44 protein-coding genes and 1 pseudogene are annotated in these 46,765 nt (G+C 38.2%); 26 read left to right on the top strand and 19 right to left on the bottom strand.

Features of this window, described 5'->3' with window-relative positions; all coding sequences use genetic code 11:
• Positions 1-252 precede the first annotated feature (252 nt).
• Together AC1M9C_RS14255 and AC1M9C_RS14260 are read left to right on the top strand one after the other, a co-directional pair.
• The gene (locus AC1M9C_RS14255; protein ID WP_481953932.1) at positions 253-1,170 is read left to right on the top strand and encodes a matrixin family metalloprotease; all 918 of its coding nucleotides are present in this window, start codon (positions 253-255) and stop codon (positions 1,168-1,170) included.
• Positions 1,171-1,270: 100 nt separating this feature from the next.
• Positions 1,271-1,645, top strand: coding sequence for a hypothetical protein (locus AC1M9C_RS14260; protein WP_035270344.1), 375 nt, complete (start codon positions 1,271-1,273; stop codon positions 1,643-1,645).
• Between the two features lie 57 nt (positions 1,646-1,702).
• Here the strand turns inward: AC1M9C_RS14260 and AC1M9C_RS14265 are convergent, their stop codons facing one another.
• The 3 genes from AC1M9C_RS14265 to purE form a co-directional block, all read right to left on the bottom strand.
• Positions 1,703-2,983: a lytic murein transglycosylase gene (locus tag AC1M9C_RS14265; protein ID WP_481953933.1), complete on the bottom strand. Its 1,281-nt coding sequence runs from the start codon at positions 2,981-2,983 to the stop codon at positions 1,703-1,705.
• 662 nt (positions 2,984-3,645) lie between these two features.
• Positions 3,646-4,767: a 5-(carboxyamino)imidazole ribonucleotide synthase gene (locus AC1M9C_RS14270; RefSeq protein ID WP_481953934.1), complete on the bottom strand. Its 1,122-nt coding sequence runs from the start codon at positions 4,765-4,767 to the stop codon at positions 3,646-3,648.
• Positions 4,768-4,782: 15 nt separating this feature from the next.
• On the bottom strand, positions 4,783-5,295 hold the full coding sequence (gene purE / locus AC1M9C_RS14275; protein ID WP_035270333.1) for a 5-(carboxyamino)imidazole ribonucleotide mutase: 513 nt from the start codon (positions 5,293-5,295) through the stop codon (positions 4,783-4,785).
• A gap of 270 nt (positions 5,296-5,565) precedes the next feature.
• On the opposite strand from purE, the gene AC1M9C_RS14280 reads away from it, so the two are divergent.
• Positions 5,566-6,828, top strand: coding sequence for a DUF2254 domain-containing protein (locus tag AC1M9C_RS14280; protein ID WP_481953935.1), 1,263 nt, complete (start codon positions 5,566-5,568; stop codon positions 6,826-6,828).
• A 16-nt stretch (positions 6,829-6,844) separates the two neighbouring features.
• Here AC1M9C_RS14280 and AC1M9C_RS14285 read toward each other — a convergent pair whose 3' ends face one another.
• Positions 6,845-7,189 (bottom strand): DMT family protein, encoded by a 345-nt coding sequence (locus AC1M9C_RS14285; protein WP_035270328.1) that lies wholly within the window; start codon positions 7,187-7,189, stop codon positions 6,845-6,847.
• 252 nt (positions 7,190-7,441) lie between these two features.
• Here AC1M9C_RS14285 and mpl point away from each other — a divergent pair, with 252 nt between their 5' ends.
• Entirely contained in the window at positions 7,442-8,812 is a 1,371-nt protein-coding gene (gene mpl / locus AC1M9C_RS14290) for a UDP-N-acetylmuramate:L-alanyl-gamma-D-glutamyl-meso-diaminopimelate ligase (RefSeq protein WP_481588065.1), read from the top strand.
• A gap of 33 nt (positions 8,813-8,845) precedes the next feature.
• Here the strand turns inward: mpl and AC1M9C_RS14295 are convergent, their stop codons facing one another.
• Complete coding sequence (locus AC1M9C_RS14295) at positions 8,846-9,133, bottom strand: GNAT family N-acetyltransferase (RefSeq protein WP_035268576.1); 288 nt, start codon at positions 9,131-9,133, stop codon at positions 8,846-8,848.
• Between the two features lie 21 nt (positions 9,134-9,154).
• Positions 9,155-9,442 carry a GNAT family N-acetyltransferase gene (locus AC1M9C_RS14300; protein WP_481588064.1) on the bottom strand — a complete coding sequence of 96 codons (288 nt, stop codon included), beginning with the start codon at positions 9,440-9,442 and terminating at the stop codon, positions 9,155-9,157.
• Positions 9,443-10,081: 639 nt separating this feature from the next.
• On the opposite strand from AC1M9C_RS14300, the gene AC1M9C_RS14305 reads away from it, so the two are divergent.
• Positions 10,082-11,044, top strand: coding sequence for a TerC family protein (locus tag AC1M9C_RS14305; protein WP_481953936.1), 963 nt, complete (start codon positions 10,082-10,084; stop codon positions 11,042-11,044).
• 68 nt (positions 11,045-11,112) lie between these two features.
• Here the strand turns inward: AC1M9C_RS14305 and AC1M9C_RS14310 are convergent, their stop codons facing one another.
• Positions 11,113-11,676 carry a nucleotidyltransferase family protein gene (locus tag AC1M9C_RS14310; RefSeq protein ID WP_180028803.1) on the bottom strand — a complete coding sequence of 188 codons (564 nt, stop codon included), beginning with the start codon at positions 11,674-11,676 and terminating at the stop codon, positions 11,113-11,115.
• Between the two features lie 163 nt (positions 11,677-11,839).
• On the opposite strand from AC1M9C_RS14310, the gene AC1M9C_RS14315 reads away from it, so the two are divergent.
• The 5 genes from AC1M9C_RS14315 (at position 11,840) to AC1M9C_RS14335 (ending at position 15,441) form a co-directional block, all read left to right on the top strand.
• Positions 11,840-12,895 (top strand): Rieske 2Fe-2S domain-containing protein, encoded by a 1,056-nt coding sequence (locus AC1M9C_RS14315; protein ID WP_481592396.1) that lies wholly within the window; start codon positions 11,840-11,842, stop codon positions 12,893-12,895.
• A gap of 52 nt (positions 12,896-12,947) precedes the next feature.
• Positions 12,948-14,279 (top strand): guanine deaminase, encoded by a 1,332-nt coding sequence (guaD, locus tag AC1M9C_RS14320; protein WP_481593978.1) that lies wholly within the window; start codon positions 12,948-12,950, stop codon positions 14,277-14,279.
• Positions 14,245-14,376 carry a hypothetical protein gene (locus AC1M9C_RS14325; protein ID WP_257219949.1) on the top strand — a complete coding sequence of 44 codons (132 nt, stop codon included), beginning with the start codon at positions 14,245-14,247 and terminating at the stop codon, positions 14,374-14,376. The genes guaD and AC1M9C_RS14325 overlap by 35 nt, the downstream gene beginning before the upstream one ends.
• 136 nt (positions 14,377-14,512) lie before the next feature.
• A complete protein-coding gene (gene hpt / locus AC1M9C_RS14330; protein ID WP_035268589.1) occupies positions 14,513-15,040 on the top strand; it encodes a hypoxanthine phosphoribosyltransferase in 528 nt (175 codons plus the stop codon).
• Between the two features lie 149 nt (positions 15,041-15,189).
• Complete coding sequence (locus tag AC1M9C_RS14335) at positions 15,190-15,441, top strand: GlsB/YeaQ/YmgE family stress response membrane protein (RefSeq protein WP_035268591.1); 252 nt, start codon at positions 15,190-15,192, stop codon at positions 15,439-15,441.
• Between the two features lie 52 nt (positions 15,442-15,493).
• Here the strand turns inward: AC1M9C_RS14335 and AC1M9C_RS14340 are convergent, their stop codons facing one another.
• Complete coding sequence (locus AC1M9C_RS14340; protein WP_481953937.1) at positions 15,494-16,195, bottom strand: DsbC family protein; 702 nt, start codon at positions 16,193-16,195, stop codon at positions 15,494-15,496.
• Positions 16,196-16,412: 217 nt separating this feature from the next.
• Here AC1M9C_RS14340 and AC1M9C_RS14345 point away from each other — a divergent pair, with 217 nt between their 5' ends.
• Positions 16,413-17,606 (top strand): MFS transporter, encoded by a 1,194-nt coding sequence (locus AC1M9C_RS14345; protein WP_092768718.1) that lies wholly within the window; start codon positions 16,413-16,415, stop codon positions 17,604-17,606.
• A 47-nt stretch (positions 17,607-17,653) separates the two neighbouring features.
• On the opposite strand, the gene mnmE is transcribed toward AC1M9C_RS14345, so the two are convergent.
• The 5 genes and pseudogenes from mnmE to rpmH form a co-directional block, all read right to left on the bottom strand.
• Complete coding sequence (mnmE, locus tag AC1M9C_RS14350) at positions 17,654-19,018, bottom strand: tRNA uridine-5-carboxymethylaminomethyl(34) synthesis GTPase MnmE (protein ID WP_481953938.1); 1,365 nt, start codon at positions 19,016-19,018, stop codon at positions 17,654-17,656.
• A gap of 80 nt (positions 19,019-19,098) precedes the next feature.
• Entirely contained in the window at positions 19,099-20,853 is a 1,755-nt protein-coding gene (gene yidC, locus AC1M9C_RS14355) for a membrane protein insertase YidC (protein WP_035268599.1), read from the bottom strand.
• A gap of 5 nt (positions 20,854-20,858) precedes the next feature.
• Positions 20,859-21,180, bottom strand: a pseudogene (gene yidD, locus AC1M9C_RS14360) (membrane protein insertion efficiency factor YidD).
• Positions 21,181-21,189: 9 nt separating this feature from the next.
• Positions 21,190-21,582: a ribonuclease P protein component gene (rnpA, locus tag AC1M9C_RS14365; RefSeq protein ID WP_035268604.1), complete on the bottom strand. Its 393-nt coding sequence runs from the start codon at positions 21,580-21,582 to the stop codon at positions 21,190-21,192.
• Between the two features lie 32 nt (positions 21,583-21,614).
• Positions 21,615-21,749, bottom strand: coding sequence for a 50S ribosomal protein L34 (gene rpmH, locus AC1M9C_RS14370; RefSeq protein ID WP_000831329.1), 135 nt, complete (start codon positions 21,747-21,749; stop codon positions 21,615-21,617).
• A gap of 639 nt (positions 21,750-22,388) precedes the next feature.
• Here rpmH and dnaA point away from each other — a divergent pair.
• The 7 genes from dnaA (at position 22,389) to erpA (ending at position 31,751) form a co-directional block, all read left to right on the top strand.
• Positions 22,389-23,774 carry a chromosomal replication initiator protein DnaA gene (dnaA, locus tag AC1M9C_RS14375; protein WP_035268607.1) on the top strand — a complete coding sequence of 462 codons (1,386 nt, stop codon included), beginning with the start codon at positions 22,389-22,391 and terminating at the stop codon, positions 23,772-23,774.
• A gap of 106 nt (positions 23,775-23,880) precedes the next feature.
• Positions 23,881-25,029: a DNA polymerase III subunit beta gene (gene dnaN, locus AC1M9C_RS14380; protein ID WP_035268609.1), complete on the top strand. Its 1,149-nt coding sequence runs from the start codon at positions 23,881-23,883 to the stop codon at positions 25,027-25,029.
• Between the two features lie 29 nt (positions 25,030-25,058).
• Positions 25,059-26,141 (top strand): DNA replication/repair protein RecF, encoded by a 1,083-nt coding sequence (recF, locus tag AC1M9C_RS14385; protein ID WP_035268612.1) that lies wholly within the window; start codon positions 25,059-25,061, stop codon positions 26,139-26,141.
• A 55-nt stretch (positions 26,142-26,196) separates the two neighbouring features.
• On the top strand, positions 26,197-28,665 hold the full coding sequence (gene gyrB / locus AC1M9C_RS14390) for a DNA topoisomerase (ATP-hydrolyzing) subunit B (RefSeq protein WP_035268615.1): 2,469 nt from the start codon (positions 26,197-26,199) through the stop codon (positions 28,663-28,665).
• A gap of 307 nt (positions 28,666-28,972) precedes the next feature.
• Positions 28,973-29,980, top strand: coding sequence for a putative solute-binding protein (locus AC1M9C_RS14395; RefSeq protein ID WP_481953939.1), 1,008 nt, complete (start codon positions 28,973-28,975; stop codon positions 29,978-29,980).
• Between the two features lie 287 nt (positions 29,981-30,267).
• Positions 30,268-31,272, top strand: coding sequence for a putative solute-binding protein (locus AC1M9C_RS14400; RefSeq protein ID WP_035268621.1), 1,005 nt, complete (start codon positions 30,268-30,270; stop codon positions 31,270-31,272).
• 143 nt (positions 31,273-31,415) lie between these two features.
• A complete protein-coding gene (gene erpA / locus AC1M9C_RS14405; protein WP_035268624.1) occupies positions 31,416-31,751 on the top strand; it encodes an iron-sulfur cluster insertion protein ErpA in 336 nt (111 codons plus the stop codon).
• Between the two features lie 37 nt (positions 31,752-31,788).
• Here erpA and AC1M9C_RS14410 read toward each other — a convergent pair whose 3' ends face one another.
• Together AC1M9C_RS14410 and AC1M9C_RS14415 are read right to left on the bottom strand one after the other, a co-directional pair.
• Positions 31,789-32,634 (bottom strand): alpha/beta fold hydrolase, encoded by an 846-nt coding sequence (locus tag AC1M9C_RS14410; RefSeq protein WP_481589589.1) that lies wholly within the window; start codon positions 32,632-32,634, stop codon positions 31,789-31,791.
• A 107-nt stretch (positions 32,635-32,741) separates the two neighbouring features.
• Entirely contained in the window at positions 32,742-33,656 is a 915-nt protein-coding gene (locus tag AC1M9C_RS14415) for a LysR family transcriptional regulator (protein ID WP_481608236.1), read from the bottom strand.
• A 117-nt stretch (positions 33,657-33,773) separates the two neighbouring features.
• On the opposite strand from AC1M9C_RS14415, the gene AC1M9C_RS14420 reads away from it, so the two are divergent.
• Both AC1M9C_RS14420 and AC1M9C_RS14425 read left to right on the top strand, forming a co-directional pair.
• A complete protein-coding gene (locus AC1M9C_RS14420) occupies positions 33,774-34,508 on the top strand; it encodes a DsbA family protein (RefSeq protein ID WP_481588054.1) in 735 nt (244 codons plus the stop codon).
• Between the two features lie 11 nt (positions 34,509-34,519).
• Positions 34,520-34,822, top strand: coding sequence for a monooxygenase (locus AC1M9C_RS14425; protein WP_481588053.1), 303 nt, complete (start codon positions 34,520-34,522; stop codon positions 34,820-34,822).
• A gap of 47 nt (positions 34,823-34,869) precedes the next feature.
• Here the strand turns inward: AC1M9C_RS14425 and AC1M9C_RS14430 are convergent, their stop codons facing one another.
• Positions 34,870-35,997, bottom strand: a complete 1,128-nt coding sequence (locus AC1M9C_RS14430; protein ID WP_481588052.1) for an anhydro-N-acetylmuramic acid kinase — start codon at positions 35,995-35,997, stop codon at positions 34,870-34,872.
• 63 nt (positions 35,998-36,060) lie between these two features.
• Between AC1M9C_RS14430 and tyrS the strand changes: the two genes are divergently transcribed.
• The 3 genes from tyrS (at position 36,061) to AC1M9C_RS14445 (ending at position 40,289) form a co-directional block, all read left to right on the top strand.
• Positions 36,061-37,293: a tyrosine--tRNA ligase gene (gene tyrS / locus AC1M9C_RS14435; RefSeq protein ID WP_171076798.1), complete on the top strand. Its 1,233-nt coding sequence runs from the start codon at positions 36,061-36,063 to the stop codon at positions 37,291-37,293.
• 151 nt (positions 37,294-37,444) lie between these two features.
• Complete coding sequence (locus AC1M9C_RS14440; RefSeq protein ID WP_481953940.1) at positions 37,445-39,382, top strand: ATP-binding cassette domain-containing protein; 1,938 nt, start codon at positions 37,445-37,447, stop codon at positions 39,380-39,382.
• Between the two features lie 184 nt (positions 39,383-39,566).
• On the top strand, positions 39,567-40,289 hold the full coding sequence (locus AC1M9C_RS14445) for an SDR family oxidoreductase (RefSeq protein ID WP_481953941.1): 723 nt from the start codon (positions 39,567-39,569) through the stop codon (positions 40,287-40,289).
• A 72-nt stretch (positions 40,290-40,361) separates the two neighbouring features.
• Here AC1M9C_RS14445 and dnaK read toward each other — a convergent pair whose 3' ends face one another.
• Positions 40,362-42,308, bottom strand: coding sequence for a molecular chaperone DnaK (gene dnaK / locus AC1M9C_RS14450; RefSeq protein ID WP_035269467.1), 1,947 nt, complete (start codon positions 42,306-42,308; stop codon positions 40,362-40,364).
• 118 nt (positions 42,309-42,426) lie between these two features.
• Complete coding sequence (grpE, locus tag AC1M9C_RS14455) at positions 42,427-42,999, bottom strand: nucleotide exchange factor GrpE (protein ID WP_257219952.1); 573 nt, start codon at positions 42,997-42,999, stop codon at positions 42,427-42,429.
• A gap of 707 nt (positions 43,000-43,706) precedes the next feature.
• On the opposite strand from grpE, the gene AC1M9C_RS14460 reads away from it, so the two are divergent.
• Positions 43,707-43,958 (top strand): hypothetical protein, encoded by a 252-nt coding sequence (locus AC1M9C_RS14460; RefSeq protein WP_035269475.1) that lies wholly within the window; start codon positions 43,707-43,709, stop codon positions 43,956-43,958.
• A gap of 194 nt (positions 43,959-44,152) precedes the next feature.
• On the opposite strand, the gene AC1M9C_RS14465 is transcribed toward AC1M9C_RS14460, so the two are convergent.
• Entirely contained in the window at positions 44,153-44,605 is a 453-nt protein-coding gene (locus tag AC1M9C_RS14465) for a cell envelope integrity TolA family protein (RefSeq protein ID WP_092768671.1), read from the bottom strand.
• A gap of 199 nt (positions 44,606-44,804) precedes the next feature.
• Here AC1M9C_RS14465 and AC1M9C_RS14470 point away from each other — a divergent pair, with 199 nt between their 5' ends.
• Both AC1M9C_RS14470 and AC1M9C_RS14475 read left to right on the top strand, forming a co-directional pair.
• Positions 44,805-45,875, top strand: a complete 1,071-nt coding sequence (locus tag AC1M9C_RS14470; protein WP_481588070.1) for an alpha/beta hydrolase — start codon at positions 44,805-44,807, stop codon at positions 45,873-45,875.
• A gap of 165 nt (positions 45,876-46,040) precedes the next feature.
• Positions 46,041-46,607 carry a peptidylprolyl isomerase gene (locus AC1M9C_RS14475; RefSeq protein WP_481588046.1) on the top strand — a complete coding sequence of 189 codons (567 nt, stop codon included), beginning with the start codon at positions 46,041-46,043 and terminating at the stop codon, positions 46,605-46,607.
• Positions 46,608-46,765 lie beyond the last annotated feature (158 nt).

Genomic DNA, 46,765 nt, shown 5'->3' on the forward strand with positions numbered 1-46,765 from the left:
TAGATTTTTTCTTCCCTTGCAACCCCTTATTTCACTTATTTTCAACGGGTGTTGCTTTTTTCGACTAAAAAGATGAAAAACATGAATTTTCACTCATTTTTTAATCATTATTCATATTTATTTTCATCATTCATTTAAATTTTACGAATCATTTTCATTTTTATACACACTGGAGCTCATATATTTTGATGTTTTATTTTCCAAAATGTTTTTTTACGCTACATTGAATAAAAATTAAGTTGAATTGCTCGCATGATGCGCTCCATTATTTTGATCTTTTCCTTTTTATGCATTGCATATTTTGCTGTACAACGTTTTATTCATCCTCAATTAAATCACAATTCAACTTTAGATCGGCTTCAATACCCCATTGATCAACGCCTAAGATATCGTATTGGTTTTATTGACCCAAGATTTCAACTTGATGCAGAGGCATTACGCCAAATAACTCAAGAGGCAGCGAATATCTGGGAAAATCAAACTCAACAAAAGTATTTTGTTTACGACCCTAATGCTCGTCTTACAATTAATCTCATTTTCGATGAACGTCAAAATGAATCCAATTATAGAAAGCATACGCTAAAGCAATTTGAAAATAACAAATTATTAGCCGACCAAATGCGATTACAGCTAGAACAAGAATCACAACAACTTGAATTTTTAAAACAGCAAATTGAACAGCAGCAACACAACTATAGTAATGATCTAGATCAACATAATAATTTCGTCCACCACATTAATGGCTTAAACACATCTATTACAGATTCACAACTTCAGCAGATCAATAATTCTAAGACACGACTCACACAACAGAAGCTTGGGATTGAAAGCAATATTGAACGATTTAACACCTTACGAACAGAACTCAACGATAAAGTTGAAAAATTCAATCAATCCCAACACCAACAACGTAAAGCCATTGATAAATTCAACCAAGTTTTTAAAGCCAAAATGTTCCACAAAGGCGAGTTTAATGGTCGCGAAGTCAATATTTATGAATTTCAATCTATAGATGAGCTTCGAATCACATTGGCTCACGAATTTGGTCATGCATTAGGTCTTCAGCATACTAATGACCCCAATGCCTTAATGTATCCAATTCTAGAAAAGCAGAATTTCTCCAATTTTAAATTGACTGCTGCTGATCTCGAACTCCTCAAAAGTCGATAAAATCAGCACCACAGCTCAATCCCATAATTAAATTAAGGATTTAATTGAATAGTTTTGAATTCGTGTTAAGGTATTTTAAAATTAATCAGAGGAGAGAGACGTGAGTTATTATCATATTATTCTTGAGGTAAATGATCATATCAGCACGATCGAGGAAACTCGTGATATTGAAATATTTGATATTGTCGAGCTTCAACCTTATCTCTACTCAATTTTACTGCCATATTTCAATAAACAACTCATCGAACTCGATGATGAGAACATTAAATTCGAAGACGTCTTACATATTCAAATTAAGCAAACATTATTACCTATTCAAGATTTAATTGAAGAGGAACAACGCCAGCTTCCAAGCGATACAGATGTCACCATTACAGCTTATGAAATTTTTAACGATCGAGAATTAAGTCAAGATGTAACCTTAGTCATTTTTGACTTACTCGATGCTGTTAAAATCGATCGCTCTATTATTTAGAAACATCATCAGAAAAAAGGTCAACCTATGTTGACCTTTTTTAATCCGAGAACCTATTTATTGCATCATCAGCTGAGCCTGCTCATTTCTAAATGCACTCAATATCTGCTGTCCCGCTCGACCTGTAGGATTTAAGCCCAATCGGGTTTGCTCTTGACGAATTGCCTGTCGAGTTTTATCCCCAATTAAACCATCAATCGCACCAATATCGTAACCGCGCTGGATTAAATAGCGTTGAATTTCTCGGCGTTCTGCTCTTGATGTACCAGGATCATCAGTCGGCCAAGCTTTTGCAATTTTAGCTTTTCCTTGCAATCGATCTGATAAATGTGCGATTGCCAACGCATAACTTTCTGCTGCGTTATAACTATATATAGCATCAAAATTTTTAAATACTAGAAAGACTGGCCCAGCACTGCCAGCAGGCGCAAGCAACCCAGCTTGAGAAGAGGCAGAAAGATTACCCTGAATTAAAGGGGAACCATCCACTCTATTCAATCCTTGATTGACCCAATAAGACAATGCTTTCTTATTACGTCGCCCCTCACCTACAACTGACATTCCTGCAGGAATCTGCACTTCAAATCCCCAAGGTTGACCAGTTTGCCATCCTCTTTTCTTCAAAAAATTTGCTGTTGAAGCCAAAGCATCTGGAATACTCGAGACTAGATCACGTCGTCCATCACCATCAAAATCTACAGCAAGCTCATCATAGGTTGAAGGCATAAACTGAGTATGACCAAAAGCCCCTGCCCACGATCCTCTCAATTGTTCTTCCCGAATATCACCACGCTGTAAAAGTTTCATCGTGGTAAAAAATTCACCTCTAAAATACGATTGACGGCGCCCCTCACAGCTTAAAGTTCCCAAAGCTTGAAGCAATGGATAGCGTCCAGAAATATCACCATAGTTACTCTCAACTCCCCAAACTGCAACCACCATTTCAGCTGGAATGCCATAAGCCACACTTACACGGTCAAGTGTTTCTCGATGCTGTCGAAGTTTCTGTTGCCCCAATTGAACACGTTCATCATCAACTAAACCTGACAAATAATCCCAAATTGGCGTCGAAAATTCAGGCTGATAATTTAAACGTTCAATCACAGAATAGTCAGGAGTTAAATTCTGCGTGTAACGATCATACGTCGCCGAGCTAACCCCTCTAGTGATAGCTTGTGATTTTAAATTCGAGATGCATTGCTGAAAATTAGGAGCGGATGACACAGTTGGCGTCATGGATGGCGAGGCTGTCACAGACTGACCATTAATAATCAACTCAGCATGAGTTTGAGATATCGCTAAAAAAAATGAACCTATCGTGAGTGCAAGCCGTTGCATAAGACCCTGTAATTCTAAAATGTTGGAATTATGTCTTTACATTAACAGCTCACTCTAAAAATTAAAGCATCGAATCGTAAATTTAAATTCATACTTTCTACTTTTTTTAAATTTATTTTGAAAATTTAAATTTAAAAACTTATCCACAACCTAGTTTTAAATTCATTTTTTATTGAATTTAAATTTAAACCCCCACACAACATTTAAATTCAAAAAAACTTATCCACAATCACCCAACACCGCAAATCAACCTAAATTACTGAAAATTATAAGCATTAAAATAATTTAATTTACTCAATAGATAAAAATTTAGATATAAATCTTTAAATACATTTTTGAATTCAAACCTCAATAGCAACTTTGAATTCAAAATATCCTGCAAGCCTATTATTTTAAATTTAAAAACTGCGTATGCATTTTATTTGAATTTAAACCCACTTTGAATTCAAAGTTAAGATGGCTCACATAAGCTATAATCAAACTTATACACAGTTCAAAATATGTGTTCTAATCAGAACTAATAGTATAATTATTATGCAATTTTTTAAAATTTCATCCGACCAATGGCAAGTGATTTTTAAAGAGGCGCAATCTTGCCTTAAACAAGATAAATAAAAAAGCGACCACTCGTGTGATCGCTTTTTTTATCAGCAACTTAAAGTTTAGATGGTCATATCTTCACTTAATGCTAATGGGTTTGGTAAAATTTTCGACAATTGGCGACAGAGTGTAGTCAATTCTGAGCTATCGATTGGCATTAAGGTAATATGACCAATTTTACGACCTTCACGTTCTGACTTGTTATAAAGGTGCAAATGTGCACCCTCTAAAGCCAACACATCTTCAGTCTTTGGATGCTGACCAATAATGTTCACCAATACCGTTGGACGAATCATTTCAGTTGAACCCAAAGGTAGGCCTGCAACAGCACGGATATGGTTTTCAAACTGAGAGCACACAGCACCTTCAATCGACCAATGACCTGAGTTGTGTACACGTGGCGCCATCTCATTAGCATATAAGCCTTTGTCCGTCACAAATAGCTCAAGCGTCAGCACACCGACATAGTTCAAATGGTTAAGCAAGCGAGTGATGTAATCTTGTGCTACAGGTTGTAGATCTACACTGTTCGGTGCAGGGACAATCGAGTGCGATAAGATACCATTGTGATGGTGGTTCTCAGCCAATGGCCATGTTTTCACATCACCATTCTGACCACGTACTGCAATGATTGACACTTCACGCGAGAAAGTCACAAAACTTTCAGCAATCAATTCACCCGCAGGACCAAGTTCCGCCCATGCTTGATCAATTTGATCCGCAGTGCGTAAGACAAACTGACCTTTACCATCATAACCACCACGTGAAGTTTTTAGTACGATTGGAAGACCAAGTTCAGCGACCGCGTTTTGTAAACTTTCTAGTGATGTCACCGCTTTGTAAGGTGCTACTGGAATATCTAACTCATCAAATAACGCTTTTTCAGACAAGCGATGCTGAGCAATCGCTAAAGCCTGACGCGGGGGATGCAGTTGCTTAGTTTCAGTTAATACGTCTACATCTGACAATGGCGTATTTTCAAATTCTAAAGAAAAGACTTCTGCACTATTAATGAAATCATGTAAGCCATTTTTAGCTTGAGTTGAGATCACTGGACCCAAAGCAGCAGAAGGGCAGTCTGTACTTGCTTCAAAAAAAGTACATTGAATATTTAATGGAAGTGCCGCCTGCGCCATCATTCGACCCAATTGACCGCCACCAAAAATACCGATGGTTTTATCCATAAGATTTCTCTCGAATTAAGCTTGACCAGGAATATTTTTACTCGCAACTTTCTCAGTTTGCGCTAAACGAAAATCGGCTACGTTCTTTGCAATATCTGGGCGAGTTAAACCTAAAATTTGTGCCGCCATAATCGCAGCATTGGTCGCACCTGCAGGACCAATTGCCAATGTACCAACAGCAATACCTGCTGGCATTTGTACAATTGAAAGCAATGAATCAACACCATTCAAGATCGAAGATTTAACCGGTACACCTAGAACAGGAAGATCAGTCTTCGCTGCGCACATACCCGGTAAATGCGCTGCACCACCAGCACCCGCAATAATCACTTGGATACCACGATCACGAGCTTGCTCAGCATATTCAAACAAACGATCTGGCGTACGGTGTGCTGACACAACTTCCGCTTCAAAAGGTACACCAAGCTGATTCAACATATTGGCAGTGTGTTCGAGTGTCGCCCAGTCTGACTGAGAGCCCATGATAATTCCAACGAGAGGAGTGTCTTGTGAAGCGGCCGCATTCATTGCAATGTTTCCAGAGATTAAAGTAAGAGAGATAAATCTCGACGAGAGCCAAGCTTTAATAAGAACTCACTATTATAGACTGAAAATGAATAGGTCTAAAGTTAAGCTGATAAAATAAGGATTAAAAATATATACTTGTTAATAGACATAAAAATGAATTTTATGATTGGTCATTGTTCGGCCTTAAACGTCTGGCTCATTCAAGACAAATTGAATTTAGATAAAACTGAACTAAGCCATTCAAATTAAAAATAAAAAGGAGAATATAGAATGTTGTTTAAACTAAAATTATGGTGGAATAACCCTGCAGAAAACTTATGGTTTACACCAGCACTTGGGGCTTTATTAGCAATTTTTTTCTCTCTGTTTGCAACCGCAAGTCGTTATTTTATTCCATCACACGCAGTTCCAAATATCAGTATTGAAACACTAAGTAGCCTACTGGATATCATTGCTTCGAGTATGCTAGCGGTCACTACATTTTCACTTTCGATTATGGTTGCCGCATTTGCTTCAGCTTCCTCAAGTGGTACGCCACGTGCTTATAAGCTGATGATGAATGATGATAATACTCGTCTTGCAATTACCAGTTTTATTTCCGCATTTATCTATGCCGTCATCGCAAAAATCGCTTTGGGTTTACAATATTATGGCGTTTCGGGTCGTTTTGTCTTATTCGTAAGTACCATTTTGGTTCTCATTTATTTGATTGTGACACTGATCCGTTGGGTTCAAACATTGTCTCAGCTTGGCACACTAACCAATGCTATTTCTAAAATTGAAACAGCAGCATCTAAAGCTTTAAGTACATTTCGTACACATCCCAACTTTGGCGCTTCTGGACAAAAACCATTAGGCGAAAGTCAACTCAAAATACACCCAAAACAGACAGGTTATTTTACTCATTTTGATATTGAGTCCTTAAATCTTCTTGCTCAAACTCACAATGCACATATTCATCTTGCATTTCTTCCTGGGAAATTCGTGGACCCATCACTGGTTCTGATTGAAGTCTTTGCAGAAAATCTAATAGATGATGAAGAATTAAAAAATTTAGAACAACAAATTCATGAATACGTGATTATCGAAATGAACCGTAGCTTTTTACAAGACCCAAGATTTGGTTTATTGGTCATGAGTGAGGTTGGACAAAAAGCGATGTCAGCTGCAATTAATGATGTGGGTTCAGCAATTAGTGCGATCAATGCCTTAACTCGGATTATTATTGATAGTCAGCCAGATCCAGAACAGAAAACTTTTAATTTCTCGAATATCAGTGTCGCTATGTTTGATATTCGTGAGTATATTAACAGTAGCTTTGCACCTATGGCACGGGACTGTATAAGTAATATCGAATTAAATCAAAGAATAATTAAATGCTTATCCATGATTGAAAAAAATGTATCTGAACCAGAACTACGGGAAGCTGCTCATGAAATGGCACATGAAATCTTGGCACGCTGCTTAAAGCATTTTGAATTTGAGCCTGATCGTCAAAGATTAGTTCGGGAATATGAAAATAACTTTAGTTAATCTTTAACCTTATGAATCATGGTGTTCTAAATACAAAATACACACAACCACATAAGCAAAGTGCAGCCCATACATAATCCAATTTGAAAGGCTGTTTAAACATGAAAATCATGAAAGGAACAAATACCAATAGCGTAACGACTTCCTGAGTGATTTTCATTTGTCCCACAGCCCAGCCATTTTGAGCCAGCATCTTGGTTGCAGGAATCATCAAACTGTATTCGAATAATGCAATGATCCAACTAAATAGAATGGCTTGCCATAAAGGGGCATCATGCGGCAAAAATTTTAAATGACCATACCACGCCAAAGTCATAAAGCAATTTGCTAAAATCAGAAGCAATAAAGGTAAATAAATCATTTAAATCTCAAGTTAAATCGTCCGCGTTATTCTACGATTAAATCATTTCGTTTCATCATACTAGATTAAAAATATTCATATATTTTAGTTCATAAATTTAAAAATTTATTTCTGCAAAATTTTACGGAAGGCCTTCTAATAATCACTATCTTTTCACCAAGAGCCTTGTTATCGTTGACATCAAATCAAATAACACATGACAAAAGCACCAAAAAGATGTTTGTGTCGAAAAGAGTAGTGGAGTAAATCATCATGCATCTGCATATTTTGGGAATCTGTGGCACCTTTATGGGATCTTTAGCACTGTTAGCTCGAGATCTAGGGCACACAGTGACAGGCTCGGACCAAAATGTGTATCCACCTATGTCGACACAACTCGAAAATGCGGGTATTACCTTAATGCAAGGTTATGACCGTAGTCATTTGCAACCACACCCAGATTTAGTGATCGTTGGTAATGCCATGAAACGTGGAATTGATGCCGTTGAATACATGCTAAATCAGGGGTTACCCTATATCTCTGGACCACAGTTTCTTGCCGAGCATGTGTTACAAGGTAAACATGTATTAGGGGTTGCTGGTACGCACGGAAAAACAACCACTACCACGATGTTAGCTTGGGTATTAGATCAAGCGGGCTTAGAACCGGGCTTTTTAATTGGTGGTGTACCACTTGGATTTAAAGAAAGTGCTCGTCTAGGCGGAGGTCAATATTTCTGTGTAGAAGCAGATGAATACGACTCTGCCTTCTTTGATAAACGATCTAAATTTGTTCATTACCATCCAAAGACAGCTATTCTAAATAATCTTGAATTTGATCATGCAGATATCTTTGATGATCTCGCTGCCATTCAAAAACAATTTCATCATTTGGTTCGTACTATTCCAAGTGAAGGCCGTATCATCGCACCAATCACTGAATCAAATATTGATGAAGTTTTGGCACAAGGCTGTTGGACACCGATCGTCCGTACATCGCTTGAATCTCATGATCAAGCAACTATCTCTGCAAACCAACTTTCTGCAGATGGTACTCACTTCCAAGTCTTAAAAGACGGCGAAGTAAAAGGTACAGTCCAATGGTCGATGACAGGTCAACACTCCGTTGCAAATGCTTTAGCAACCATTGCGGCTGCAGAGCATGTAGGTGTTTCCATTGAAACTGCATGCGAAGCATTATCGAATTTTGGTGGTGTAAAACGCCGTATGGAGCTCCTCGATACCATTCGAGGTATTGAAGTTTTCGATGATTTTGCTCATCACCCAACAGCAATTGACACAACACTGGATGGTGCTCGTAAACGACTAGGCGAACGTAAACTATGGGCGATTATTGAGCCTCGCTCAAATACGATGCGAATGGGAAGCCACAAAGATGGTTTAGCATATTCTGCTCGATTGGCAGATGAGGTGATTTGGTATCAACCTGAGGGTTTAGATTGGGATTTACAACCTGTTGTTGAAGCTGCTCCGAATAAAGCTGTGGTAGCGCGTACTTTAGAAGAGATCATTCAAACTGTCGTGAATGATGCAGGCGAGGGGGATGCCGTTGTGATCATGTCAAATGGTGGTTTTGGTGGTTTGCATCAAAAACTCATTCAAGCACTCAAAGCAAAAGAATAAATAAAAAAGCCCGCTCTGCGGGCTTTTTTATATTTAAGCGATAACGTCATGATACTCATTATGAAAACGCTTAAACATGACAACCACATAAGAGCAAGTTGGAACAATTTTTAATTTTTCTGTACGAGCAAATTCTACAAGTCGATCTAACAATAACTTTGCAGTTCCTTGTCCACGTAAACGATCATCGACCCAAGTATGATCCGCTATAATGATCTGTGGAGTTTGGTAACGATAGCTGATTTCTGCAATTCTTGATTGATCTGCGTCCGTGAGATAAAACTCACCGCCTTTCACACTATCGATATGTTCAAACTGCATATGACCGCTCACTATATGATTTTATTTAAACAGAACATCGTGGATTGCTTCATCTTTGTTGAAAACAGATTTAGCAAATGGACAAAGCGGTAAGATTTTAACATTCTTTAGACGAGCTAATTCCACCGCACGGTCAACAAGTTGACGTCCCACGTTTTGCCCTCTTAATGAATCATCAACCCAAGTATGATCAATAATAAATTTATCTTCACCTGCCCATGAATAAGTCATTTCAGCTAAATGATGGCCATCTTCACCAATAAAAAACTCACCTTTTGATCCATTTTCTTGATGTTTAATTTCTAACATTATCATTATCCTATCATTCGTTATTAAATATAGATTAGAACGACATATTTACATAACACTATGAAAAAATGGGACAAACTTGTCTATCAATTACAAATTCAAAACTTTAATTTATTTTAAAAAAAGAAATATTATAAAAAACAAAAATATATATTGTCAGTCACAATAGTTAAATGTTATTTTTTTACCATATAAATGTATTATTATTGTTAAAAAATTAATGAGTAAATGAGTATGGATATCTATTTAATATCAATTGCAGTATTGATCATCATTGCAATGATCTTATTAATTTCAATTTTTAAAGACAAATTTAATAACCCATTTAAATAATTTGCACACAACTTATAAGTGTGTCATCCTTCGTGCACTCGAAATCAAATAAAATGATTTCAACGTAATTTATTATCAAATTTGAACAAGGGGAGTAGCCTCCTCCAACAGTACTTAAATACTGTGTCAGAATATCGTCATTACACTTTGAAAAAAGTCGGTATCTGAGCATCATTTCGATTATCTAAAAAATGCATAATCAAAATGGTGTAGGCAAGACCTTGATCATGTTGTTTCAGAATTATTATCTGGCAACTGATCGAGGTTTTTTTATGCCAAAATCAATTGCCAGTATTGGAGATTACTATGGAAACCATAGGCAATATTTGGCTGTATGTCATTTTTTTTGGCATCGTCACGATTATGCTCTTAATTGACTTTCTAGGTTTTAAACAAAAAGAAGGTCAAGAAGTTAAAGTTAAAACTGCTGCTTATTGGAGTATTGCATGGGTCACTGTCGCAACACTTTTTGGTGGTGGACTATGGCTATATCTAGAAAATACCGCTGGTATAAACGTAGCCAATACGAAAGTTATGGAATATTTTGCCGGCTATTTACTGGAAAAGTCACTCGCAATTGATAACGTCTTTGTGTGGTTAATGATTTTTGCTGCATTCGCTATACCTCCTGCACTTCAACGTCAATTACTCCTTTATGGCGTATTGGGCGCTATTATTCTCAGAACAATTTTTATTTTTATCGGTGCGTGGTTCGTTCAGGAATTTTCTTGGATCCTCTATATCTTCGGTGCTTTCCTTGTATACACCGGATTTAAATTCCTTAAAGGACAAGAGGATGATCCAAATATTGAAGATATGGCCATTCTGAAATGGCTACGTAAACATATGCGAATTACTCCTCAATTGGAAGGAAATAAATTTTTCGTAAGGCAAAATGGCGTTCTATGTGCAACCCCATTATTTTTAGTGCTGATTTTAGTCGAGGCATCTGATGTTATTTTTGCAGTCGATTCTATTCCAGCGATTTTTGCGGTCACCACTGATCCTTTTATCGTCCTTACAGCTAACTTGATGGCTATCCTCGGTCTACGGGCTATGTTTTTCTTACTGTCTGGAGCCGCTTCAAAAATGCATTATTTGCCTTATGGACTTGGGGCTATTTTAATTTTTATCGGTTTCAAAATGCTTATGCTTGACGTATTTCATATGCCAATTTGGATTTCATTAAGTTTTATCGTGATTGTCCTTTCAATTACTGCATGGCTTTCAATCCGTTATAGTAAAAAACATCATCAAATGACCTTATAAGGTCAAACTTTGTTGAATTCAATAAAGCCTTCATCTGAAGGCTTTATTTATATCCTTAGATGAGCCATCTAATTCACAATGCTTAACTTAGGCCATCGTTCCAAAAAACATTTTGACTTAACCCTATGTTCAAAGACTCCACGTGAAACCAAACGATTATTCCACCTTAATTTTAACGTAAATAAATCTTCAAGCCCCAAAGGGGCGAGGATTTCAATATGATTATTCTCCATTAATTTGATAGCGATTGCGGTTGCCGTTTCTGGCCAAAAACTCATAGCATGATGTACTGAAGTATATGGATCAATTTGAGCACCTTCATCAGTTCTGTACCAATGATGTACCAGAGCTTGATTTGTAATGTCCCAATGAATATTAGGATATCTATGTTGAAGTGCACCCTTTAAATAATTTCGTCTCTCATCCATTTTTTCTGAAGGATCAAAATAAATGACATCAATTTCAGTTTCAAAAATGGAATAATTTTGATTATGTAAATAAGACCAGATCCAATTTCGAATCAAGCCCGCACTAAAATAGGCCGCACTATCAATCTGCCGTAAACACTGTAAAAGTTCATAGATATCTGCATTAGATCGTATTAAATGGCTTAACTTCTCATATAAGTCCATGGGTGAATTCACTTTATATATTTTGATTAGAATTTAATATTTCCACTCAGCTCTCCAATTTTAAATGTTAAGAGACGGTTGGCAAAGATCTTGCATCATCTCCAAAGAAAAAAGCTCAGTAAATTTAGCGCAGCTCTTCGGAGCTCTTTTTTAGGAAATGACGATGAATATGATTCCCGCATTAAATCCACTCAGTGCACCTTGCCAATGTAGTTTCGACTTACAAGATTGGGAAATTCTCGCGCAATATTGGTATCCAGTGGCTCGTATTCAAGATGTTTCAACCACACCACATCAGGTCACTTTACTTGATGTAAAAATGGCGATTTACCAAACTGACAATGGGGAAATTCGATTAGTGCGTGATATCTGCCCTCATCGTGGTGTACCTCTAAGTAAAGGATGGGTAGAGGGTGAAGAAATTATTTGCCGATATCACGGGTTAAGATTCGACCTTGCTGGGAAGTGTACGAAAATTCCTGCTCAACCTGATTTAACTAAGATATCTGACCGTTTTAGTTTAACCCAATTTCCAGTAATTTTGAGATATGGACTGGTCTGGACTAGCTTGCATGGACGTGATTTTCAACACAATAATATTCCCCAACTTGACACTTGGGATCATCCTGATCATCAGTCTATTTTACCTCCATATGTTGATATTGCAGGCTCAGCAGGTCGTCAACTCGAAGGATTCATTGATGTAGCTCACTTTGCATGGGTGCATCACGAAGCTTTTGCAGATCGAAACAACCCAGTTGTACCGAAATACCATACTGAGAGAACAGACTATGGTTTAAAAACAATTTATATTAGTGGTGTCAGTAATTACCCGCATGCTTTGAAACACCTAGAGCCAGAAGGTTTTGAGTGGAAAAGAACTTTTGATATTTACCCACCATTTTCAGCGATATTAACTGTAGATTTTCCAGACAATGGGATTTTAAAAATCTTGAATGCGTGTTGTCCTGTATCGGTCAATCAAACCAGATTATTTGTTCCTTTGACGCGTAATTTTGATCAGACTGGAGATTTACAAGCAGTCTATGATTTTAATGCCCAAATTTTTGCCGAAGACCAAGATATCGTAGAATCGCAAAAACCTGAAGAATTACCACTTGATTTAATGATGGAAGCGCATTTTGAGGCTGATCGATCTTCGACTACTTATCGTCGTATTCTCGCAGAGTGGGGGCTCAGCAAACGATATACAGTTTAATTAAGATAGATCAGTTACAATCAATCGAAAAAATTAAAAGTGTAGGTTTTAAATGTCTTCTGTAGTTGCATCGACGGCGATTCGCGGTCGCTTCCTAGATATTCAGAATACGGTTGCCCAAGCGCGTGAAATTCACGACCAAGTGCGTTACGTAGAAGATGGTTTATTGATTACTCAAGCGGGTAAAATTCAATGGTTTGGTCGTTGGGAAGATGGGCAACAACAGCTCCGTCAGCTTGAATCCTCTATCCAAGTTGAGCATTACCCAGATCAACTGATTGTTCCTGGTTTTATCGATACGCATATTCACTTTCCTCAAACTGAAATGGTAGGTGCGTATGGCGAACAATTACTCGAATGGCTGAACACTTATACCTTTCCTACAGAAATCCAATTTCAAGACAAAGCTTATGCAGACCAAATTGCACACTTTTTTGTCAATGAGCTGCTGAAAAATGGCACAACGACTGCATTGGTTTTTTGTACAGTTCATAAAGAATCTGTTGATGCACTATTTGAAGCGGCAGAACAATACCAGATGCGTTTGATTGCAGGCAAAGTATTGATGGATCGTCATGCACCTGAAACACTGATAGACACCGCTGAAAATGCTTATACAGATAGCAAAGAATTGATTGAGAAATGGCATGGTAAAGGTCGAAACCTTTATGCCATTACGCCTCGCTTTGCGCCTACCTCTACACCAGAACAATTAAAAAGAGCAGGGCAGTTAAAAACTGAATATCCTGATGTATATATTCATACTCATTTGAGTGAAAACACCAATGAAATCGCTTGGGTGAAAGAGCTTTTTCCTGAGCAAAATGGCTATTTAGATGTGTATCACCACTATGGATTAACAGGCAATAAATCTGTTTTCGCTCACTGCGTTCATTTAGAAGAGCATGAATGGGATTGTATGCATCAAACAAACTCTGCAATCGCCTTCTGCCCGACTTCAAACCTCTTTCTAGGAAGTGGATTGTTTCCATTGAAAAAAACCTGGGATAAACAAGTCAAAGTCGGTCTTGGCACAGACATCGGTGCGGGGACTTCATTTAATCAGCTTCAGACGTTGAATGAAGCCTATAAAGTTCAACAACTCCAAGGCGACAAATTATCTGCATTTGAATCGCTTTATCATGCGACCCTAGGTGGAGCAAAAGCATTAGCGCTCGAGGATAAACTTGGTAACTTTAATATTGGAAAAGAAGCGGATTTTGTTGTATTAAATTTGAATGCCACTGCATTACAAACATTAAGACAACAACGCGCTAAAAATATTGAAGATGCACTTTTCGCATTGTTTACCATGGGTGATGATCGAAATATTGAGGCGACTTATATTTATGGACAAAAAGCATATCAACAATCAGCATCCTAATGCTCAGACTCAACCACAACACCCAATTAAAAAATATGTGTTGATTGGTGCTGTATTCTTAGTTTGTGCTGTCGTACTAAAACGCGATGCGCATTAATAAACCATTAGTTTACATTTCGTTTTTTTAAAAAGGGTGCAACATTCTGGGATATGTTTTAAAATCGAAGCATATTTCAGGTGTTGCAGGTCAACACCTTTTTTAATTTTAGAATTGTTGTTTTAGGTATCTACCCATGACCATTGACATGAAAGTGTTGATTTCCGCTGAAGAAATTCAAGCGAAAGTTAATGAACTTGGTAATCAAATTAATGCTCACTATGCAAATAGTGATCGAGAATTGGTTCTTGTAGGCTTACTTCGCGGTTCAGTGATTTTCATGGCAGACCTATGCCGCACCATTGAAAAACCACACGAACTCGACTTTATGACAGTTTCAAGTTACGGCAGTGGAACGACTTCTAGTCGTGATGTTAAAATTCTAAAAGACCTTGATGGTGAAATTCGTGGTAAAGATGTTCTTGTCGTAGAGGACATCATCGATTCAGGTAATACGCTGAGTAAAGTGGTAGAAATCCTTGAAACTCGTGAGCCAAACTCTATCAAACTTTGCACGCTGATCAGTAAGCCTTCTCGAAGAGAAATCGACTTGGAAGTAGAGTTTCTAGGATTTGAAGTTGAAGATAAATTTATCGTAGGTTATGGACTAGATTACGATCAAAAATACCGTCACATTCCATTCATTGGTGAAATCGGTCTGTAATTTTTTTTAAGAAAGTGGCATATGCCACTTTTTTTATAAACAACAAAATAACAACAACATGTAGCGTGATTCTTCTTTTCAAACATCGATACATAATCAACTATATTTGAGCGACACAATAAAAATTCATGATAAAAAGGAGAACAAATATGTTTTCACTTATTGGAGCTATTCTTATCGGTTTTATAGCAGGTTTAATTGCTCGCGCAATTCATCCTGGTGACGATAAAGCAGGCTTCATCGTCACGACGTTATTAGGTATTGCTGGTTCATTACTTGCTACATATGGTGGACGCCTTCTTAATATTTATCCCGAAGGTTCATCGGCAGGTTTTATTGCTTCAGTCATAGGTGCAATTATCGTTCTGTTTATTTATAACCTCGTTACCAAAAAATCTTAACGAAAAAAAGCACCTTGTTAAGGTGCTTTTTTTCATTTCTATGAACTAGATTTTATAAGTTCAGCTCTTTCCAAATTTTTTCAATTTCTGAAGCTGGATAAGCGCCTGTTACCTTAAATCCATTTTCAAAAATAATTGCTGGCGTTCCTTGAACACCTAGACGACGTCCAAGTTCCAAATTTCTTTCAATAGGGTTTGAACAATCAGCTTGGGCTGTTGGTTGTTGATTCTTTTGTAAAAGGGCATTCCATGCAAACTCACGGTTTGCGGAGCACCAAACTTGTTTAGAGGGCTGGATCGATTGAGATTTAATTGGATACATAAACGTATAAATTGTCACATCTTTTAACTGGCTTAAATTATTTTCAAGCGTCTTACAATATGGGCAATTTGGGTCAGAAAAGATCGCGAGCTGACGCTTACCATTCCCCCTTACAGTCTTAATGGCATCTTGAAGTGGAAGTTGTTTAAAGTCTACTGAATTATGTTTCAGCACCAAATCACGTGTTAGATTTTTTTGATCTTCGATACGAATCATTGATCCAAAGAATAAATGCTTAGCTTCTTCATCAATATAAATAATCTGATTGTCTAAAGATCCGCTATAGAAACCTTTCATCTCAGTTTTTTGTAAATTTTGAATATTCAATTTTGGGTGCTGCGTTTTAATTTTTTGCTGAAGCAATTCAATATTCGCAAAACTAGAACTTGTAGACAGTGCAAGTAAAGCACTGATTAAAATTTTTTTATACATAAGTTGAGCATATGTTTGATGGATATTATTGCTTATTCTAATCTTCTACTTTCTACAAAGATCAGTTTTTATGTAATTTTAAACCTCATAAATTGTTTCACGTGAAACCAAATATGACAGTTGAATTTTAACTGATTGAAGATAATTGACTCATGCTTAACAGTCGACATAGACTAATGAATCTTCGTATCAGCACTGCTGTTCTATAAGACAAATAATGAATGAAAACCAATCGTGGCGAGATTTTATTCTCGTAAGTATCGCACTCTGTATCGGCACCATTGGAACAGCACTTGCTAGCCCACTTTATCCAATTTACCAAGAATTATGGGGGTTAAACCCGAGCGATATCACCTTTATTTTCGTTTCCTACATGCTAGGGTGCCTGACCACCTTACTGTTTTTGGGCAGAACCAGTAATACCATTGGTTATGTAAAAACTATGCAACTTGGGCTCATTTTTATCACCATTGGCTTGTTAATGTCTATCTTTGCGAGCGATGTCATGTCTCTCTCATGGGGAAGATTTATCATTGGTATCGCATCTGGATTGATGACAACATCTGCTCTTATTGGGCTTATTCAAACTGTTCCAACTTCCCATAAACAAATTGCACCACAATTAAGCTCAATCATTACTGCTGTTGGATTTGGGTTAGGTCCTTTATTTGGGGGATTTTTTGCTGAATTCTTTGCATATCCTTTGGTAATACCTTATGTACCCATTGTGATAGGTTCAATATTTTGCTTCTTTAGTCTATTTACACTCAAACCTATACCTTTTGATGTGCAAAAATTTAATTTTGCTCCCAAATTATTAACACCACAATCACATGATCGCACTCAATTTTTTATACTGAGCTTGACTGCATTTGCTGTTTTTGCAGGATTTAGTTTATACGCCTCACTATCTCCTTCATTTGTTAAAGACATTTTGCCTTGGCACGGTCCACTGATTAGTGGTTCTGCCATTACTGTCATTTTACTGATTTCAGCTGCGACACAATTTTTTTCAAGATCAATCAAACCGCAATCCAGCCTATTACTCGGTATCATGACTTGCTTCATGAGCGTGATCGCTTTATTCCTCTGTATGGAGTTTAAAATTAGCTGGTTATTTTTCCTAAGCGATGGTCTGTTTGGGATTGGACATGGCTTAGCTTTACTTGGGGCTTTCGGACTTATTCATCACATGACCACACCTCACAATCGAGCCGCCGTCATGTCTACTTATCTCTTTATCGGCTATCTCGGAACGATTCTACCCATCCTAGCAGTAGGATATTTAGCTGACCATTTTGGGCTTACAAATGCAGTGATTTGGTTCTGTATTGCAATTTCAATCTTACTGATTGTTTTATTCATAAAGCAGATGATGGTTAAGCCAAGCAAGTTACCTTTAGCCAATTAACCAAAAAGCCCATTACTGGGCTTTTTAAACCACAGATAAAAACTCGTTTACTTCCCGATACAGAAAGAGCCAAAGATTTTTCCGAGTAAATCATCCGCACTAAAATCACCAGTAATTTCACCTAATGCATTCTGTGCGAGACGTAACGATTCTGCGACAAGCTCTCCTGCATGGTAAACAACAAGTTGTTCACGAGCTTCCGCAAGATAAGATTGAGTGCGCTTCATTGCGTCTAGGTGGCGTGTTCTTGCAATAAAGGTATCTTCTTCAGGCTGAAAGCCTGCATGTGCTGTAATCGCATCTACAAGCGATTGAACACCCATTTCTTGCTTGGCTGAGACCGTAATGTGTCTAAAGCCTTGGAGATCAGCAACTTTAGCTTCACTATCTACTAAATCACATTTGTTAGCGATTAAAATTAAGCGTTTAGGATCGATATAATTAGCAAAGTAAGTATCTGCCAAATGCATCGGATCTTCACCTTGACTCAAATCGTAAACCAAGAGTAGGAGATCAGCATTTTCTATTTCTTTAATCGCTCGACGAATACCTTCCTTCTCAACAATATCTCCCGTTTCACGCAGACCTGCTGTATCCGTCAGGGTAATTGGCAAACCATTTAGGCTTATTTTCTCGTGTAGTACATCACGCGTTGTACCTGCAATGTCCGTTACAATCGCGCGCTCAACACCAGCCAATGCATTCAATAAACTCGATTTACCTGCATTGGGTTTCCCTGCAATCACCACTTGTAAACCTTCACGCAGAAGTTGACCTTGGCGTGCTGATTGTTGTACTGCACCCACTGATGCTTGCACATCTTCCAATAACGCTAAAATTTTTCCATCTGCAAGAAAATCAATTTCCTCTTCAGGAAAATCAATCGCCGCCTCAACATGTAATCGTAAGTGAATGAGTTTTTCTAATACTGTATTTACTTTGGCCGAAAATGCGCCTTGCAATGAACGTACTGCAGAACGAGCAGCTGCTTGTGAAGTAGCATTAATTAAATCAGCAATTGCTTCGGCTTGGACTAAATCCATTTTTCCATTTTCAAAAGCGCGCATTGAAAACTCACCCGCTTTTGCTGCAATTGCGCCTAACTCTAACAGTCGACCCAATAATGTGTTTTGAATCACCGGTCCACCATGACCTTGTAACTCAACTACATCTTCACCCGTAAAAGAATTCGGATTTGGAAAACAAATCACCAAACCCTCATCCATGACTTGCCCATTCGCATCAAGAAATTGACGAAATGCAGCATAACGAGCAGGACCGAGTGCCTTACCAGTTAAAGCCTCTGCTATGGCATATGCCTTAGGACCAGACAGTCGAATTACACCTACACCTCCACGACCTGGCGGTGTTGCAATCGCAGCAATAGTGGTTTGATGTTGTAGGTTCGTCATTGAAATGATCTCAAAGCAAGGCAAAAAAAATCCGCCTAAGGATATCACCTTAAGCGGATCGATTCAGCTACTAACAAAACTTAGTTCGTAGATGCTGTATCTTCTTTTGCTAAGCGAGCTTTCTCAACACTCTTATTGATCAGACCTTGCTGAAGAATCGTGATCAAGTTGTTGACAATCCAGTAAAGCACAAGTCCAGCAGGGAAGAACAATAAGAATACCGTGAAAATAATCGGCATAAACTTAAAGACTTTTGCTTGCATTGGATCTGTCGGCTGTGGGTTCAACATTTGTTGAACATACATCGTTACACCCATCAACAATGGTAGGATAAACCATGGGTCCATTGCAGATAAATCTTGAATCCAACCTAACCAAGGAGCGTGGCGTAACTCAACAGACTCCATGAGCACCCAATACAAAGCCAAGAAAATTGGCATTTGAAGAAGTAAAGGTAAACAACCAGATAATGGATTGACTTGTTCACGCTTATAAAGTGCCATCATTTCTTGTGAGAAACGCATACGGTCTTCGCCGAACTCTTCTTTCATGCGTTGCATTTCTGGTGCAATCACACGCATTTTTGCCATAGAGCGATAGCTCTTAGATGAAAGAGGCCAAAGAATAAGTTTCACAAGAATTGTCAATAGAATAATTGACCAACCCCAGTTTCCAACAATGCCATGGAAGAATTGCAAACCTAAAAATAGCAATTTCGCAATTGGCCATAACCAACCATAATCAACCGTTTGATTTAAACCAGTTGCCAAGTCTTTTAATTCAGATTGAATTTTTGGACCTGAGTAGAATGTTGCATCAACAGTCATTGTTTTGCCAGCTGGCACATTAATGGTAGGCGAAGTAAAGCCAATGATATTCATACCATCAGCAGATTTACGTGACTCCATTTTTGCAGAATACGGCTGGTTACCGAAGTTACCAGGTACCCAAGCACTTACAAAGTAATGCTGAACCATTGCAACCCAACCACCTTGAGCCTCAACACTTAACTTTTCTTCATTAAAATTATCAAATTTTAATTTGTTATAGTGTTCATCAGGTGTACCCCAAGCACCACCTAAATAAGTGCCCAGCGTAAAGATTCCTTGATCAGTTTTACCTGGATCTTCAGAGTTGTCACGTTTGATCTGACCAAACATTTGACCTTGCCAGTTTTGCTGACTACGGTTAATCACTTGATAACTTACGTTAACTGGATATGCACCTTCTTGGAAAGTGAACGTTTTGATGATTTCAACACCATCAGCCGTTTTTAATACCATTGGTACTTTTAACACTTTCTCAGCTTCACCATCTTTATTGGTGGTTGCTTGAGCATCAGCTAAAGTATAAGTCGACTTTTCAAACTCAAATGTTGGACGTCCACTACGGCTACTGTCAGGTCCATTTAAACCAATTAAACCTGATTGAGCGACATAAGTACGTTTCTCATCATTTTCAAGCATAACGAACGGTTGTTCACTATTTTTACTTTTATCATGATTGAGTAGTTCAACACGGACAATGTCACCACCTTTAGGGTTAATCCAAAGATGATATAAATCAGTTTGAACAGCAACTAATTGTTGATTTGCTGTTGCAGGTGTAGTTGTGTCTTGTTGTTCAGCTGCAATATTTGCTTGCGGTATATCAGTTAAACCCGCTGTCGTTTGGCTCGTTGGCAGATCAGCAGAAACATCTTGGGCAACGACGGCAGCAGGTGCTGTCGCAGCAGTTGTTTCAGTTTGACCATAGTCTTTTTGCCAAGCAAGAATAAGCAAATATGCGGTGACAAACATGGCCCCGAGAATTGCAAACCTGGCCCATTGTTGCATATCGATTACCCCAATTGGTTAGAGTGATTTTTGGTTCAATAAACGCTCACGCAAGGGTACAGTAACGTGAGTCATTTGAGAATCTATTTGCTGAAATGAAATAAAACGAATTGCTTTTTTGGGAACAGGATCATATCCACTTCCACCCCACGGATGGCAACGACAAATCCGTCGCGTTGCATACCAGACACCTTTAATCGGGCCATGTATATGAATAGCTTCTAACGAGTATTGAGAACAAGTTGGGAAATAACGGCAACGAGGTCCAAGGAGCGGACTAATCGCAATTTGATAGAAACGAATCAACCAATGCAATATACGGACCATTGGCCACCTCTAACTTTGAGGAGAGGGAACTGATATTTTATGATGTTTTTTTACAAGACGCTGTAGCTTCTGCCATGCAAATTGTAATTGCTTATGCAATTCAGCATTCGGAATCGACTCAATACCTACCTTAGGCATGACCACAATATCCAACAAATCTATATCTTGCTGATTTAAGCGAAAACTTTCGCGAGCAATACGTTTTATTCGATTTCTTTCATGTGCACGGCGCACTTTCTTTTTAGCAACAACAATACCTAAACGGCTTTTAGGCTGTTTAGTTGGTGTAGCCAAAAATAAGAAATGGGGTTGATGCACTTTAAAAAGCGCACCATCAAATACACCTTTGTAATCTGCAGCACAGCGAATTCTCACCTCTGGACTGAAACTATAAAGTGTCATAACACCCAAATCGTCGATAAACTAAACTGGTATTAAACAGTTAAGCTGTGACGACCTTTTGCACGACGACGAGCTAATACTTGACGGCCAGCTTTAGTCGCCATACGAGCACGGAAACCATGAACGCGTTTACGCTTTAATTCAGATGGTTGGAAAGTACGTTTCATATCGAAACTCCAAAGTTGGTGTTCTATAAAGGTTCGCGATTGTATTGTGCATTGTTTGTTCTGTCAATATTAAACAGTATTGTGTAACACTTTTGATGAAAGTTGCTTGAGTCTGAGAAAGATACAAATTTGTTAAACAATCTATTTATACACAAAATAAATATATGTTTTTATTATAGTATTTAAGTTAACCACAGAAATATCCATAAACTTATACACAAGATGAAATTTAATTATGGCTGATTTTTGAATTTAAATTTAAACACAAGGAATGATTATCCACAGAAAACCGAATCTTATTAAATAAATTCAAATTTATAAATTTAAATTTATTATTATTAGGGTTGTAATTTTCTATGGATAAGGCATTATTTTTTTTTAAATATATGTACTTAGATTGTTGATAACTATGTTTTCATATTTTTTATAGATTGTGGATAAGTTATTGCTTTTATTTATCCACAGTTTGTGGAAAACCTTATCCACACCCTGTTTTAAATTTAAATTTAGACTTTTAAATTTGATTATTTGTGTTTAAAGTTCAAAATTACTCATGACATATGTGGATAACTTGGGTATGATTGCCTGCCCAATCTCATGGGGTTGTTTTTTAAATTTAAATGGAATGAGGGGTTTCACATGCTGTGGACAGACTGCTTAAATCGCTTGCGACAAGAGCTCTCAGATAATGTCTTTGCAATGTGGATACGTCCATTGGTTGCCGAAGAGGTAGATGGTGTTTTAAAGCTTTATGCACCTAATCCTTACTGGACACGCTATATTCAAGAACATCATTTAGAATTAATTAGCATTCTTGCAGAACAAATGTCTGAAGGACGTGTTTGTAAAGTTGAAATTTTAGTCGACTCACGACCAGGCGCGATTTTATCTGCTTCAGAGCAACCTGCGACAACAACTGCAGCGCTTGAGTCTTCAGCAGCAGCACCTGTAGTCAGAGCAAAAAAAGAAAGCAATGAGCAGCAAAATACAAAAACATCAAAAAAACGATTATTAAATCCGCTGTTTAATTTTGCATTGTTCGTCGAAGGGCGTTCAAATCAGATGGCGGCAGAAACCTGCCGTAAAGTGTTAACTCAGTTAGGCGAACCTCAACATAACCCGTTATTTTTATACGGTCCGACTGGTTTAGGTAAGACCCACTTGATGCAAGCAGTGGGTAATGCTTTATTACAAGCTAAACCAAATGCTCGTGTGATGTACATGACTGCTGAAAGTTTTGTTCAGGATTTTGTGAGTTCACTTCAACAAGGTAAAGTCGAAGAATTTAAAAAAAATTGCCGTTCACTGGACTTACTTTTAGTGGATGATATCCATTTACTTGCAGGTAAAGAAGCCAGCTTAGTTGAGTTTTTTTACACGTTTAATGCCTTATTAGATGAATCTAAACAAATTATTTTGACCTCAGATCGCTATCCTAAAGAGTTGACCGAGTTAGATCCTCGTTTGGTATCTCGCTTTTCATGGGGATTATCGGTAGGGGTAGAACCGCCTGATATTGAAACTCGAATTGAGATTTTACTTAAAAAAGCTGAAAGTAATGGTATCGATTTGCCTCGTAACTGTGCGCTCTTTATTGCACAGCAAGTTGTGGCAAACGTACGTGAACTTGAGGGTGCATTAAATAAAGTCGTCGCGATTTCTCGTTTTAAAGGGACACCAATCGACTTAGATGTGGTGCGAGAATCACTGAAAGATGTTCTTGCGATTCGTGCTCGTACTATTAGCACCGAAAATATTCAGCGTGTAGTCAGTGAATATTTTCGTATCCCATTGAAAGAGTTGGTTGGACCTAAACGAACTCGTATTTATGCTCGACCACGTCAATTAGCAATGGGGCTTGCGAGAGAATTAACGGGCGACAGTTTTCCTGAAATTGGCATGGCATTTGGTGGTCGTGATCACAGTACAGTCATGCATGCCTGTGAAAAAGTGCAGAGTTTGTGTGCTGAAGATCCCATCTTTAATGAAGATTACAAAAATTTAATGCGCTTATTACAAAGCTAAACCTGTTTAAATTCTATTCTTGCAATGCGGCATATTCTGCCGCATAGTACATGATTAAAAGTGTTTTAGTCTGTCGTCGATATACTGTTTTTAGAGGAAATCCATCGTGCGTTTGAAGATCGCGAAAGAAAGCTTACTCAATGTTTTGTCTCATGTTGTAGGTGCTGTAGAACGTCGCCATACGTTAAATATTCTTTCAAACGTCAAAGTTCAGGTTACTCAAGATGCACTGACGATTACAGGTTCCGATCTTGAAGTTGAACTTGTTGCGAGTACAACGCTTTTAGAGGGAGCATGTTTACAAGCAGGTCAAACCACAGTACCCGCACGTAAATTGATGGATATCTGTAAATCTTTACCGACAGCAGCACTGATTGATTTACAAATCACAGAAGACCAGCGTTGTATTTTGAAATCTGGTAATAGCCGCTTTGTATTAGGAACATTATCTGCTGAGGATTACCCTTTATTAACGACTGAAAATAGTCAAGGGACTCAAGTTCAGGTCACTGAACGTGAACTAAAACGTTTATTTGAAAAAACCTCTTTTGCGATGGCTGTTCAGGATGTCCGTTTTTATCTTACAGGTACTTTACTTGAAATTGATAAAAATCAGCTTCGTGCAGTGACGACAGATGGACATCGTCTTGCTCTTTGTGAAACATTGGCCAGTTCGAATGCTTCGCAGTTAGTGCAAGCAATTGTGCCTCGTAAAGCGGTCGGTGAATTACAGCGTCTATTGAGTATCGAAGATAATCAACTCTCGTTGTTAATTGGTCGTGAACTGCTGAATGTTACTTTGACAATTCCAAGCCGTGATAAAGAGCAGGGTGATATTACTGTTCGTATTACTACAAAATTAATTGATGGTAAATTCCCTGATTATCGACGTGTTATTCCTCGTGGCGGTGATAAAACAGTTACGATTGCACATGATATTTTCAAACAATCATTACAGCGAGTTGCTATTCTGAGTAACGAAAAATTACGTGGTGTATTTTTAAACTTCAATCCAGATTCACTGCAACTTCGTGCCAATAACCCTGAGCAAGATGAGGCAGTTGAAGATCTTGCGATTCAATACAATAATGCACCTATGGAAATGTCATTCAACGCACAATACATTTTGGATGTATTGAATGTGTTGGATGGTGATGATGTATTAATGACAATGACTGAGGCAAACCAATCTGTATTGGTTCAAGATCCTGCTCATCAAGATCAAACTTATGTCGTCATGCCGATGCGTGTTTAATGTTGTTTTTGATTTAGTTTAATCTGGTCATGTTCATTACGCGTTTAAATATCCAGCGTGTGAGAAATTTAAAAGCGGTTGCACTCCAAGAGTTGCAACCGTTTAATGTTTTTTATGGACAAAATGGTTCAGGAAAAACGTCTATATTAGAAGCAATTCACTTATTGGCCACTGGTCGATCTTTTCGTACACATATTCCTAAACATTACATTCAAAATCAAATGCAGGATGCGATTGTATTTGCACAGTCTGCTACTGAAAAGATTGGTATGCAAAAGCTCATTACAGGTGAGCAAAATATTAAAGTGAATGGGGATAGTATTGCCACGCAAGGACAGCTAGCCAAAATTTTACCATTACAGCTTATTGACCCTCTGAGTACAGATATTATTGATCACGGAGCTAAACCAAGACGACAATTGCTTGATTGGTTAATGTTTCACGTGGAACCAGATTTTTACTATGCATGGCAATTTTATTCTAGAGCATTAAAACAACGAAATAGCTTATTAAAATCAAAACGTAATCTGACGGTGCAAGATTTAGAAGCATGGAACAAAATGCTTAGTGAGTACGGTGAAATATTACATTTACAACGTCAGGCTATTGTTGAACAGTGGCAGATATTTTTTCAGCAAGATCTTAAAACACTATTACCAGATATCGAGATCCATATGGAGTATGCAGCAGGCTTTCATGTGGAACATGGCTTGGCTGAAGACTTGATTTTGTATCATCAAAAAGACTGCGAAAGACGCTATACAGAATATGGTCCACACCGTGCAGATTTAAAGTTAAAAACCCCAACAGGAGATGCAGATGCCGTACTGTCACGGGGGCAAAAAAAATTATTAATCATGGCTTTAAAATTGTCACAGATCGCAATGTTGCATGCGTCTAATAAGGAAACTGTGGTATTATTAGATGATGTGACAGCAGAATTAGATATAACCGCACAACAACGTTTAATTGAGCGATTGAGCCAACTTGGTAGTCAAGTTTTCATTACCACTTTAGACCATGAATCTGTACAAAAGCATTTACATGATTTGTCTATTTCCTATCAATTATTCAATGTTGAAAACGGTTCTGTTCAAGTTGTTGTGCAATAATTTTTTGAAGTTTTCTCCATCTTTGGATAGACCTTTTTTTCACTAGGGAGTAACCATGAGTTCAGAAGATCAAGCTGCTTCTCAAACAGAACAAACCATTGAAAAGGCTTATGATTCCTCTAGCATCAAGGTATTACGTGGTTTAGACGCAGTACGTAAGCGTCCAGGCATGTATATTGGTGATACGGATGATGGTACTGGTTTACACCATATGGTGTTTGAAGTGGTGGACAACTCGATTGATGAAGCCCTTGCTGGTCACTGTGATGAAATTCTGGTTACCATTCACGAAGACGAATCTGTTTCTGTCGCAGATAACGGTCGTGGTATTCCCACAGATATTCACCCTGAAGAAGGTGTATCTGCTGCTGAAGTGATCTTAACGATTCTTCATGCGGGTGGTAAGTTTGATGACAACAGCTATAAAGTTTCTGGTGGCTTACACGGTGTGGGTGTTTCAGTTGTAAACGCTTTGTCTAGTAAACTGGAACTCACAATTCATCGTGCTGGTAAAATTCATGAACAAGAATACCGCCATGGTGACCCTCAATACCCTTTAAAGGTGGTGGGCGATACAGATCGTTCGGGTACACGTGTACGTTTTTATCCAAGTGCTGAAACATTCAGTCAGACCATTTTCAATGTCGATATTTTAGCTCGTCGTTTACGTGAACTGTCATTTTTAAATGCGGGCGTTCGAATTGTTCTACGTGACGAACGTGTTGGTTTAGAACATGTATTTGATTATGAGGGTGGTTTATCAGAATTCGTTAAATACATTAACGAAGGCAAAACGCATCTTAACGATATTTTTCACTTTACCACGCAAGCTGATAATGGCATTGGTGTTGAAGTTGCATTGCAATGGAATGATACGTACCAAGAAAACGTACGTTGCTTTACCAATAACATTCCTCAAAAAGATGGTGGTACTCACTTAGCTGGTTTCCGAGCTGCTTTAACTCGTGGCCTAAATAACTACATGGAAAACGAAAACTTACTCAAAAAAGAGAAGGTTGCGGTTTCTGGTGATGATGCACGTGAAGGTTTAACAGCAATTGTTTCAGTGAAAGTTCCTGATCCAAAATTCTCTTCTCAAACCAAAGAAAAATTGGTATCGAGCGAGGTAAAACCTGCTGTTGAACAAGCAATGAATAAAGCTTTTTCAGAATATCTTCTTGAAAATCCAGCTGCAGCTAAATCAATTGCGGGTAAAATTATTGATGCAGCACGTGCACGCGATGCGGCGCGTAAAGCACGTGAAATGACTCGTCGTAAGAGTGCGCTTGATATAGCAGGTCTTCCTGGTAAATTGGCGGACTGCCAAGAAAAAGATCCAGCTTTATCTGAACTATATCTTGTCGAGGGTGATTCAGCAGGTGGTTCAGCGAAACAAGGTCGTAACCGTAAAATGCAAGCGATTTTACCGCTCAAAGGTAAAATCTTAAACGTGGAACGTGCTCGTTTTGACAAGATGATTTCTTCTGCTGAAGTCGGAACACTGATTACAGCATTAGGTTGTGGTATCGGTCGTGAAGAATATAATCCAGACAAATTACGTTACCACAAAATTATTATTATGACCGATGCGGACGTGGATGGTTCACATATTCGTACGCTGTTATTAACTTTCTTCTTCCGTCAAATGCCGGAATTAGTGGAACGTGGTCATATTTATATTGCTCAGCCACCACTTTATAAATTAAAGAAAGGTAAGCAAGAGCAGTATATTAAAGATAATGATGCGCTTGAAACATATTTAATTTCGAATGCAATTGATGAGTTGGCATTACATATCAGTGCTGACGCACCTGCGATTCGTGGTGAAGCGCTTGCAAAAGTCATTGCTGATTATCAGACATCACAAAAAAGCTTACAGCGATTAACGATTCGTTATCCTGCAACTTTGTTAGATGCTTTACTTGGTTTAGATGCATTTAAATTAGATCAAAATCAAGATGAAGCTTATGTGACGTCTTGGGCTGAGCAATTGCGTCAAGCAATTGAAACACAACAGCCAAGCTTAAGACCTGAATTCACGCTCGAAGCATTCGAAAAAGAACTCGCAGATGGTTCACGTGAAACACATTATTGGCCACGTTTAACAGTGTATGTACACAACCTTCCTCATCACTATTTATTAGATGCTGGTTTATTGGGTTCAGGTGAATATAAACGTTTACTTCAAAACTCAAAGAGTTGGTTTACGTTACTTGAAGACGGGGCTTATTTGCAAAAAGGTGAGCGTAAAGTCAATGTTGCTAACTTCCATCAAGTATGGCAACAAGTATTGGCAGATTCACGCCGTGGCATGATGATCCAACGCTATAAAGGCTTGGGCGAGATGAATGCAGAGCAGCTTTGGGAAACCACGATGGATCCTGAAAATCGTAATATGCTTCAAGTGACGATTGATGATGCAATTGAAGCAGATCGCATGTTCTCTTGTCTCATGGGTGATGATGTTGAACCACGTCGTGCATTTATTGAAGAGAATGCATTGAATGCAGATATTGATGCTTAATGCTATAAGTTAAAAAAAGCACTCTTAGGAGTGCTTTTTTTGTATCAATCTAAAATCTTAAGTCATTTTTTGGTAATTAATTTGAATAAAATGATGTGCTTGAAGTCACATATTCTATTTATTATATGAAATATAAAGATAATTAAATAAGCATTTACGAAATTAATAAATAATTAAAACTATAAAATTCAATAATTTATAATTGAATAATAAAAAATAGAGCAATAGCTCTATTTTTTTAAATAGAGAGTGATTAAAATTTTTGTCATGGAAAAGAATCCATTTAAATGCTTAAAAGGAACTAAGAATGAAAAAAACAACTCTGGCTTTATTGGCGGCTTCAACCATGGGTATGGTTTCAACTGCTCAAGCAAAGGTTGATGTGTGTGTATTTGATTTACTCGGTAAGTCTGGTGAATCTTTCCAAATGGCTCAAGAATGGGCATTGGCAGCAAAGGGCTGGGGTGCAGATATCAATCTGATTCCACGTCAAGATGAGGCTGTAGCCGATAATGATTTTAAAGCAGGTAAGTGTGATGCTGTTTTCTTAACAGCGATGCGTTCTCGTCAATATAACAAGTTTGTGGGTTCGATTGACTCTTTAGGTGGCGCACCATCAAATGCAATTGCACAACGTGCGATTACTTTTGCTTTAGACAAACGTAATGCTGCAAAGATGGTCACAAATCTCGGCGGGAAAAAATATGAAATTGCTGGTATTGCACCACTAGGCGCGGCATATATTTTCGTGCGTGATAAAAAAATTGATTCTATTGAAAAAGCCGCTGGTAAGAAATTCGCAGTATTAAGCTATGATCCAGCACAAAAAATTATGGTGCAACGTGTCGGTGCTCAAGCAGTCGGCTCTGATGTTTCGAACTTTGTTGCGAAGTTCAATAATGGTCAAGTGGATATGGTGGGTGCACCAGCATATGCCTATAAGCCTCTTGAAATTTATAAAGGTTTAGGCAATACAGGGGCAATGTTTGATTTCCCTGTAGTACACATTACAGCAAACTTTGTGATGAAGCCTGAAAAATTCCCTGAAGGGTTTGGTCAAAAATCACGTGATTGGTTTGTTAAAAACTTACCGAAAAGCTACGCAATGATCAAGCGTTTAGAGGGTGAAATTCCTGCTAAGTACAAAATGCAATTCTCAGCTGAAGAAAAGCTGAAATATCAAAAACTACTTCGTGATGGTCGTATGGATCTCACTAAACAAGGTATTTATGACAAAGAGATGATGTCTGTTCTTAAGAAAGCACGTTGCTCTGTCGATAAATCCAACTTCGAATGTTCTCTTGGTGGTGAATAATTCTGATTTCTAAAGAAAAAATCCTAGACCTGGTCTAGGATTTTTTTTATTCATTTTATGTCATTTTCGCCAATGCACATTTATAAGAAAAAAGTATGCTTTAATCACAATAAGTACTATTTAAATGATCTGTATCTAAAAACCATATACATACAGCATCTCAGGATCAGTATCTACACAATTGGATCGTGTAATCTCATTTTAGTTCAACACACTGACACTGAAGTTTAAGGTGTTTGATATGGGATATTCGAGACTATAAGAAAGAAGGAATAGGAAACAATAAAATGAATTTAACCAAAACATTATTGCTATCAGCAGGTTTAATGACTGCTGCAACGGCTTCACAAGCAAAGCAAGTCGTCTGCGTGTTTGATCTCGTCGGGAAAAACGGCGATGTCTATGCGTTAATGAAAGATTATCAACTTGCTGCTAAGCAGTGGGGAGCTGATATTGAGCTTAAAGTCGGACAAAATGAAGGCGTAATTGCTGAAGATTTCAAAGCAGGTAAATGTGACGGTGTAAGTATCACAGGGATGCGCGGTCGTCAGTTTAATAATTTCACTGGCTCTTTAGATGCCATTGGTGCGATTACTAATCTCAATTTAGCTGTCAAAGTTATGCAAGGTTTAGCAAGTCCAACCTTTGCAAAGCATATGAAAAATGGCAACTATGAAGTTGCAGGTGTGATTCCTGTTGGCGATGCTTATTTAATGGTGCGTGATCGTAGTATTAATACGGTTGCTAAAGCTGCGGGTAAAAAGATCGCCGTACTTGATTATGATCAGGCACAAAAAATTATGGTACAGCAAATTGGTGCGCAGGCAGTGAGTTCTGATGTCACTAATTTTGGTAGTAAATTCAATAACGGCCAAGTTGATATTATTGGTGCACCAGCAGCGGTATTCCGTCCTTTAGAACTTCATAAAGGGCTAGGAACGAAAGGTGCAATTGTGAATTATCCAATTCTTCAAGTGACCGGTAACATCATCATTCGTCATGATAAATTCCCTGAAGGTTTCGGACAGAAATCGCGTGATTGGGTGAAAACACAATTACCACGTGCGAATCAAATTTTAGGCAAAATGAAAGCGGATATTCCGGCTAAATATTGGATGAATGTGCCAGCTGGAGATAAACCTGGTTATCAAAAATTGATGCGTGAATCTCGTATTGCACTTACTAAACAAGGTGTTTACAACAAACAAATGATGAAACTACTTTGGCAGTTCCGTTGTAAGAATGAACCGACAAACTTTGAATGTAGCTTGCAGGATGAGAACTACAAATAAGTTCATAGGACGTTACATTTAAATCCGATAAATTTACTCTGAATAAACTTTAAAGTTCGAGTTATGACCATATATCGAGTATGTTATACTTGATATATGGTCTTTTAATTTCAAAGCCTATTTAATTTTTTGAGGAATCCATCATGACTGCCCAAGCACTTGAGCTGACTGACAATGCTGCGAATAAAGTTCGTCAACTTCGTGAGAGCGAAGGAAATCAAGATTTGATGTTACGTGTATATGTGACAGGTGGTGGTTGCTCTGGTTTTTCTTACGGATTCAATTTTGCTGAATCTCAAAATGAAGACGATGCTGAATTTGTGAATGGTGATGTGAAGATGCTTGTTGACTCACTGAGTTATCAATATCTCGTTGGTTCAGTTGTTGATTATGTCGAAGGTTTGGAAGGATCACGCTTTATCGTGCAAAATCCTAATGCGACAACGACATGTGGTTGTGGATCTTCATTCTCAATTTAATATGCAGCAAAAAAAAAGCCCGCTAAGCGGGCTTTTTTTATGATAATTTTTGCTGTTCTTTCAGAATTAAATCAGTCAGCTCATGATAATTTTGAACTGGAATCCAATGATTCGCCTCTAAATGAATTTCCGTATACGGACCTTCAACATAATTTTGATTGAACTGAACACCTTTAGCATCAATTGCAACGTCATCTTTGCCCCAAATAAATAAAGTGGGAACTTTGACTTTATTGAATAGCGTTTTATTAGAGCTAAAAGGTAAACCTCGATACCAATTGAGTGATGGGCTGAGCCGTTTTTCTATAATCATTTCTTGTTTAAAGTCATTTAATTGTTCAACTGTCATTCCAGAATTTTTTAATAAAGCCTCGCCAATTTGAGGTGTTTTATTAAAGAGCAACTCAGGTATCCATGGAAGCTGAAATAGTCCCATATAATAGGATTTAAAAAGTTGTGTACTGCTGTAAAAAGCCCGCATAAATGCTGCTTTGTGAGGGACGGAGATCGCGGTCAAATGTTTAATTTTATTAGGATAACGTAGAGCAACTTCCCAAGCAACGACTGCGCCCCAGTCGTGTCCTACGATATATGAAGGCTCTCCAATTAAGTCGAGTAAAACATTTACATCATCTGCTAAATGTTGAATGGCATAATCTGCACGTTTCTTTGGTTGAGCCCTTAAGCTATATCCACGTTGGTTTAACGCGTAGGTGCGAAAACCATGTTGGTTTAGTATTTCGGCACTATGCTGCCAAATTTTTGATGTTTCAGGAAAACCATGTAATAGCACAATTGGAGTGCCATCGATTGGACCGCTGTCTATTACATCAAAAATAAGATTGCCTTTTTGAAACTCAGTGATTCGTTGTTGTTTTTCCATGATCGATATCCTCTTTCCTTTACATATCTTTATCAAATTTGGATGATAGAACTAGGGCTGAACGGGTCAGTTCTAGGTGAAAGAAGGTCGTTCATTGTCTGACAATATTATGGGTTGATTAAACGGTGTATTTGTATTGGGATTTGTTTTTGTAAGAACGTTAAGCAAAGTCTCAAAGCTAAGGTCCGATAGCTTAAGCTCGGAGTAACCAAGTGGACATCTTCAGGCATTAGAGACCATTCAGGTAAAATATGAATTAACGTTGAGTTGACTAATTGTTGGGCCACTTGGATTTCTGCAACGGCGGCAATTCCTAAATGTGCTTCTACAGCAGCAAGTGCATGTTCGGATGGTGTCACCATCAAATGGGTATAAATTTTAAATTTTTTTATCGTACCATTTTTGAAAAGTGTAATTTTGGATAGCTCGCGGTTATGCGAGATAAAATGATGATCACACAGTTGCTCAGGGTATTCGGGAATGCCACAATGCATTTGATAGGTTGGACTGGCACATAAAATTCTTCGAACTTGACCAACCTTTTGAGCATGAAGTGTAGAGTCTGCTAAATCACCAAGTCTGATGGCTAAGTCATATCCTCCAGAAATCAAATCAACTTTAGTGTCATTCAAATCAATTTCAATATCAATATGTGGATATTCAATTAAAAATTGAGAGATTAAAGGCAATACCACCAATTTTCCAAAAGTTCCCGAAGCAGCTATTCGAATTCGACCTTTGGGTTGTATTTCTAATTGTGTGAGATCATTCGTCAGAGATTCAATCTGATGAAATAGGGGGGAGATTTCTTTTAAGAAAATCTTCCCAGCATCAGTCAGTGAGCTTGAATTAGTATTTCGATTTAATAATCTAATATTTAAGGATTCTTCAAGTCTTGAAAGTCGATTGGATAACGTGGATTTAGCAATATCATAACGTCTTGCTGCCGCAGATAAACTTCCAGCATCTGCAATCAGTACGAACCAATATAGGTCATCGATTGAGTAGGGTAAGCTGTTCATAAAATCGAACACCACCTTTCATTTTTATTGTCTATTCACATCATTATAGAACCGCTAAGTTAAGTCAATCGATCAGATGTAGCAAATGATCTGATTTAGCAAATTGAGGACATAGCAATGACAATGAATTGTGATTTAGAAACTGGTACTTGTTCAGTAGCCGAATTGGAAAAAGGCCAAAATGCAGTGGTCAATGTAGCATCTGACCTCAGCCTGATTTATGTGGGTGACCCAATGTGCTCATGGTGTTGGGGAAGTTCAAATATCATTAAACAAGCGCGTGAATATGCAATTCAGCATGGTGTTGGCTTTCAAGTGATTAGCGGTGGTTTAAGACCTGGTGGAGGTGATGCTTGGACCGATACTTTCAAAAATTTTTTACGCACCGAATGGAAAAATATTCAGAGACTGACTCAACAGCCTTTCACTGAAAAATTGTTAGAAAGAGCACATTTTAACTATGATACCGAGCCTTCAGCACGTGCTATTTACGTTGCTCGACAACTTTGGCAAGACCATGATCATCACGATGAAAAACTTTTGGCATTTTTTTCAGCAATCCAATATAAATTTTATGTGGATGGTGAAGATCCGAACGAGCTTGAATATTATCGAAGTATATGTGAAACGTTTGAGCTGGATTTCGACGTATTCTCAACTTTGTTTGAATTACCTGAGACCCAAACAGCGACCTATGAAGAGTTCAAGCTTAATCGAAGTTGGGGCATAAAAGGGTTCCCAAGTTTTGTGATACGTCATGGAGACAATGTCAAAATCATAGGCTCTGGTCATGTGGCATTGGAAAAATTAACACAAGCTATTGATGACTTAATCAAAGATGCGCGTATATAAGGAAAAGTTGAATGGCAATTATTCTACAAATTGATTTTCCCTATGATGGACCTTGGGGTCATGAAATGTTTGAAAGTTTCAAAACACTCGCGGATTCAATAGCAAATGAGAAAGGCTTGATTTGGAAAATTTGGACTGAAAATGAAGTATCCAAAGAAGCAGGTGGAATTTACTTATTTGAAAGCCAAGCAGATGCAGAGGACTATCTAAATATGCATCTTCAGCGTTTAAGGGAAAATGGCTTTACTGAATGTAGACATCGAATCTTTGCTGTAAACTCGCCACTTTCAAAATTGAATTTTGCACCTGTTTAAGTTAATCGATGTATCAACTCAGGATAGTGGATACATCGATTCTTCATTTAAACCGCAGTGATCGTTCCTAAAACTCGATCTCCTTGAGCTCCTGTCACTTCAGGTAAATTACCAGCAAGCTGGTTTACAAATCGCATAGCCAACCACGCAAAAGCAGTCGCCTCCACCCAAGTCGGTGCTAATCCCAAATCTGCTGTGGTTTGAACACTCCACTCATGTTTACGTAAACGCCAACGTAATTGTTCTAATAATTGTGAGTTATACGCACCACCCCCACAGACATAAACTTCACCTGTGTCCATAGGGGAGCGATAAATGGCTTTCTTAATGGCACGTGTCGTGAGTTTCATCAGCGTTGCTTGAATATTTTCAGGCGTATCTTCAAGTTCATCGTATTCAACATCGCTACGCCAATCGGCAATTTGTTCATCCAACCATTCCAAATTAAAGTCTTCACGACCAGTACTTTTTGGCGGTTCTTTGGAGAAAAAGTCATGTGATTGCAAACGATCAAGCAAAGCGCGAATAGGCGTACCATAAGCAGCCCAATTGCCATTTTCATCATAAGGCTGACCTGTGTAACGTTCACACCAAGCATCCATCAAAATATTGGCTGGTCCAGTATCGAAGCCATATACGCCTTTAGGATTACCCGCAGGTAACATACTGACATTGGCAATTCCACCGAGATTTAAGATCACACGGTGTATCGTCGGATGCTGAAATAAGGCTTGATGGAATGCTGGCACTAGAGGAGCACCTTGACCACCAGCAGCCATATCACGGCGTCTAAAATCTGATACCACAGGAATTTGAGTGATTTCAGTAATAATGTTGGGATCACCAATTTGAAGGGTAAATCCATGTTCGGGACGATGACGAATCGTTTGACCATGAGATCCAATGGCTTTTATTTGAGTTCTATCGAGATTATTTTCTTGTATAAGTTGGTTGATTCCATGACCGATCATCTGTGCTAAAGCGACATCAGCTTTACCCATGCGGTCAATTTCATTATCGTCTGGCAAAGTAAGTGCCATCAGTTCATCACGTAAATCTGGATCAAAGGCTAATGTCAGCGTTGCATGGATCTGTAATGGATCAAAAGAAGCGGCTACAAAATCGACGCCGTCCATACTCGTGCCAGTCATTACACCAATGTAGATTGTGGTCATGATTATTCTTAAGCCTGCATTGTGCTGAAAAAGTGTTAGTATATCGCACAAATTGAACAACAGATGTATTTGGGTTTTGTGATGTCAAATTTCCTGCCTGCTGAAGAACAACTTGCCCTCATTCAACGAGGCACACATGAAATTATTTCAGAAGAAGATCTTCTGAAGAAATTAAAATTGAATCGTCCTTTGAAAATTAAGGCGGGTTTTGATCCTACAGCACCAGACTTACACTTAGGTCATACGGTATTAATTAACAAGCTTAAAGTGTTTCAAGACTTAGGTCATGAAGTATTCTTCTTGATTGGTGATTACACTGCGATGATTGGTGACCCAACAGGTAAAAGTGCAACTCGTCCACCATTGTCACGTGAGCAAGTCTTAGAAAACGCGAAAACCTATCAGGAACAAGTGTTCAAAATTCTTGATCCAAATAAAACTAAGGTGGTGTTTAACTCAGAATGGTTTGCTCAAAAAACTGCTGCTGACCTGATTCAATTGGCTTCACAGCAAACGGTTGCACGTATGCTTGAACGTGATGACTTTACTAAACGCTATAACAACCAACAGCCGATTGCGATTCACGAGTTTTTATATCCATTGGTGCAAGGCTATGACTCTATCGCGCTCGAGGCAGATGTTGAGTTAGGTGGTACGGATCAGACCTTTAACTTGCTGATGGGGCGTACTTTACAAGGTCGTTATAATCAAGAGCCACAAGTGTGTATCACTGTACCAATTCTTGAAGGTTTAGATGGCGTCAACAAAATGTCTAAATCTTTAGGTAACTACATTGGTGTATTCGATGCACCTGGTGCGATGTACCAAAAAGTACTTTCGATGCCAGACAGCTTAATTGAGCGATATTTCGAACTGCTGAGCTTCAAGTCAATGGAAGAGATCGAAGGCTTATTGAAAGAAATGGCTGAAGGTCGTAACCCTCAAGAAATTAAACGTATCTTAGCGCTCGAGTTAGTGGAACGTTTCCATGGAAGCGAAGCTGCTGCGAATGCACATAAAGGTGCAGGGAATATCATCACAGAAGGTGAGCTTCCTGAAGGAACGCCAGAAGTGACGATTTCACGTGGTGAATTCGGTGGTGAAATGTTTATTGCTTCTATTGTTCGTGCAGCGGGCTTAACCAAAAATGCAGCGCAAGCCAAAGATGCTGTTTCACGTGGAGCCGTAAAAGTTGATTGGGAAGTGGTGGATGCATCATTCTCAATTAACGAAAACAAAACAGTGATTGTTCAAGCAGGTAAAAAGGCCATTGCTAAAGTAACTTTTACTGACTAAATCGTTAAGTTTTGAATGATTCAAAAGCCATCCTGAGTGATGGCTTGTTTATGTCAAGAATGAAATGAAGATGAAAGATGGATTAATTTTTGGTTGTTCTGGTTGAAATCCATTAAAATGCGCCATCCAATACTTATTTGTTTGAATATCTATGATTCAGTTAGACCAACTTACCATTCGCCGCGGCGGTCGCATTTTATTTGAAAAAGCGTCTATGCAACTTCACTCTGGTTGGAAGATTGGTTTAACAGGTGTCAATGGTGCAGGAAAATCGACGTTGTTTTCAGCATTACTTGGAGGCATGGAATCAGATGGTGGCTCATTAACACGACCATCGGTTTGGACAGTGGCGCATATGGCGCAAGAGATTAAAGCGCTGGATATGAAAGCGATTGATTTCGTTCTATCCGGTGATGAAGAGTATTGGGATATCCAACACAAACTTGAGCATCCTGAGGGATTATCTGATCAAGATTTGGCAAATCTATATGGTCGTTTTGATGAAATTAGTGGCTACTCAGCGCCGTCTAAAGCATCACAACTGATGGCTGGGCTAGGCTTCTTTGAACATCAGTCAGAACTTAGTGTAAAAAGTTTCTCTGGTGGATGGCGTATGCGTTTAAATCTTGCACGTACTTTGATGAGTCGTTCAGATTTACTCTTACTTGATGAACCGACGAACCATTTAGATTTAGACGCTATTTTATGGTTAGAAGATTGGTTAAAAGCATATGAAGGCACATTGGTACTGATTTCGCATGACCGTGATTTCTTGGATGCCATTACCGACCATATTTTGCATATCGAAAACCAAGAATTAACGCTTTATACCGGCAACTATTCAACATTTGAACGTACCCGAAGTGAACGTTTAGCTCAGCAACAACAAGCCTATGAGAAACAGCTCGAGCTACGTGCACATCTGCAAAAATATATTGATCGTTTTAAAGCTAAGGCAACCAAAGCGAAACAGGCACAAAGTCGTATTAAACAGCTTGAACGAATGCAAGAGCTTTCTGCTGCGCATGTCGATACGCCTTTTACCTTTAGCTTCCGTGAGCCAACCAAAATGAGTTCTCCGTTGTTACAACTGGATAGTGCTGATATTGGTTATGGTGACAAACTGATTGTGACCAATGTGAAACTACAAATCACGCCAACCAGCCGTATTGGTTTATTGGGGATGAATGGAGCGGGTAAATCCACATTAATTAAATCATTGGTGGGTGATTTACCTTTAATTCAAGGTCAACGAAAAGCATCTGAACTCCTCAATATTGGTTATTTCGCCCAACATCAAATGGATGCATTAGATGGTAATGCGAGTCCAATGTTGCAGTTATCTCGTATTGCAGATAAGAAGATTAGTGAAGCGACTTTACGGGCATTCTTAGGGAGTTTTGGTTTCTCTGGTGAGCGTATGGATACGCCGTGTGAAAGCTTCTCAGGGGGTGAGCGTGCACGTTTAGCATTGGCTTTGATTGTCTGGCAGCGTCCAAATGTTTTAATTTTAGATGAACCGACCAACCATTTAGACTTGGATATGCGTCATGCATTAACCATGGCACTACAAGACTTTGAAGGGGCAGTGGTGTTGGTCTCACATGAACGCCAATTGATTGCAAGTGTCTGTGATGAATTACTCCTAGTGCATAACGGTAAATGTCGTGAGTTTGAAGGTGATCTGGTCGCTTATGCAGACTGGTTACGTCAAGCACGTGCAGAGTTGATGAAGCAAGGGCAGCAAGCACCTGAGCCAGTAAAATCTCAAGTGATCGATAAGCCTGTAGTTTCTAAAGTAGATAAAGAAGCACAGCGTAAAGAAGCTGCGCGTCGCCGTGAAATGAGCCGCCCAATTCGTAAAAATATTGAAAAATTGGAAGCTGAGATTGCGAAAATCCAACCACGTTTAGGTCAAATTGAGGATGCTTTAGGAGATGCATCACTTTATGATGCATCTCGGAAAGATGATCTTTTAAAATTGATGAATGAACAAACTGAGCTTAAAGGAAAATTAGCACAAGCAGAAGAAAAAATGCTTGAACTGATGATGGAACTTGAAGAGTTAGAAAGTTCGTTTGATGAGTAATTCGTGATAAAAAGCCCAATGTAGATTGGGCTTTTTTATTAAAATAGGCAGGTTATTTTGGTCATCGTCATAAAAACTGTTATTTGAATTTTTCTATTTTATTTGTGTTTTTAATTTAACTTGACCTCAAGCTAACTTGAGATTTGATCATAAGAAATCTAATAACAAAATTGGAAAAACGACAGTGCCATCATCGATCAATAAAACTTTTTTAATTCATGGCATCAGTTATGGTCTAGGAAAAGCGTTAGCTACTTTAGTTCCAAATGATGATGATTTAATCTATGGAATATCACGCTCAACCCCACAACTACCACGCCAGATTGAGTGGATTCAAACTGATTTAGCTTATCCTGTCCAAGCATGCAAGAAAATTAAAGACGTAATTGGAGATAAAGCATTAGATGTATTTATTCATAATGTAGGTGTTTGGGAGCAAGATGCTTTTACGCATGACTATGATTTTTCATCAATCTCAGCATTAGAAATTCAAACGATCATCAATACAAATATCACCAGTTGTATTTTATCTATACAATCCATTTTGGAAAATTTAAAGAAATCAGATCATGCCAAAGTGATCCTCATTGGTTCAACATGGGGTTTAGACAATCACAATGGAAAAGAAATAGTGTTTTCAGCTACCAAATTTGCATTACGTGGAATTTCCCATGCCTTAAGAGAGTTGATACGAAAGGATCGAATAGGCGTTACGGTGTTAAATCTTGGATATTTAGCACCTGATTTTGATCTAGATACAACAATAGAATCTGTCCTAGAAGAAACAGACGAATCTTTAATTCCTGTGTCTGATGTAGTTGCTGCCGTTCAGTTTGTGCTTAATACGTCTAGAGCATCTTGTGTGAAAGAAATTATGATGCCTGCAATGCAAGATACAAATATCTGATAATCATTTAAAAATTCAAAGATGTAAATAAAAAACCGCGCTTTCGCGCGGTCTTTTATTTAAAGCGACAAATTATTTTTTGTCATCTTTAACTTCAGTGAACTCAGCATCTACAACGCCATCGTCCGCTTTTTGTTGTTGACCAGCAGCATCACCTTGGAATGCATTTGGATCAAAACCTTGCGCACCACCTTGAGCACCCTGCGCAGCTTCATAAGCACGTTGAGTGATCGGCATGATGATGTTTTGAAGTGCTTCGGTCTTCGCTTTGATCGCGTCAACATCATTTTCTTTTGTTGCAGCTTCAAGTTCTGAAACAGCAGTTTCAACCGCAGTTTTTTCATCAGCAGTTACTTGTTCGCCAAGGTCTTTTACTGCTTTTTGAGCAGAAGAAACTAATGCATCAGCTTCGTTACGCGCTTTAGCAAGTTCTTCAAACTTACGATCTTCTTCAGCATTCGCTTCAGCATCTTTGATCATCGCTTCAATTTCAGCATCGCTCAAACCTGAGTTTGCTTTAATTTGAATTGATTGCTCTTTACCAGTGCTCTTGTCTTTCGCAGATACTTTCAAGATACCATCAGCGTTGATGTCGAACGATACTTCAATTTGCGGCACACCACGTGGAGCAGGTGGGATATCGCCCAATTGGAAGTTACCCAACAATTTGTTTTGTTGAGCCATTTTACGTTCACCTTGGTAAACCGAAATGTCTACTGCAGGCTGGTTATCAGCAGCTGTAGAGAACACTTGTGATTTTTTCGCAGGGATTGTTGTGTTTTTCTCGATAATTGGAGTTAACACGCCACCCATTGTTTCAATACCAAGTGTCAATGGTGTAACGTCAAGTAATAGAACGTCGTTCTTATCACCTGAAAGCACAGCACCTTGGATCGCAGCACCCATTGCTACAGCTTCGTCAGGGTTCACGTCTTTACGTGGCTCTTTACCGAAGAACTCTTGTACTTTTTGTTGTACAAGTGGCATACGAGATTGACCACCAACCAAGATTACGTCAGAGATATCAGAAGTTGATAAACCTGCATCTTTAAGCGCAATACGACAAGGCTCAATTGTACGTGCAACTAGGTCAGCAACTAAACCTTCTAATTTTGCACGTGTTACGTTGATCACTAAGTGTTTAGGACCAGTCGCATCAGCCGTGATATACGGAAGGTTAATTTCAGTTGCATTAGAAGAAGATAATTCAATCTTCGCTTTTTCAGCAGCTTCTTTTAAACGTTGAAGTGCAAGAGGATCGTTTTTCAAGTTTACATTTTGTTCTTTCTTGAATTCTTCAACCAAGAAGTCGATTAACGCGTTATCAAAGTCTTCACCACCTAGGAATGTGTCACCATTTGTAGACAACACTTCGATTTGTTGGTCGCCATCAAGGTCAGCGATTTCAATGATTGATACGTCGAAAGTACCACCACCTAAGTCGTAAACCGCGATTTTACGATCGCCTTCTTTCTTATCCATACCGAACGCAAGCGCTGCAGCTGTTGGTTCGTTGATGATACGTTTAACATCTAAACCAGCAATTTTACCAGCATCTTTCGTTGCTTGACGTTGAGCATCGTTGAAGTATGCAGGAACAGTAACTACCGCTTCAGTAACTGTTTCACCTAAGTAATCTTCCGCAGTTTTCTTCATTTTCTTAAGAACTTCTGCAGAGATTTGTTGCGGTGCTAGTTTCTTGTCGTTTACATCAACCCAAGCATCGCCATTGTCAGCTTTGATGATTTTGTAAGGTACAAGACCAATATCTTTTTGAACTGCTTGATCTTCGTAACGACGACCAATCAAACGTTTGATCGCAAATAATGTATTTTTCGGGTTTGTTACCGCTTGACGTTTAGCTGATTGACCAACAAGGATCTCGCCATCTTTATACGCAATAATAGACGGAGTTGTACGAGCGCCTTCAGCGTTGTCGATTACTTTAACTTTATCGCCTTCAAGTACTGCAACACATGAGTTTGTAGTACCTAAGTCAATACCAATAATTTTAGCCATTGATGTGTTCCTCGAAAATTTTGTTGTGATCTTTCACTTGTTATCCGATATGAGAGCCATTCATTATTTTTCAAGTTAAAAACTTAAAAAATTTTTACAAACTCCCGTATTTCTTGACTTATTGGCCTACCATGACCATTGCAGGACGAAGTAAACGTCCAGAAAGGGTGTAACCTTTTTGAAGTACCGTACCAATCTCACCCGCTTTTGCATCTGGAGCAATACCTACTGCTTGATGCAAATCAGCATTAAAACCATTTTCAGTGTCAACTGCCACAACACCAAATTTTTCTAATGTTGCTAATAATGACTTCAGTGTGAGTTCTACACCTTCTGATAAAGGCGTTTTTTCATCACCTGCAGCAGCAATTGCACGTTCAAGGTTGTCAACTGAATCCAATAATTCTTTTGCAAATTTCTCTAAAGCAAATTTTTTCGCAGTATCCGCTTCACGCTCTAAACGTTCTTTGGTTTTTTCTGCTTCATACTTCGCATTTGCAGCAACTGCTTTTTCATATTTTAAGTTTTCAGTCAGCGTTGCGATTTGCGCTTGAAGGTCTTCTACAGAAACTTCAACTTCAGCTTGTTGATTTTCAACTTGCTGTTCAGTTTGTTCCGTTTGAACGTCCTGAGTTTGTTCGTTTTGCTCATTTGCCATGGAAGATCTCCGCTTAAATGGGTTTTTAAACATGTACAGTCCTTTGGCATCAGTGTTAACTGCGTTAATCTGAACTGCCATGCGTGTGTAATTCATCAATACAAAGGTAATGTGGGCGACTATAAATAATTCAAGCTTAAACGATGTTTATTTCTACTAAATTCATCTTTACAACAAGGAATGAAAATTTTTCGATCCATTTAGAGAAATCTAAAGTCTAGAATAAGAAGAGGAGATGAACTGAAGAAAGATTATAAAAATATGATTTAGTGTATATTTTATATATAAAATATATAGATTCAGATAAAACAAGTCTTTCCTTTTAAAGAATCAAATCTGTATTATCTTTAACCAGATACTAACGCTGTAGTTTCTATTTATTTTGTTTTTGCTTTTTAATAGCTCATCCAACCTCCTTGGATGAGTTTTTTTTTGCTTGTCGAGATCTGAGTAATAATGTTAAGCAACCGATATAACGTGTAGCCACACTGTGATTCAGTCACATTCAAAAAGGGCTTATATCTAACTACATTTGCACAAAAAAATAAACTAAACAAATGGCTTAGGATATGTATTCAACTATAAAAGTTGAATTGCATTTTCTTTACACTTTTTTCATAAGTTCAACCTGAAGTCATCGAAACTTGAACCAAGAACTGACGCATGAAATAAAAAAGTCAGGAATGATAAGCCTTCAAAGTTAACTCTGACTTTGAATGTTTCAAGTAAGGAATTAAACAATGAAAAAATTAGGTCTCATTTCTCTGGCATTTGCAGCTATTGGTTTTGCTACTGTAGGTTGTACTTCAAACCAATCTGCTGAAACTGCTCAAGCGACCACACAAACAGATGCTTCAATAGCGCAAGCGGCAACTACTGAAATGGATACCCAAAATGGTGTGGCTGTACAAGCTGACCCAAGTGTAGAGTCTGCTGAACCGATTCAAGCTGTCCCAGCTGAAGGTGCAGAAGCCCCTCAAGTTGTTGAGTAAAATGCAATGAATTTTAATTCATTTAAACTGCTTATAATGGATTAAATTTTATGAAAAAGCAGAGAATAGAGAGTAAATAGGATGCCTTTACTGTCTATTTTTAGAATTACAGCACTTAAAAAAACCTAACATTCAAATGTGAATGTTAGGTTTGTGAGGTAACTTTAAATCAATTGTCTTGAGTCCAAGAAAGCTTAACGATCTCGGCGATCATGTTGACGTTCCTGTTCTCGCTTCTTGCGATCCTGTTCTAAGCGCTTACGTTGTTCTTCAATCGCTTTTTTACGATTATCTTGATTCCAACGATTACGTTCAGCTTGACGTTGTTTTAAAATTTCCTTTTGACGTTGTTCAATCTGTTTACGACGATCATGCTCAGCACGCTCTTTATTACGTCGATCTGCTAATTCACGTTGTTGGCGTTGACGTTCATATTCACGTTTGCGCTTTTCTTGTTCAAGGCGCTGTTGATGTAAACGTTGTGCGCGTTCTCTCTCCCAACGTTGACGGTCATAGTTGCGATCATAATCACGATCATAACGATGGTCATAATTACCATTATAATAAGGGCCATCGTCAGGGAAGGCCACACAACCGACTGCAAGAACTGCTGTGGCCAATGACATTATCATTACTTTTATTGCCATAGCTTTCACCTTTATATGTTGAATCAGGACAACCAAAAAATTCCTGATGTTGGATTAAATAGTCAATGACAAGACTGCTATAGTCAGATTAGCGTAAATGGGATTGAAGTTTGTATATTGATCAGTAGACTTAGTTAACAAAATAGTCATGAAATGGCTGATCGTGTAGAAAATATGAAGAATACGGATTTTTAAAAGGATCGGAATCGTGAATCAAAAAATACAACAATTACTTGAAAATGGTCAGGGTTCTGCAGGACGTGCATTAGATCGACTCCCAAAGATCGTTCAAGAATCTCTAGTGAAGTTACTTGGCTATCCCTATGACTATCCTCAACTCGATAGCTTTACAAAATGCTTGATGGCTGCACAGTTGAAACAAGGAAAATCAGGCTTTATTGGCGCTGATATTGATAAATCAAGAAAAGAATTTGAAAATCAAATCCAATCCATCACACATAAATCATCTCATGTTCAATATGTAGAAGATATTCGTCTTCCTCTACAAAGTGGTACTGTATTTGCCAGACATTATCATCCTGCCCCGAATAAAAAATTACCAATGATTGTGTTTTATCATGGTGGTGGGTTTGTTGTCGGAAGTGTGAATACACATGATGAAGCGTGCCGAATCATTGCGAATTATGCAAAAGTACAAGTGATCAGTATTGATTATCCTTTAGCGCCAGAAGTTTCTCCACAATCATTGATTCAATCATGTGAAGATGCATTGGCATGGGTATATCAAAATCGCCGTCACTTTAAAATCTTAAAAAACCGTATTGCTGTGGCAGGAGATAGTGCTGGCGGTAATATTAGTGCTGTCGTTGCTCAACGTGCATTGAATGCTAGTTATGCGCCTCAAGCTCAATTTTTAATATATCCTGCGGTTGATTTCAAAAGTCGTCATCCATCATTCTTTGCGTATAAAGATGGTTTAGTATTAACCAACAGCGATATTGACTATGTGACAGAATACTACGCGACAAGACATAAAGTTGCTTTGGATAATCCACTAATCTCCCCAACATACGGCAATCTAAAAAAATTGGCACCAGCTTATGTTGTTACAGCGGGACATGATGTATTGCATGATGAAGGCAAAATTTACGCCCACAAATTACGTCAAAATGGCACTAAAGTGTTGTATCAAGATTTTGAAGATCAAACACACGGATTTATTAATCTAACGCTAGTCTCAGGGCGTTCTAAAAAGTTGTTGATTGAAATGAGTAAAGAGTTTAGAAAATTTTGGGATAAAAATAGTTAATAGATGCTTACTTTCAAATCCTGAGTTTCAAACGAAACTCAGGATTTTTTCTTTATATACAGCAATCGAATAAAAATACTTTGATGCTTAACAAAAAATTGAATCTTTTCTGGCGATTGATTCGTGAATAATAGATAAGATAAAACATCAATAAGAGGATAGCGTATGTTAAAAAAAATGATGTTAGGTGCTTCTGTTGCGGCGATGAGTACTTTGTCTTTGGCAGCAAATACGCATATGCAAATCAAAACATCAGCAGGAGATATCGAAATCGAGTTGTTTAATGATAAAGCTCCGATTTCAGCAAAGAACTTTGAAACTTATGCGAAAGCTAATTTTTATAACGGCACAATTTTCCATCGGGTTATTCCAGGGTTCATGATCCAAGGTGGAGGATTAGATGTATCGATGAAAGAAAAAGCGAATCGACCTCCAATCAAGAACGAGTCTTATAATGGCTTAAAGAATAACCGTGGCACTTTAGCCATGGCACGTACAAACCAGCCTGATTCAGCAACAAGCCAATTTTTTATCAATATTGCGGATAATGATTTTCTAAATAAAGCGCCAATGAATCCTGGTTATGCTGTGTTTGGTCAGGTAACTAAGGGCATGGATGTTGTCGATAAAATTGCAAAAGTGCCTACTGGTAGATTTGGTATGTATCAAGATGTGCCAAAAAATCCTATTAAAATTTTAAGTGTGAATATAAAACCTTCAAAAGCGAAATAGTGATTAAAAAAAAAGCAGAAATATTAAATTAATATTTTTGCTTCAATATTATAGGGTTAAGTGTAAATGTGATTATTAATGAATCATAATGGTGCATAAAAATAGAACACTCATTAAAACATGGGGTTAAAAGCACTTGCAATGATTTCGAAATGCTC

It is taken from the genome of Acinetobacter sp. 24-47-39, assembly GCF_056783825.1.

Coding starts and splice junctions, on each gene's coding strand:
- AC1M9C_RS14285 (WP_035270328.1), bottom strand. CDS start 7,189: ATGATTTATTTACCTTTATTGCTTCTGATTTTAGCAAATTGCTTTATG.
- rpmH (WP_000831329.1), bottom strand. CDS start 21,749: ATGAAACGTACTTTCCAACCATCTGAATTAAAGCGTAAACGCGTTCAT.
- AC1M9C_RS14420 (WP_481588054.1), top strand. CDS start 33,774: ATGACAATGAATTGTGATTTAGAAACTGGTACTTGTTCAGTAGCCGAA.
- mpl (WP_481588065.1), top strand. CDS start 7,442: ATGCATCTGCATATTTTGGGAATCTGTGGCACCTTTATGGGATCTTTA.
- rnpA (WP_035268604.1), bottom strand. CDS start 21,582: ATGACACTTTATAGTTTCAGTCCAGAGGTGAGAATTCGCTGTGCTGCA.
- yidC (WP_035268599.1), bottom strand. CDS start 20,853: ATGCAACAATGGGCCAGGTTTGCAATTCTCGGGGCCATGTTTGTCACC.
- AC1M9C_RS14410 (WP_481589589.1), bottom strand. CDS start 32,634: ATGGAAAAACAACAACGAATCACTGAGTTTCAAAAAGGCAATCTTATT.
- AC1M9C_RS14395 (WP_481953939.1), top strand. CDS start 28,973: ATGAAAAAAACAACTCTGGCTTTATTGGCGGCTTCAACCATGGGTATG.
- mnmE (WP_481953938.1), bottom strand. CDS start 19,018: ATGACGAACCTACAACATCAAACCACTATTGCTGCGATTGCAACACCG.
- erpA (WP_035268624.1), top strand. CDS start 31,416: ATGACTGCCCAAGCACTTGAGCTGACTGACAATGCTGCGAATAAAGTT.
- AC1M9C_RS14335 (WP_035268591.1), top strand. CDS start 15,190: ATGTTTTCACTTATTGGAGCTATTCTTATCGGTTTTATAGCAGGTTTA.
- AC1M9C_RS14465 (WP_092768671.1), bottom strand. CDS start 44,605: ATGGCAATAAAAGTAATGATAATGTCATTGGCCACAGCAGTTCTTGCA.
- AC1M9C_RS14315 (WP_481592396.1), top strand. CDS start 11,840: ATGAATATGATTCCCGCATTAAATCCACTCAGTGCACCTTGCCAATGT.
- AC1M9C_RS14300 (WP_481588064.1), bottom strand. CDS start 9,442: ATGTTAGAAATTAAACATCAAGAAAATGGATCAAAAGGTGAGTTTTTT.
- AC1M9C_RS14415 (WP_481608236.1), bottom strand. CDS start 33,656: ATGAACAGCTTACCCTACTCAATCGATGACCTATATTGGTTCGTACTG.
- AC1M9C_RS14425 (WP_481588053.1), top strand. CDS start 34,520: ATGGCAATTATTCTACAAATTGATTTTCCCTATGATGGACCTTGGGGT.
- gyrB (WP_035268615.1), top strand. CDS start 26,197: ATGAGTTCAGAAGATCAAGCTGCTTCTCAAACAGAACAAACCATTGAA.
- AC1M9C_RS14440 (WP_481953940.1), top strand. CDS start 37,445: ATGATTCAGTTAGACCAACTTACCATTCGCCGCGGCGGTCGCATTTTA.
- AC1M9C_RS14325 (WP_257219949.1), top strand. CDS start 14,245: ATGGACAAAAAGCATATCAACAATCAGCATCCTAATGCTCAGACTCAA.
- hpt (WP_035268589.1), top strand. CDS start 14,513: ATGACCATTGACATGAAAGTGTTGATTTCCGCTGAAGAAATTCAAGCG.
- purE (WP_035270333.1), bottom strand. CDS start 5,295: ATGAATGCGGCCGCTTCACAAGACACTCCTCTCGTTGGAATTATCATG.
- dnaA (WP_035268607.1), top strand. CDS start 22,389: ATGCTGTGGACAGACTGCTTAAATCGCTTGCGACAAGAGCTCTCAGAT.
- AC1M9C_RS14255 (WP_481953932.1), top strand. CDS start 253: ATGATGCGCTCCATTATTTTGATCTTTTCCTTTTTATGCATTGCATAT.
- AC1M9C_RS14270 (WP_481953934.1), bottom strand. CDS start 4,767: ATGGATAAAACCATCGGTATTTTTGGTGGCGGTCAATTGGGTCGAATG.
- AC1M9C_RS14295 (WP_035268576.1), bottom strand. CDS start 9,133: ATGCAGTTTGAACATATCGATAGTGTGAAAGGCGGTGAGTTTTATCTC.
- AC1M9C_RS14430 (WP_481588052.1), bottom strand. CDS start 35,997: ATGACCACAATCTACATTGGTGTAATGACTGGCACGAGTATGGACGGC.
- tyrS (WP_171076798.1), top strand. CDS start 36,061: ATGTATTTGGGTTTTGTGATGTCAAATTTCCTGCCTGCTGAAGAACAA.
- guaD (WP_481593978.1), top strand. CDS start 12,948: ATGTCTTCTGTAGTTGCATCGACGGCGATTCGCGGTCGCTTCCTAGAT.
- recF (WP_035268612.1), top strand. CDS start 25,059: ATGTTCATTACGCGTTTAAATATCCAGCGTGTGAGAAATTTAAAAGCG.
- AC1M9C_RS14340 (WP_481953937.1), bottom strand. CDS start 16,195: ATGTATAAAAAAATTTTAATCAGTGCTTTACTTGCACTGTCTACAAGT.
- AC1M9C_RS14345 (WP_092768718.1), top strand. CDS start 16,413: ATGAATGAAAACCAATCGTGGCGAGATTTTATTCTCGTAAGTATCGCA.
- dnaK (WP_035269467.1), bottom strand. CDS start 42,308: ATGGCTAAAATTATTGGTATTGACTTAGGTACTACAAACTCATGTGTT.
- AC1M9C_RS14280 (WP_481953935.1), top strand. CDS start 5,566: ATGTTGTTTAAACTAAAATTATGGTGGAATAACCCTGCAGAAAACTTA.
- grpE (WP_257219952.1), bottom strand. CDS start 42,999: ATGTTTAAAAACCCATTTAAGCGGAGATCTTCCATGGCAAATGAGCAA.
- AC1M9C_RS14310 (WP_180028803.1), bottom strand. CDS start 11,676: ATGGACTTATATGAGAAGTTAAGCCATTTAATACGATCTAATGCAGAT.
- AC1M9C_RS14265 (WP_481953933.1), bottom strand. CDS start 2,983: ATGCAACGGCTTGCACTCACGATAGGTTCATTTTTTTTAGCGATATCT.
- AC1M9C_RS14460 (WP_035269475.1), top strand. CDS start 43,707: ATGAAAAAATTAGGTCTCATTTCTCTGGCATTTGCAGCTATTGGTTTT.
- AC1M9C_RS14305 (WP_481953936.1), top strand. CDS start 10,082: ATGGAAACCATAGGCAATATTTGGCTGTATGTCATTTTTTTTGGCATC.
- AC1M9C_RS14475 (WP_481588046.1), top strand. CDS start 46,041: ATGTTAAAAAAAATGATGTTAGGTGCTTCTGTTGCGGCGATGAGTACT.
- AC1M9C_RS14400 (WP_035268621.1), top strand. CDS start 30,268: ATGAATTTAACCAAAACATTATTGCTATCAGCAGGTTTAATGACTGCT.